Below are 54,342 nucleotides of genomic sequence, written 5' to 3'. Positions count from 1 at the left end.
TTCGTCTGCGTGGGCGGTGAACAGGTCGCCGGCCTTGCGCAGCACCCCGGCGCGGACGAAGTGGGGCAGCCGGGCCCACTCGGTCTGCGCGGCCCGGGCGGCCTCGGCGGCCGGACCGACGTCCGCGGCGCCCGCCAGGTCGACGGTGCCCAGCGGGTCGCCGGTGGCGGGCTCGGTGACGGTGCAGCGGGGGCCCGACAAGGTGCGGGACTGCCAGTTCTTGGGGTCGAGCAGCGGCATGAAGGCTCTCCGATCGTGACCCGCGGGACTCGCGGCTCTCACAGGGGGAGGGGAAGTCCCGTGTAGTTGGCCGCCAGTTCGGCGGCGGCGTGGCGGGATGCGGTGATCCGGCGCAGCCGGGCGAGCTGCATCCGATGGTCGAACGCATCTCCATCTGGTTGAGCGTGCAACATCCTAGTCATGTCGTCGGAAAAGCGGGTCGCCTGCCACACACGTCGCAGACAGAGATCCGAGTACCCGTCCAGCAGCCTCGTGGACCCGGTGGCGCGCAGTTCGGCGAAGGCGCCCGCGAGCAGCCGTACGTCCGAGACGGCGAGGTTGAGCCCCTTGGCACCGGTCGGCGGGACGATGTGGGCCGCGTCCCCGGCGAGCAGGAGCCGGCCGTGCCGCATCGGCTCGTGCACGAGGCCGCGCATCGGCGTCACCGACCGGCTGGTGATGGGGCCGCGGCGCAGCGTCCAGTCGGCGTCGACGGCGAAGCGGGCGGCGAGTTCGTCCCAGATCCGGTCGTCGGGCCACTCCCGCAGGGTGGCGCCGTTGGGGACCTGGAGGTAGAGCCGGGAGACGCGCGGCGACCGCATGCTGTGCAGGGCGAAGCCGCGTTCATGGCGTGCGTAGATCAACTCCTCGCAGGAGGGCGGCACTTCGGCGAGCACACCGAGCCAGGAGTACGGGTAGTCGTGGGTGTACGTCCGGCCCGCGGCGGCCGGGAAGGCCTCGCGGGCGACGCCGTGGGAGCCGTCGCAGCCGACGACCCAGTCGCAGGACAGGGTCTGTTCGCGCCCCTCGTGCAGGAACCGCACGACGGGCGACCCGCTCAGCGGCCTCTCCACGGCGAGCGCCGCCGCCTCGAACAACAGGGTTGGTCCGTCGGCGAGTTGGAGGGCGACGAGATCCTTCACGAGCTCCGTCTGGGCGTAGATCGTGACCGTGCGGCCGCCGGTGAGCACGGGGAAGTCGAGATGGTGGCGTTCGCGGTCGAAACGCAGCTCGATGCCGTGGTGCACCAGGCCCTCGGCGTCGAGCCGGTCGGCGGCTCCCGCCGCGCGCAGCGCGTCGACCGTTCCCTGCTCCAGCATCCCGGCCCGCTGGCGCCGTTCCACGTACTGTCTCGTCCTGCTCTCCAGGACCACGCAGTCGACGCCCGCGCGGTGCAGCAGACGGGCGAGCAGCAGCCCCGCGGGGCCGCCGCCGATGATGCCGACCGTCGCACGCATGGCACGCCTCCCCTGCGACCGTAGTTCAGCTGGAGTCGCGCTGCACCACGGTGGCTCCGAACGGTTCGTGCGCCTCGGGGGCGGCCGCGGGGCTGCGCACCGCCCGGTCGACCAGCGAGGCGAGGTCCCGGCCGGAGGGCAGCGCGATCCGCACGGTGCTGAGCCGGGGCCGCAGCAGCCGCCCGAGCATCACGTCGTCGGCGCCGATGACGGCGACGTCCTCGGGGACGCGCAGGCCCGCGTCCTGAAGGGCGCGCATCAGCAGCATGGCGTACTCGTCGTTGTAGGCGAAGACGGCGTCGAGACCGAGGGCGGGCCAGCGGGCGGCGAGGGCGGCCGCCGACGCCTCGGTGTAGGCCAGGGACAGCTCGGTGACGGTGGCGTCCGTGCCGTGCAGCGCCTCGCGGGAGCCGGCCAGGCGGGGCGCGGAGAACATCTCCATCCCGCGCTCGGCCGGGACGACCACCCCGATCCGGCGGCGGCCGCGGGCGTACAGGTGCGCGGCGGCGCTGCGGCCGACGTCGGCGTGGTCCAGCAGCAGCGCGCGGGCGCCCTCGACCGCCTCGGGACCGAGGGTCACCACGGCTCGGGCGCCGGACCTCTTCAGTACGGCGACCCCCTCCGGGCCGACGCCGGGGCTGGGCACCAGCACGGCGACGGGCCGCAGTTCGGCCCAGGCCCGGGCCGCGTCGTCACCGCGCAGACCGGTGGCGCCGTACTGGACGACGGTGTAGTCGAGGCGGCTCAGCGCCCCCTGGAAGTCGTGCACGAACTGGGAGTAGAGGGGGCCCGCCGGGACGGGCAGGGTGGGCATCAGGACCATGCGGCTGTGGCCTGCCCGCAGGGTACGGGCGGCCGCGTGCGGCACGTACCCGAGTTCCTTGGCGGCCTCGTGCACGCGGCGGCGGGTGGGCTCGCTGATGCGTACGGCGCTGGCGTTGTTCAGGACGTAGGAGACGGTCGCGCGCGAGACGCCGGCCAGGCGGGCCACGTCGGCGCTCGTGGGCACGGGGCGCGGCGCCGGCGACATCGTCGGCGCGGGCGTGTTCGGTATCTGCACCATGACGTACGGCATCTTGGCAGAAGCTGTGAACGGGGCTCCGGGCGGGGGACGCCGAAATCCGATGAGCCGTCAACGAACACGTTCGTGACGTACTTGTTCGCAACGAACATGTTCGGTACGGTGAAGACATGACAGCACGCCCCGACACCCCGCGCAGTCGCCGGGAACGCCCGGCCAAGCCCGCTCTGACCAGGGAGGGCATCGTGGCCGCCGCCTTCGCGGTACTGCGCGCCGAAGGCCTGCGGAAGCTGACCATGCGGCGCCTGGCCGAGGAGCTCGACACCGGCCCGGCCTCCCTGTACGTCTACGTCCGCAACACCGCGGAGCTGCACGCGGCAGTGCTCGACGAGCTGCTGGGCACGGCCCTGCCCGCCCCGGCCGAGGGGACCTGGCGGGAGCGGCTGGAAGGGGTGCTCACCTCGTACACCGCGATGCTCTTCGCCTACCCGGACCTGGCCCGCTCCGCGATCACCGCCCGGCCCAGCGGCCCGCACTACCTGAACCTGATCGAGACCCTGCTGGCCCTGCTCGACGAGGGCGGGGTGCCGCCCACGCAGGCCGCGTGGGGCGTCGACCTGCTGCTCCAGCACGCCACCGCGACGGCCGCCGAGCACACGGACGAGGCCTCACCCGAGGACTGGGACGCCCTGCTGCACGCGGTGCGCGAGGCGTCGGAGCGGACCCATCCGCACATCGCGGGCCTCGCCGGACCGCTGCTCTCGGGATCGCCCGAAGCCCGCCTCTCCTGGGGGCTCCAGGCGCTGATCAGCGGCATCGAGCGGACCGCCGTACCCCAATGACGACCCACAGCACGATCAGACGACCACAGGAGGACCCATGCACCATCCCGTAGCGATCATCGGCGCCGGACTCGGCGGCCTCACCCTCGCCCGTGTGCTGCACGTGCACGGCATCGAGGCGGCCGTCCTCGACCTGGACGCCTCGCCCGGCGCCCGCACCCAGGGCGGCATGCTCGACATCCATCTGGACTCCGGCCAGGAGGCACTGCGCGCCGCCGGACTGCACGAGGAGTTCCGGACGCTGGTCCTGCCCGGCGGCCAGGCCACCCGGGTCCTCGACAAGGACGCGGTGGTCCGCTTCGAGGGGGCCGACGACGGGACCGGCGAGCGCCCCGAGGTCGACCGGGGCGCCCTGCGCGACCTGCTGCTGAACGCGTTGCCCCAGGGAACGGTCCGCTGGGGGGCGAAGGTCACCGGCGCGCGTCCGCTGGGCGCCGGGCGGCACGAGGTGCGTCTCGAGGACGGCTCCGCCTTCACCACGGACCTGCTGGTCGGCGCCGACGGAGCCTGGTCACGCATCCGCCCGCTGCTCTCCGGGTCCCGGCCCGCGTACACGGGCGTGTCGTTCGTCGAGACGGACCTGCTGGACGCGGACGCCCGCCATCCGGTGAGCGCCGGCGTGGTCGGCGGCGGGTTCCTCCTCGCGCTCGGCGCCGGCAAGGGCTTCCTCGCGCACCGCGAACCCGACGGCAGCCTGCACGTCTACACCGCCCTGCGGGTCGCCGAGGACTGGGCGGACCGCGTCGACTTCGGCGACGACGAGGCGGCCAGGGGGCACGTCCTGGAGCACTTCGCGGACTGGGACAAGAGCCTGCGGGCGCTGGTCGCCGACGCCGACGGACCACTGGTGCCGCGCCTGATCCACGCCCTGCCGGTCGGCCACCGCTGGGACCGGGTCCCCGGTGTCACCCTGCTCGGCGACGCCGCCCATCTGATGTCGCCGTTCGCGGGCGAGGGCGCCAACCTCGCGATGCTGGACGGCGCCGAACTGGGCCTGGCCCTGGCCGCGCACCCGGGCGAGCGCGAGGCCGCGCTGGCCGCCTACGAGGAGAAGCTGTTCCCGCGCAGCGAGGCGGCCGCTGCCGCCTCCGCCCACAGCGGCGTGGCCCTGTTCGCCGAGGACGCCCCGCGTGCCGTCGTCGACCTCTTCACCGCGGGACCCTGACCGGCGTCGCGCTCGGCACCCGGCCGGTCACCCGGTCGACCAGTTCGCTCCAGCCCGCCTCCAGGCGCGCCGCCGGCATGCCGCACTGCCGGGTGAGGTGATGGACGAGGACCGGGCTGAGGTACCCCATCAGCGTGTGGGCCAGCAGTTCGGCGTCCGCGTCGGGCAGGGCCTGGCGCAGCAGCAGGACCAGGTGGCTGTGGTGGACACGGCGCGGCGGCACGGAGTACCGGCGGTCCGGACCGGGCTCGGCCGCCAGTTGAAGGTCCAGTTCGTCCACGGCCCGCCTGAGCATGGCGACACCGAAGGCCCGCAGCCGCTCCACGGGCTCCGCGCCCGGCCCCAGCGGCGGGGGACCGCTCAGGAACGCGGCCTGGAAGTTGCGCTCCGAGTGGTCCAGGAGCGCGGTCAGCAGCCCGGTGCGGTCGCCGAAGCGCCGGAACACCGTGCCCTTGCCCACGTTCGCCGCGCTCGCCACCGCCTCCATCGTGACTCCGGCCGCGCCGTGCTCGGCGATCAGCCGGGCGGCGGCGTCCAGCAGCCTGGCCCGGTTGCGGGCCGCGTCGGCGCGCAGGCACGGCTCGTCCCCGGCCGGCCCCAGGTGCAGCAGCTCGGGCTCGGTCAGGCTCTCCTCGGGCTCCGGACAGGGAGGCAGAACGGCGGACATGAACTCAGCGTAAAGCATCGGGAATGAAACTGGACCGCGGTCCGGTTAGGATGCTAGAACACTAAACGGACCTCGGTCCGGATTTGTAACGGCCATGTTTCAGTCTCTGGGAGTACCCATGTCTGTCCGCATCCTCGCGCTCGTCGGCAGCCTTCGCGCCGGTTCGACCAACCGCCAGCTCGCCGAGGCGGCCGTCAAGGTCGCTCCCGAGGGCGCCACCGTCGACCTCTTCGAGGGCCTGGCCGAGATCCCCTTCTACAACGAGGACCTCGACGTCGAGGGCAGCGTCCCGGCCGCCGCCGCCAAGCTGCGTGCGGCCGCCCAGGCCGCCGACGCCTTCCTGCTCTTCTCCCCCGAGTACAACGGCACCATCCCGGCCGTCCTGAAGAACGCCATCGACTGGCTGTCCCGTCCGTACGGCGCCGGCGCCTTCGGCGGCAAGCCCGTCGCCGTGGTCGGCACCGCGTTCGGCCAGTTCGGTGGCGTATGGGCGCAGGACGAGGCCCGCAAGGCCGTGGGCATCGCCGGCGGCAAGGTCATCGAGGACCTCAAGCTCTCCATCCCGGGCTCGCTGACCCGCTTCGCCGAGACCCACCCGGTGGACGACGCCGAGGTCGCCGCCCAGCTGACCGAGGTCGTGGCCCGTCTGCACGGCCACGCGGGCGAGGTCGCGGCCGCCTGACCGGCGGCACGGTGACATAGCAGGACGCGGGGCGCAGGGGTCCGGAACGCTTTCCGGGCCCCTTTCCTCGTGGGCGGCCCCGCTCCGGACGCCTCCGCTCCACGCACTCCCTGTCCGGTCAGTCCAGCTCGGCCAGCCGCACCACGGCCGGGGCCACGAAACGTTCGATCCAGCGGGCCGTCTCGCCCAGACGCGGCGCGAGGATCACCGTGTCGATGCCGAGCTCGGTGTAGCCGGTGAGGTCACGCAGCAGGCCGTCCAGATCACCCTCGTCGGCGGCGTCGCCGGAATAGGTGATCGTCTTCAGGACGGTGTCGTAGTCCCGCCGCTCCGCCTCGCAGTGCCCGCGCAGGACGTCCAGCTTGTGCCGGACCTCCTCGGGGGTCGAGGCGAAGAGGTTGCAGGCGTCCGCGTACCGGGCGACCAGCCGCAGCGTCTTGCGCTCGCCTCCGCCGCCGATCAGGATCTCCGGACGCGGGGAGCTGACCGGGGCGGGCACGCACAGGGTCTCGGCCAGCCGGTAGTGCTCGCCCTCGAACGGCCCGTTGTCGTCCGGGTCCCACATCCGCAGGCAGATGCGCAGTGTCTCCTCCAGCCGCTCGAACCGCTCCGCCGTCGGCGGGAACGCCACCCCGAGCCCCGCGTGCTCACGGTCGTACCAGGCCGCCCCGATACCCAGCGAGGCCCGTCCGCCGGACAGCACGTCGAGCGTGGTGGCGATCTTGGCCAGCAGTCCGGGATGCCGGTAGGTCACACCGGTGACCAGGGTGCCGAGTCTGACCGTGGAGGTGTGGGCCGCGAGGAACGCCAGCGTCGAGTAGGCCTCCAGCATGGGCGCCTCGGCGCCGCCGTTGAACTCCATCTGGAAGTAGTGGTCCATCACCGACAGCCGGCTCACCCCGGCCGCCTCCGCGGCGGCACCGGCCGCGGCCAGCTCGGCGCCCAGCGCGGACGCGCCCCCCGCCTCGCCGAACCGATTGATGTGCACGCCCACACGCATGTCCGTCTCCGATCGTCCGGTCCCGCGGTCTTCTCGCCGTTTCGCCGGCCCCGGTGACGCTAGACCCTGGAGCGCTCTCGAAGTCAAGGGAGACCGGCCGGGCCGGCCCGCGCGTCTTCGTCCGGTCATCCGATCGGCGAATCTCGTTCAAGCCGAAGACCGCCTCCCGTCGCGTCTGATAGGGCTGGGCGGATGCAGACCCTCTATCGACGACTGCTCGGCCTGATGCCCCGTATCGGCGTCCGGGTGACCGACCTCGGACCGGGGACGGCGGTGGTCTCGCGGCGCGGCGGCGCGTACCGGGTGACCGGCGCGGACAAGGACACCTGGGTGCTGCGGCGGACCCGGGACGAGGCCCGTTCCGAGGTCGCCGAGGGCCGCGCCGTGCGGCTGGGCGACACCGGCGCGTTGCTCCTGATGGAGAACCCGGGCGGCCAGGACGAGCGCAGACTCCAACTGGCGGCCGCCGAGTACCTCTGCACCCAGCACGTGGCCGCGATGCTGGAGCTCTACGGCGTGAACTGCGTCTTCGACGTCGGCGCCAACAACGGCCAGTACGCCAGCCGGCTGCGCAGACTCGGCTACACCGGCCGGATCGTGTCCTTCGAGCCCACCTCGGAGACGTTCGCCCGGCTCGAGAAGGCCGCGGCGGACGACCCGGACTGGCAGGTGTACCGGTGCGGACTGGGCCGCGAGGAGACGACGGCCGAGATCCACGTCGGCTGGAAGACGATGAACTCCCTGCTGCCGGCCAGTGACTACGGCAAGGGCCGCTACAGCAGGTTCGCGAAGGCCGACACCGAGGAGATCCGGGTCCGCCGGCTGGACGAGGTCATGGCCGAGGCGCTGGACGGCCTCGCCGATCCGCGCCCCTACCTGAAGATGGACACCCAGGGCTACGACCTCGAGGTGTTCGCCGGGGCCGGGGAGCGGATCCCGGAGTTCGTGGGGATGCAGTCCGAGGTCGCGGTGCTGAAGCTGTACGAGGGCAGTCCCGGCATGGGCGAGGCCGTCGCGGTGTACGAGGCCGCCGGGTTCGGCATCACCGGCATGTACCCCGTGACGCGCGAGGCGACCACGGGGCGGGTGATCGAGTTCGACTGCGTGATGATGCGCGCGGACGCCGCGCCCACACCGTAGAGCCGTCCCGTGCCGTCCCCTCCTCCCGCTCCTGTCGCTCCTGTCGCTCCTGTCGCTCCCGAGGCCCGTCAGCGCGAAGGCGTCGGCGGTGAAGACGATGTACGGGTCCTCGGTCAGCCCGTTGACGGCGGGGATCGAGCCGAGCGCGAACAGCACGTCGCTGGAGCCGATCGCGGGCATCAGCAGGTCATGACCTGCTCGAGCTGCGGCGCGGGGCAGGGCCGTCACCCGCCGAACGGCGGCGCACGCCCCAGGGCCGGCTGCGGCTGCACCTCGCGCTCACGATGCGGCGGCTGGCACGGCCGTGATGCTCCGGCGTGGCGGCGCTCCTCGCGCAGGGGGCGTTCAACCGATCGGTTGAACGGGGATTCCACCGCACGCGCGTCGTCCGCTCCGTCCGGACGACGCGGGCGGGCCGCCGGGCGCAGCAGAATCGACCTCGACCGCGGCGCCCGGTCCCCACCCCCTCAGCGTTCGAAAGAGGTCTCCCCACCATGCCCAGCTTCCCCAGCAGAAGGCGCCTGCTCACCACCGGGGCCGGTGCCGCCCTCGGCCTCGGCGCGCTCGGCGCCGCCTCCACCCCGGCATCCGCGTCCCCGGCGCCGGCCGCTCCCGCGCGGGCCTCCGGCGCCGAGGAGAGAAGGTCCCTCGACGAGCTGTACCGGGCCGCGCTCGCGGAGGGCGGCAGGCTCGTCGTCTACGCGGGCGGCGACACCCCGACCCAGCAGGACGGCACCAAGGCCGCGTTCCTGCAGCGCTTCCCGGACATCGATCTGAAGCTGATCGTCGACTACAGCAAGTACCACGACGTACGCGTGGACAACCAGCTCGCCACCGGCACCCTCGTGCCCGACGTCGTCCAGCTCCAGACCCTCCAGGACTTCGACCGCTGGAAAGCACAGGGCCTCCTGTTGCCGTACCGGCCGGCCGGGTTCTCGAAGGTGCACGACAGGTTCAAGGACCCGCAGGGCGCCTGGGTGGCGATCGCGGCGATCGGCTTCGGCTTCATGTACGCGACGGACGCGGTGGGCACGGACGCGCCGCGCACCCCGCTGGACCTGCTCGACCCGAAGTGGAAGGGAAGGATCGCCTCGTCGTTCCCGCACGACGACGACGCCGTGCTCTACCTGTACTCGCTCTACGTCGAGCACTACGGCTGGGACTGGGCGGCCCGGCTGGCCGCGCAGGACGTCCGGTTCGCGCGCGGCAGCAACTCCCCCGGTGACGCGGTACGCGCCGGGCAGTACGCGATCGGTGTCGGCGGGTCCGGCGCACCGCTCGGCACCGGCCCGGTGAAGTGGGTCCTCCCGGACAGCGCCCCGTTCATGGCGTGGGGGCAGCGGGCGGCGATCCTCAAGCGGGCCGCCCACAGCACGGCCGCCAAGCTCTACCTCAACTGGCAGCTGTCCACGGCCACCCAGCAGGCGTCCTTCAACGGCTGGTCGGTACGCACCGACATCGCTCCCCCGGCCGGCCTGAAGCCGGTCTGGGAGTACCGCAACGCCAACCTCGACGGCTTCCCCAGGTTCATGTCCGACCGGGCCGGGGTGGAGCGGCTGAAGCAGACGTTCGCGCTGTACTTCGGCGAGGTCGAGGGCGACCCGACGCCGGGCTTCCTCGGGCTGCGTCCGGGCGCCTGACGCGCCCCGGCCGCCCTCACACGGCCCCTACAGCTGCCGGATAGACTCGGGCCCCCTGTTCGAACGGATCATCGTCCAAGGGGATCTGCCGTGTCCGACCGCGCTCCCGTCCACACCCCCGCGAGGGCGGCCCGCGGAAGCCGGCCGACCGCCGACCTCCTCGCCCATCTCACCTTCTTCGTCGTCGTGGGCGCCGCCCTGGTCCGGCTGGTGCAGCTGAGGATCGGGCTGTGCTGGGACATCGTGGGCGTCAGCGGGCTGCTGGCGCTGGTGTACGCGGGCGGACTCGCGGCCGGTGAGCGGCTGGGCCGGATCGGCCGGCACCTGTGGGTCGTGGCGCTGCTGGCGCTGTGGACCACGCTGGTCCTCCTCGCGCCCGCGTCGCTCACCGCCGCCTACGTGTGGTGCGCGCTGCCGCTGGCCTGCGCGGCCCTGCGGGTGCTCGGCCGGCGGGCGGCCGGCGCGGCGGTCGGCGCCCTCTCGGTCGTCCTCGCCGGTCAACTCGTGCGCAGCGCCGGGCAGTTCGATCCCGAGCTGGTGCTGATCCCGGTGGCGGCCGTGTGGGGCACCGTCGCCCTCTACCGCGCCCAGCAGCGTGATGCGGCCGAACGGCTGCGGCTGGTCGAGGAGTTGCGGGGCACCCGGGACGTACTGGCCCGGCAGCAGCGGCAGGCCGGGGTGCTGGCCGAGCGGGCCCGGATCGCCCGGGACCTGCACGACACGCTGGCCCAGGAGCTCTCCGGCGGGGTGATGCTGCTCCAGGCCGCCGACCGCGACTGGGACGCGAGGCCGGAGGTGGCCCGGACCCGGATGCGGGCGGTCGCCGACGGACTGCACGCCAACCTCGCCGAGACCCGCAGGATCATCCGCGATCTGACGCCGTCCGCCGTGGACGAGGCCGGTCTGGAGGGCGCGCTGCGGCTGCTGTGCGCGCGGGCGGAGGCGGAGGGCGCGGCGGCCCGGGTGCGGTTCCTCTCGGCGGGCGAGCGCCGGCCGGTCCTGGACGGGCCCACGGCGGCGGCCCTGTTCCGGGTGGCGCAGAGCACGCTGGCCAATGTCCGCGAACACGCGCGGGCGGTGAACGTCCTGGTCACGCTGCACGGGTACGCGGACCGGACGGAGCTCGAAGTGCGTGACGACGGCGCGGGGTTCGAGACCGGCCGGGTCGGCGGCCCCGCAAGGGCCGCCCGGGGGCTCGGCATCCCGGCCGCGCGGGCGCGGCTGCGCGAGTGCGGCGGGGATCTCGTCGTGGGCAGCGTGCCGGGGCGCGGCACGTGTGTCCGGGCGACGGTGCCTGCGCCCGCGAAGAGCCGCCCGGTTGCCCCGGTGGCCGCCCGGTGAGCGGTGCGCCGTTGCGTCTGCTGGTGGCGGACGACCACGCCGTCGTCCGGGCGGGGCTGCGCGCGCTCCTGGAGGGCGAACCCGATCTCGAGGTGGCCGCCGAGGCGGGATCCGGGGAGGACGCCGTACGGCTGGCGGCGCGACTGCTGCCGGACCTGGTGCTGATGGACCTGCGGTTCGGGAGCGGCGCCGGCATCGACGGGATCGAGGCGGTGCGCAGGCTCGCGGCCGAGGCGCCGGGAATCCCGGTGGTGATGCTGACGAGCTACTCGGGCCGGGCCGATGTGGTGCGCGCGCTGGAGGCGGGTGCCCGGGGTTATGTGCTGAAGGCGGGGCCGCCGCAGGAGCTGTTCCGGGCGGTACGGGGCGCCGCGGCCGGTGCGCTCGGGCTGGCGTCGGAGGTGGTGGGCGAGTTGGTCGCCCAGAACCCGGCTCCGGCAAAGGAGTTGAGCGGTCGGGAGGTGGAGGTGGTGCGGCTGCTCGCGGAGGGGCTGAGCAACCGGGCGATCGCCGAGGCACTGTTCCTGAGCGAGGCGACCGTCAAGACGCACCTGGTGCGGGTCTACCGCAAGCTGGGTGCGGACAACCGGGCGGCGGCGGTGTCGGAGGCGGTGCGCAGGGGGCTGCTGGACCTGGCGTAGCTCGGGGGCGGCACGGAGCGAAGGCCGCACGGAGCAAAGGCGCACGAAGCGGAGACGGCACGGCCTGGAGCACGGCCCGGAGCGAAGGCCGCACGGAGCGAAGGCCGCACGGAGCGAAGGCCGCACGGAGCAGACCCGCACGGGGGGAGGCAGCACGGAGGGGGCGACCTGTCGTGGTCGCCCCCCTCAGGTGTCTCAGACCTTGGCCTGTTCGGGCGCGGCGGTCTGGTCGGTCGCGTCCTCGTCGGCCGCGGCGGCGCGGGCGGCGGGGATGACGGCGGCGATGGCCGCGGAGATCAGGGCGAGGGCGCCGCCGACCAGGAGCGCGGTGCGGAAGCCGTCCTCGGAGGCGAAGGTGTGGCCGCCCATGGTCGTGGTCATCTGGGAGAGGATCACACCGATGACGGCGGAGCCGATCGAGGTGCCGAGCGACCGCATGAGGGTGTTGAAGCCGTTGGCGGCGGCGGTCTCCGTGAGCGGGACCGAGCTCATGATCAGGGCGGGCATGGCGCCGTAGGCGAGGCCCACACCACCGCTGGTGATGAGCGTGACCACCATGACGCCCCAGGCGGACCCCGTCAGCGCCAGCGAGACGAAGTAGCCGGCGGCCAGCACCAGGGCACCGCAGACCAGCGTGAACTTCGGGCCGCGGGCGTTGGTGAGCTTTCCGCCGAGCGGGGAGATCAGCATCATCATCAGGCCGCCGGGCGCCATCCACAGACCGGCCGCGAGCATCGACTGGCCGAGGCCGTAGCCGGTGGCCTCCGGGAACTGGAGCAGCTGCGGCATCACCAGCATGCTCGCGTACATGCCGAAGCCGATGAAGACCGAGGCGAGGTTGGTGAGGAGCACCCGGGGACGGGCCGTGGTGCGCAGGTCGATCAGCGGGTCGGTGGTGCGCACCTCCCAGACGCCCCAGCCGACGAGGGCCACGACGGCGGCGGCGACCAGAGCGAGCGTGGTGCCCGAGGCCCAGCCCCAGTCGGCGCCCTTGGAGACCGCGAGCAGCAGCGAGACCAGGCCGACGCCGAGGCCGATCGCGCCGGGCAGGTCGAACCGCTGACCCTTGGCGCCGGCCGGGACGTCCGGGACGAGCGTGAAGATCAGGACGGCGACGACGGCGGCCAGGGCGGCGGAGCCCCAGAACAGCACGCGCCAGTTCGCGTACTGGGCGACCGCGGCGGCCAGCGGCAGGCCGATGGCGCCGCCGATGCCCATGGAGGCACTGACCAGCGCGATGGAGCCGCTGAGCTTCTCGGCCGGTACGACGTCCCGCAGCAGCGCGATGCCGAGGGGCACCATGCCCATGCCCATGCCCTGGAGGCCGCGCCCGACGATCATCGTCACGACGTCGGAGGCGAACGCGCACACCACCGAGCCCACGATCAGCGGCACGGAACAGGCGAGCAGCATCCGGCGCTTGCCCAGCAGATCGCCGAGGCGGCCGACGACGGGCACGCACACGGCGGCCACCAGCAGGGTGACCGTGATCACCCAGGCCGCGTTCGAGGACGAGGTGTCCAGGATCTGCGGCAGCTCGGCGATGAGGGGGGTGACCAGCGTCTGCATGATCGCCGCGGTGGTGCCGGCGAAGGCCAGCGTGGCGATCACGGCGCCTGGGCGGGCCGTGGGCTGGAGAGCGGGGGCGCCCATGGGGACTCCTCGACTTGGGATGTGCGGTGAAGGTCCGCGGGAAGGGTCTGCGCGCAGCACGCGAAGGATGTGCATCGTACATGTCGTGTGTATCGAGCACATGCTGTGGCCCGTGCACAGCGGTGTGCCAGGATGGTGCGGGCGCACGGAAGCAGGAGGTCGGGCACATGGACACGCCGACACACGAGGTCGAGTACGAGCAGATGCTGCTCAGCCGCCACACGTTCCTGAACCAGCGGGGCGGTCGCCGCAAGAACAGCCTCATGGAGCGCAGCGCCTACATCCTGCTCAGCCGGATCCGGGTCCAGGGGCCCATGTCGATCGGGGAACTCAGCGAGGCCTTCGGACTTGACGCCTCCACCCTGAACCGGCAGACGGCGGCGGCGATGCGGGCGGGACTCATCGAGCGGATCCCCGACCCGGAGGGCGGGATGGCCCGCAAGTTCCGGCTCACCGACGAGGGCACGCGCCTGCTGGACTCGGAGCGCGAGGGGATCGTGGACATCCTGGACCAGGTGATGACCGACTGGCCGGACGAGGACATCGCCGCCTTCGCGGGCTATCTACGGCGCTTCAACTACGGTATCGAGGCGATCGGCGGCCGCCCCTGGCCGCGCCCGTGACGGCGTGGCCGCGCCCGGCCGGATGACCTCGTCGCCGTCGCCGGGCCGGCCATGGCCGCGGGCGGCGGTGTCACGACGCGCCGGGCGCCACGCTCGGGGCCCGTGGAGCCCAGCTGCCGGATGGTCCCGCCGAGCACGGGCCGCAACCGCGTCAGCATCTTCGGCTGCGCGCTGACGACCCAGCGGGAACCCACGAGGTACTGGCCTCCGTAGATGCTCGACGCCCGTTCAGCCGCCGTCGCCCGTGCGCGGAACCGGTCCGGCGCCGAGCGGGAAGGAGGAGCGGGGGCCGAGAGCCGCCTCGCGTCCGGGACCGGCGTGGCCCGCGGCCGGCGTCACCACCCGCCGGGGCCGAAGACCTGTCTAAAGTACAGAGAGATCACCACCTGCGCGGGAGTTCCCATGACCGGTCCACGTCGGACGCGCCCCGCCGACGCCCTCGGAGCCATCGAGCCCCCGGGCAACGCCGAGACGGTCGTCGGTGTGCTGTCGGTGACGGTCCTGGTGGAGGTGCTCGGCGTCCTGTCCGAATCCGAGGTGTGGCTCCTCGGACTGCTGGTCTTCCTGCCGGGTACGGCGTCGGCGCTGTGCACCGTCCAGCAGACGAAGTTCGTCGCCGCCTGGACCACCCTGTTCGTGACCCTCACGCTGGTCGTACGTGCCGACGACAACGGCCGGTGGCTCGACCGGGCGCTGCTGGTGCTGCTCACCCTCGCCCTGGGAGCCGCTTCCGTCTACGCCTGCCACCGGCGCATCGCGCGCGAGCACGAGATGCTGCGGCTGCGCTCCACCGCCGCCGCCATGCAGCGGCACATCCTGCATCCCCTGCCCCTGCTCACCGACGACGTGCTGGTCAACGGCGTCTACGAACCCGTGCAGGAGGACCGGCTCGTCGGCGGCGACATCTACGACGTCGTGGCTTCGCCCTTCGGCACCCGCGTGCTGATCGGCGACGTGCAGGGCAAGGGGCTGGCGGCGGTGGGAGCCGCGTTCGCCGTCATCGGCGCCTTCCGTGAGGCGGCCCACCGGGAGCCCACGCTCACCGCGCTCGTCGACGCCCTGGACGCCGCGGTCGTCCGGCACAACTCCTACGCCGAACAGACCGGCGACGACGAGCGGTTCGTCACCGCCCTGATCATCGGCGTCGACGCGGGCACGGAGGCGCAGTTCGTCAACTGCGGGCACATTCCGCCCCGGTTGGTGCACGACGGCGCCGTCACCACACCGGCGGTGGACACCGGCGTCCCGCTCGGGCTCGCGGACCTGGCCGCCGAACCCACCACGGTCGGGTGGTTCGCGTTCCCGGCCGGTTCCACGCTGGTGCTGACCACCGACGGCCTCACCGAGACCCGCGCCCCCGACGGCGCCTTCTACCCGGTCGACGAGCGTCTGATGAAGCACCTCGACCTCTCCCCCACCGAGCTGCCCCTGGCCCTGCACGAGGACGCCCGCGCGTACGCCGGGTACGACCGCCGGCACGACGACGTCGCCGTGCTGACCGTCCGCCGGTCACCGCGGCACTGAACACGGCCGCCGGCCGGCCCGTCCCATGGCACGTCCGTCCCCGATCGTCCGTCCCATGGCGCGCGCTCAGCTCGCGCACACGCTCCTCATGGTGAACGAGGAGAGGGCCGAGCCATGTCCGGCGTCCCCGGTACCCGTGCAGGCACGGTTCGCGTGCTGAGAGTCGACGACGAGCCCGAGCTCACCGAGCTGCCGGCCGGGGCCCCCGTCGGCCCGGCCCGGTACACCGCGCGCCACGAGGCGGGCGTGCTCAGGCCCAGGCGGTCGTCGCCACGAAGGAGCTGTCCTGGCGGAACAGGTCCGTGCCGTCGGGCTGTTCCACCCGGAGCTGGTAGTTGTAGTGGCGCAGGTAGTAGCCGGGGTAGTTGTACGACTCGAAGCGGACCGAACCGCTCACCGAGCCCGTCCGGGCGATGAAGGTGGCGTCCTTGGCGAAGGACGCCGTGCCGTCGTTGGCGTCGAAGCGGCCTCGGAAGGAGTAGTGGCGCAGGTAGTTTCCGGCGGCGTCGCGGAAGGAGTACGCGTTCGCGTCGGCGAGGCCCGCCACCACGGTGAAGGTGGACGCCTGCTTCTCGGCGGTGGTGCTGGAGCTGGTCACCACGGGCAGGTTGAGCAGGGCGGACTGCTCCTGCCAGTAGCGGGTGGTGTAGTTGCCGGACCGGAAGGAGCGGGTGGCGTTCTTCGTGAGCGTGGGGCCACCGGTCACCGTCTCCTTGATGACCGTGAAGTGGCGTGCCGTGCCGGAGATGCCGGGCAGCGCCTTGGGCGCGCTCCAGGTGGCGAAGGAGTCGTAGCTGTCGCTGTAGTAGTAGTTGCCGTCGCCGTAGCCGTCGAAGAAGATCCGCCAGGCGCCGTTGTCGAGCTGGATGACGGACGGGCCCTCGCGGTAGCTGCCCCAGCCCGCCCAGTCGCCGGTCCTGGTGATCGTGTAGGGGCCGGCCAGGCTCGACGCCGTGCCGTACTCGATGTACTTCGCCGTCTCGTTCTTCGTGAACGCGTGGTAGGTCGAGCCGACCTTCACGATGTAGGTGTCGATGTGGTTCGCCCCGATGCCGGACAGGGCGACCGGTGAACTCCACGCGGTGAGCGCGGAGTTGGTGGCCTTCAGCAGATACGGGGTGAAGATCCACTCGTCGCTGGTCACGGAACAGGACACGATGACGTTGACGCTGCCGTCACTGTCGACGAACCACTCCGGCGCCCAGGCGCGGGAGAGGTTGGCGATCGGGACCGTGTAGTCGTACAGGAACGTCCAGTTGACCCGGTCGGAGCTGCGGGCGAAGCCGATGGTGGTGCTGGCGTCCTGCCAGGTGTGGGTCGTGTAGGTGACGTAGTAGTAGCCGTTGGTGTGCTTGAAGACGCTCGCGTCGCGGATGCGGTTGCTCGGCGGGGTGTAGGCGGAGGACTGCAGCAGCCGGAAGTCGGTGGCGTCGTCGGACTGGTAGACGTTCACCGTCCCGTCGTTGCTGTTGAGGAACGGCACGATCGTGTAGCGGGTGGCCGAACCGGCGGCCGGTGCGGCGGCCAGGGCCGTGCCGAGCAGGCCGGGCGCCTCGCCGAGCACGAGCGCCGCGGCGGGCAGGACGGCCATCGCGCGCAGCAGGGCACGGCGGGACGGGGCGGGGGGACGGGTCGTCATGGCGGCTCTCCTACGGCTCAAGGTTCGAAATTCCGAACGAAGTTCGGAAAGTCGATCAGAAGGTAGGGGCGGGGCAGGAACACGTCAATCCTTTGCGCAGGAACGGACGATGCCTTTGGGACGTCTGTGACGGGTCCGGCCGCCGCCCTCCTGGCGGACGGGCAAACCCCTTCCGCCCGCGCGCCGTTCCACCGCCGGGCCGCCAGACGTTACCGTGCGGTAGACATCGTCGTCCCGGAGGTGCCCGCATGACGCCCGACCGTGCCGCAGGCCTGACGGCCACCGCCCGCGCGCTGGCCGAGGGCGAGGTGTCCTCCCGCACGCTCGTCGAGCACACCCTCGCCCGGATCGAGGCGAGCCAGGGCACCCTCAACGCCTTCCGGATCGTCCGGGCCGAGGCCGCGCTCGCCGAAGCCGACGCCGCCGACCGGGAGTTGGCGGCCGGGGGCCGGCGGCCGCTGCTCGGCGTCCCCGTCGCCGTCAAGGACGACATGGACGTGGCGGGCGAGCCGACCGCCTTCGGCTGTCAGGGCGTGCACCCCCCGGTCACCGAGGACGGCGAGGCGGTCCGCCGGCTGCGCGCGGCCGGGGCCGTGATCGTCGGCAAGACCAACACCTGCGAGCTGGGCCAGTGGCCGTTCACCGAGGGCCCGGCCTTCGGCGCGACCCGTAACCCGTGGAGCACCGAGCACACCCCGGGCGGCTCCTCCGGCGGTTCGGCGGCCGCGGTGGCGGCGGGTCTGGTGCCGGCCGCGCTCGGCTCGGACGGGGCCGGCTCGGTCCGCATCCCCGCCTCCTGGACCCATCTGGTCGGCATCAAGCCGCAGCGCGGCCGGGTCTCGACCTGGCCGCGCGGCGAGTCCTTCCACGGCATCACGGTCAACGGCACGCTGGCCCGTACGGTCGCGGACGCGGCGCTGCTGCTCGACGCGGCGAGCGGCAACCACGCGCACGACCCGCACCGGCCGCCCGCCGTCGACGCCTCGGCGGCGGTGGGGCGCGACCCCGGCCGGCTGCGGATCGCGCTGTCGCTGAAGCCCCCGTTCACCGCCGTACCCGCCCGGCTGCGACCCGAGGTGCGCGCCCGCGTCCTCGATGTCGCCGAGCGCCTGGCGGGCCTCGGGCACACCGTCGAGGAGGCCGACCCGCCGTACGGGCAGATCGGACTCACCTTCGTGCCCAGGGCGACCGCGGGCATCGCCGAGCGGGTCGCCGAGGCCCCGTTCCCCGCGCTGCTCGACCGGCGCACCCAGGGCGCCGCCCGGCTGGGCCGGCTGCTGGGCGGGGTCCCGCTGCGGGCGGCCCGGCGCGCGGAGGCCGTCCTGCACCGCCGTATCGGCGGCTTCTTCGAGAGGTACGACGTGGTCCTCGCGCCGACGACGGCCGCTCCCCCGCCCCGCATCGGGGCCATGCTGCACCTGAGCGGCTTCGCCACCGACCGCGCGATGATCGCCGCCTGCCCCTACGCATGGCCGTGGAACGTGCTGGGCTGGCCCGGCGTCAACGTCCCCGCGGGATTCACGCCCGGGGGGCTGCCGGTCGGCGCCCAGTTGCTCGGCCCGGCGAACAGCGAGCCGCTGCTGATCTCGCTCGCCGCCCGGCTGGAGGCGGAGCTGCGCTGGCACGAGAGCTGGCCGCGGGAAGCGGTCGCGGACTCGCCGGCCGGATGAGCGGGTTCCGCCCGTACCCTGTGACCATGGACGATGCGTCGATGGTCGGGCTCATGGGGCGGGTCACCGGGACGATCGGTCCCGGACTCGTCGGCGAGGTGATCGTCCGGGTGCGCGGCGGGGCCGAACACTTCCTCGCGCACCCGGCGGACGGCACCGCCCGCATCGAGTCCGGCACGGTGGTGATGGTGGTGGAACACCTGCCCCCCAGGACGGTCTACGTCACCCGGGCATACGACAGTTGAGCCCGTCCCGGCGCAGGTTGAAGCCGTTCTGTACGTCTTCGGGAACGTAAGCGTCAAGATTGCAACAAGGATTCGCCGACGTCTTCAACCCTGACCCGGGCAGGCGCAGACTCCCTTCGTTCGGTGCCGAAAGGGCACCATCCAAAGGGGGCGTATGCCGATGGTTGTCGGCGTCGTTGCGGGGGTGGCGGTTGTCGCCGTCCTCGGTCTGATCGGTCTGTTCAAGATGATGTGGCGCGTCGCGGAACCCAACGAGGCGCTCGTCATCTCCGGCTCCAACCACCGCACGGAGGGCCTCGAGGCGGGCATGGGTTTCCGCATCGTCACGGGGCGCGGGACGATGGTGATGCCCGGGGTGCAGGTGGTGCGCAAGCTGTCGCTCGACCTGAACGAGACCGAACTGCACGTGGACTGCGTGACGCACCAGGGCATCCCGCTCAAGGTGCGGGGCGTGGTCATCTTCAAGGTCGGCGACGACTTCGTGTCGATCGCCAACGCGGCCCGGCGTTTCCTCGACCAGCAGAAGCTGATGTCGGAGCGGGTGCACAACGTCTTCGCCGGTCATCTGCGGTCCATCGTGGGCGGGTTGACGGTCGAGGACATGATCCGCGACCGGGAGAAGCTCACCGGGCAGACGCGTGCCGCCTGCGGTACGGAGATGGAGAAGCTGGGGCTGATCGTGGACTCGCTGCAGATCCACGAGATCGAGGACCCGACCGGCTACATCAAGAACATGGCGATGCCGCACGCGGCGGCCGTGCAGCGGGACGCGCGGATCGCGCAGGCGGAGGCGAACCGTCTCGCCACGGAGGCGGAGCAGGCGTCGTTCGCCCGGATGGCGGAGGCCACCCGGGACAGCGAGATCCTCCAGGCCGGTTATCAGGCCGAGCGCGACAAGGCGGGCGCGCGGGCCCGTCAGGCGGGACCCCTCGCGGACGCCGCCTCCCGGCAGGAGGTCGTCGTCCAGGAGACGCGGGTCGCCGAACTCGAGGCGCAGCGGCGCGAACAGCAGCTCCAGGCTGATGTCCGCAAGCCCGCGGACGCGCAGGCCTACGAGAAGCGCACGCTGGCCGAGGCGGAGCGCGACGCGCGGATCTCGGCGGCGCAGGCCAAGGCGAAGGAGACGGAACTCGCGGCCGCCGCCGAGGCGACCCGGGTCAAGGCCGCCGCCGGCGCCGAGGCCGAGGCGACCAGGACCCGGGGCGAGGCCAGTGCGGCCGCCACCCGGGCCACCGGTGAGGCCGAGGCGGCCTCCGCGCAGGCCAGGGGTCTGGCGGCGGCCGAGGCGGCGAAGGCGCAGGGCCTCGCGGAGGCGGAGGCCATCAAGGCACGGGCCGCCGCGCTGGCCGAGAACCAGGAGGCGGTCGTCGCCCAGCAACTCGCCGAGAACTGGCCGGAGATCGTGAAGGCGGGCGCGTCCGCGTTCGGCAGCGTCGACAACATGGTGGTGCTCAACGGCGCCGACGGCGTGGCCGACATGTTGGCCAAGGCGCTCACCATGGGCGGGACGGGACTCGGTCTGGCCCGTCAGCTGCTCTCCTCCATGAACCAGAACGGACAGGCGGCGAACGGGACTTCGCCGCTCAACGGTGTGGCGAACCCGCCTGCGCAGCGGGTGCCGGTCGAGGAGAAGTGACCCGCTGACGACACGCTCACGGGGGCACCGCTTAAGGTGCCCCCGTGACCGCGTTTACCGATGCAGACGTCCCGGGCCGCTCCGGCCCCTCCGCCACCACCGAGGCCGACCCCCGCGAGGTCGGCCGGGTGCGTACCGAGTACTCCCCCGCGCACGACGGAGACCCGGACCCCGGCGAGATCGTGTGGACCTGGGTGCCCTTCGAGGAGAACGACGGCCGGGGCAAGGACCGCCCGGTGCTCGTCGTCGCGCGGGAGGCCCGCGGGACCTTCCTCGCCGTACAGCTGTCGAGCAAGGGGCACGACGGCGACCGGGAGTGGGTGCCGATCGGCAGCGGGCCCTGGGACCGGTCCGGGCGGGACTCCTGGGTGGCCGTGGACCGCGTCCTGCGGCTGCACGAGGGCGGCATGCGCCGTGAGGCCTGCGCGCTGGACCGGATGCGGTTCAGCCTGGTCCGGCACCGCCTGCACGAGCGCTACGGCTGGACCTGAGGGATCCCCTGGCCGAACACCCGCTCGAAAGCGGCCGGCACCACGCTTCCCGGCGTCCGGTCCAGTACCCCGAACACCACATGCTCGAACGTCCGCTCGAACCGCCCTCCGGGGCCGAGCAGCGCCCGGAACGCCCCCGCCACCTGCGCGGGGTCGTTGCGGAACACCCCGCAGCCCCAGGCGCCCAGCACCAGCCGCCGGTAGCCGTGCGCGGCGGCCGTCTCCAGGACCCGCTCGGCGCGGACGGCCAGTGCGGCCGGCAACCCGGACGCGCGCTCCGGGACCGTCCGCAGCACCACGCCCGCGTTCGGGGCGGCGGCCGTCAGAAAACCGGCGCCGTAGGGCTCGTCGAGCAGCCGGCCCCGGTCGTCACGGAAGACGGGCACGGCCGGTGAGTGGATGACGCGGTCCGTGTAGAACGGGTCGCGGTGGGCGCGGTGGTGGTCGTAGAACTCCCGGGCCTCCAGCAGGCAGGTGTACAGCGCGGAGGCCCGGCACAGGGCTTCCTCCTGCGCCTGGGCGCCGTTGAGGTAGCCGCCGCCCGGATTGCGGGCGGAGGCGAAGTTCAGCACGGCGACCGGACCGGCGCCGGCCAGCCGGCGGGCGGCCTCCAGGCTGCTCTCGCCGGTGACCTCGACCGACGTGTCGCCGAAGGCCCGCGCCGGCGAGTCCACGGCCTGCCCCTCCGGTACGTCGACCGGCCCCGGTCCCGCCATCCGCGTCCCGGCCCGGGCCGTCTCGATCGCCGCGGAGAGGGACACCTCGCGCCCGTCGGACGCGCGGTAGCACCCCGCCGCGACGATCTCCTCCGTCTCGCGCGCGATGCCGCGCAGCCGCGCGCTCATGGCGCCACCCCCGTGGACCCCATGGCCGTGCGCCGCGCGGTCTCGCGCACCCCGCCCGCCTCCCCCGTCGTGCTCATACACGCATCGTGAGCGATCCTGGACATCGCGTGCAACAGGGTTTTCCGGGCCGGGAAACGCTCCGCGGACCGGTCGGGAACGCCTGGGAAACAGCTCGAACTCAGTCCCGAATGTACGGTTGTGTACCCTTGTGCGGATCCGTTCGAGGGTTTTGGGTGGGACGAGCGATGCCTGTCCGGCCGCACCGAGGCCGGACCGGTGGCATGGTGGAATCTCAGGAGGATCCCGACATGTCCGACTCAGTCAGCGACTGTACCGACGAGACCCCGACCCGCAGCGCCCTCACCGAAGCCGAGGTGGAGGCCCTGGTCAGGGGCATCTGTTTCAAGACCGGACCACCCCGCACCGTCGGGGTCGAGGTGGAATGGCTCGTTCACGAGCCGCGCGAGCCGCGGCTCCCCGTCACACCCGAACGACTCGAAGCGGCCTACGCCGCACTGCGCACCCTGCCGTTGAGCTCACCGCTCACCGTCGAACCCGGCGGCCAGCTGGAACTGAGCTCGCCGCCCGCCGCCTCCCTGATGGAGTGCGTGGGCATCGTCTCCGCCGATCTGACCGCCGTCCGCGCGGTCCTGGCCGAGCAGGGCCTCGCCCTCTCAGGCCACGGCACGGACCCCTGGCGCACACCCCGCCGGTTCCTCCACGAGCCCCGTTACGACGCCATGGAGGCATGCCTCGACCGCACGGGCCCGGCCGGCCGCGCCATGATGTGCACCTCGGCCTCCGTGCAGGTCTGCCTGGACGCCGGGTACGAGGAGCCCGGCCCCCTGGGGCACGGGCGGCGCTGGTTGCTGTCGCACACCCTGGGCGCCGTACTGGTGGCGGCCTTCGCCAACTCCCCGCTGCTCGGCGGCGCCCCCACCGGCTGGCGTTCCACCCGGCAGCTGCTGTGGACGGAGATCGGCGCCGGCCGCGCGGGCGGCCCCCCGCTGGACGGCGATCCGCGCGCGGCCTGGGCCCGGCACGTGCTGGACGCGCCGGTGATGTGCGTCCGGCGCGACAGCGGGCCGTGGGAGGTGCCCGACCGGCTCACCTTCCGGCAGTGGACCCGGACGGGAGCACCGACCCGGGAGGACCTCGACTACCACCTCACCACGCTGTTCCCGCCGGTCAGACCACGCGGCCACCTGGAACTGCGCATGATCGACGCGCAGCCCGGCGACGACGGCTGGATCGTGCCGCTCGCCGTGACGACGGCGCTCTTCGACGACCCGGAGGCCGCCGAGAACGTCTATCGCGCGGTGAAGCCGCTGGCCGAGCGGGCCCGGCCGCTGCCGGCGCCGCACAATCCGCTGTGGATCGACGCGGCCCGGTACGGACTGACCGACCCGGAGCTGCACGAGGTCGCCGTCACCTGCTTCACCACGGCTGTGCGGGCGCTGCCCCGCCTCGGCGCCACCGAGGCGGTGACGGACGCCGTGTCGGGCTACCTCGAGCGGTACGTCCTCCAGGGCCGCACCCCGGCCGACGACCTGCTCGACCGCCTGCGCGGCACGGACACCCGCGCGTACGGGAAGGACCTCCGCACATGACCGACCCCGCCCTGGACACCGGGCAGGCGCTGGACGCCGTTCCCGGACCGGACGACGGCCCCGGCCTGGACGCGGAGACCCTCCGCACCCGGGTGCTGGCCTCCCTCACCACGGCCCGGGAGCGCACCACGCTCCTGACGAGCTGCGTCGAGGAGCCCGACCTCACCGCCCAGCACTCCCCCCTGATGTCCCCCCTGGTGTGGGACCTCGCGCACATCGGGAACCAGGAGGAGCTGTGGCTGCTGCGCACGGTGGCCGGCCGTGAGGCGATGCGCCCCGAGATCGACGGCCTGTACGACGCCTTCGAGCACTCGCGTGCCGAACGGCCCTCCCTGCCGCTGCTGCCGCCGGGCGAGGCCCGCCGGTACGCCGCGGAGGTGCGCGGCCGGGTGATGGACGTGCTGGAGTCCGCCGACTTCGGCGGCACCCGGCTGACGGAGGCCGGTTTCGCCTTCGGGATGATCGCGCAGCACGAACAGCAGCACGACGAGACCATGCTGATCACCCATCAGCTCCGGGCCGGCCCGCAGGCCCTCACCGCGCCCGACCCGGATCCGGTGCCGCTGTTCACCGGCCCGGCCGAGGTCCTCGTGCCCGGCGGCCCGTTCACGATGGGCACCTCCGGTGAGCCCTGGGCGCTGGACAACGAACGGCCCGCGCACCGGCGCGAGGTGGCCCCCTTCCACATCGACACCACCCCGGTGACGAACGGCGCCTACCAGGCGTTCATCGAGGACGGCGGCTACGACGACGAGCGCTGGTGGACGAAGGAGGGCTGGGCGCACGTGCTCCGCAGCGGCATCCGCGCCCCGCTGTTCTGGCACCGGGACGGCGGGCAGTGGCTGCGCCGCCGCTTCGGGGTCACCGAGGTCGTACCGCACGACGAGCCGGTACTGCACGTGTGCTGGTACGAGGCCGACGCCTACGCCCGCTGGGCCGGACGCCGGCTGCCCACCGAGGCGGAGTGGGAGAAGGCGGCCCGCTTCGACCCGGCGACCGGCGGCTCGATGCGCTACCCGTGGGGCGACGCCGAACCCGCCCCCGAACACGCCAACCTGGGCCAGCGCCACCTGCGGCCGGCCCCGGCCGGCAGCTACCCGGCCGGTGCGTCCCCGCTCGGGGTGCGGCAGTTGATCGGCGACGTCTGGGAGTGGACGTCCAGCGACTTCCTTCCCTACCCCGGATTCCGCATGTTCCCGTACAAGGAGTACTCGGAGGTGTTCTTCGGCCCCGAGTACAAGGTGCTGCGCGGCGGTTCGTTCGCGGTGGACCCGGTGGCCTGCCGGGGCACGTTCCGCAACTGGGACTACCCGATCCGGCGGCAGATCTTCTCCGGGTTCCGCACGGCCCGCTCGGGGGCCGTCTGATGTGCCGTCACCTCGCCTACCTGGGGCACGGGGAGCCGCTCGGACGGCTCCTCGTGGAACCCGGGCACAGCCTGTACCGGCAGTCGTGGGCTCCCCGGCGGCAGCGGTACGGGACCGTCAACGCCGACGGTTTCGGGGTGGGTTGGTACGCCGAAGGGGATCCGGTGCCGGCCCGCTACCGCCGGGCCGGACCCATCTGGGCGGACCTGTCCTTCGCCGACCTGGCCCGGGTCGTCCGCAGCCGGGCGCTGCTGGCCGCCGTACGGGACGCGACGCTGGCCGGTGCCGACGCGGAGGCCGCCGCGGCGCCGTACGCGGCCGGGACCTGGCTGTTCAGCCACAACGGGGCGGTCGCGGGCTGGCCGGGCTCACTGGAGTCGCTGACCGGTTCGCTGCCCGCCGCGGACCTGCTGTCGATGGAGGCGCGCAACGACTCCGCGTTCGTCTGGGCGCTGGTCCTGGCCCGGCTGCGGGCCGGCGACACGGGGAGCCAGGCGCTGGCGGACACGGTGCTCGAGGTCGCCGCGTCGGCTCCCGGCTCGCGTCTCAACCTGCTCCTCACCGACGGGGAGTCCATCACCGCCACCGCCTGGGGCGACACCCTCTGGTATCTGGCGGAGCCCGGCCGCGGCACGGTCGTGGCCTCCGAACCGTACGACGACGATCCGCGCTGGCAGGAGGTCCCCGACCGCACCCTGCTCGCGGCGAGCCGCGCCGACGTCCTGCTCACCCCGCTCAAGGAACCGAGCACCGACACGGCATCCGCACCGACCGAGGAGACCGGCACGTGAGCCCGTTCCGCACCACCCGCACCCTCCCCGAGGACGCCACGGACGCCGCGCTGCGCGCCGACGTCCGGCGCGGCCTCACCGACACCCCGAAGACGCTGCCGCCGAAGTGGTTCTACGACGCGCACGGCAGCGAGCTGTTCGAGCAGATCACCGAACTGCCCGAGTACTACCCGACGCGCGCCGAGCGCGAGATCCTCGTGGACCGGGCCGGCGAGATCGCAGCGGCGGCCGGTGCCCGCACGCTCGTCGAACTCGGCTCGGGCTCCTCGGAGAAGACCCGCTACCTGATCGACGCGCTGGCCGGCCTGGACACGTATGTACCCGTCGACGTCAGCGAGAGCGCCCTCACCCAGGCCGGGCAGGCCCTGATCGCCGAGCGGCCGGGACTGAACGTGCACGCCCTGATCGCCGACTTCACGGCGGCACTGGCACTGCCCGACACCCCGGGGCCGCGCCTGGTGGCGTTCCTCGGCGGCACGATCGGCAACCTGCTGCCGGCCGAGCGCGCACTGTTCCTCGCCTCGGTGCGCGCGCTGCTCGCGCCGGGCGACGCGCTGCTGCTGGGCACCGACCTCGTCAAGGACGAGCGGGTGCTGGTGCGGGCGTACGACGACGCGGCCGGCGTGACGGCCGCGTTCAACAAGAACGTGCTGGCCGTGGTCAACCGTGAGCTGGGTGCCGACTTCGACCCCGCGGCCTTCGACCACGTCGCCCTCTGGGACGCGGACAACGAGTGGATCGAGATGCGGCTGCGCTCCCGTACGGCGCAGACCGTGAAGGTTCCCGCGCTCGACCTCGCCGTCGACTTCGCGGCCGGCGAGGAACTGCGCACCGAGGTGTCGGCGAAGTTCCGGGAGGAGGGAGTGCGCGCGGAACTCTCCGCTGCCGGACTGGAGTTGAGTCACTGGTGGACGGACGGCGCGGGCCGCTTCGCGCTGTCACTGAGTACCGCCCGCTGACCACCGCCCACCGAGCACCGAGCACCGAGCACCCGCCGGACCCTGCCCGGTGAGCACCGGGCAGGGCGACCGAGGCCGTCAGAAGGTCACCGTCAGCGCCTGCGTGATCCGGCGGGCGGCGCGGCGGGCCTCGGTCGCCGGTTCGGCGCCGGTGAGCACCTTCGTCATGTAGTCCTTGATCGGGTTGTCCGCCTCGACGGCGGCCCACTCGGGTGTGCTGGGGGTCGCGCGGCCCTGCGCGGCCCCCGCCGCCATGGCCGCGACCCCCTCCTCGCCGGCCACGGACTTCGCCAGCTTCGCCTTGTTCGGCACGTAGTTCATGGTGCGGGCCAGTTCGGTGTCCCACTTGGCGCCGGTGAGCGCGGCGACCACCTCGATGGCGCCCTGTCTGACGTCGGTGTTGCGCGGGACGACGAGGTCGGAGCCGCCGGTGAAGACCGCGCCGGGCCTGCCCGCGCTCTTGCCGGGCACCGGGAAGAAGCCCAACTCGCCGTCCAGGGAGGGATTCTGCTGTACCACCGCGCGGGCCAGTCCGGGCACGGCCACGATCTGCGCCACCTTGCCCGCGGCGAACACCCCTGCCTGGGGCGGGTGTTCCTCGTCCGCCGCCACCGGGCCGCCGCCGAGGGACTGGAGCCGCCGGTAGAAGTCCATGCCGCGCAGGGCGGCCCGGGTGTCGAGGGCGCCCTCCCAGCGGCCGCCGTCCTCGGTGGCGAGGTCGCCGCCCTCGTCCCAGATGAACCCGGCGAGCGTGTACCAGTCCTGCCCGGCCAGGTAGATGCCCTGGTTCCCGTCCGCGTTCAGCTTCTCGGTGGCGGCCAGCCACTCGGCGCGGGTGCGGGGCGCGGCGGTGATGCCGGCCTGCTCGAAGAGGTCCTTGCGGTAGATCACGACCCGGTTCGCGGCGTACCAGGGGATGCCGTACTGGTGGAATCGCTGCTGCCCCGGTTCGGCGAGGCCGGGCAGCCAGTCGTCCCGGCCCCACTTCGCGGCGGACTCCAGGGTCAGGTCGAGCAGTCCGCGGCCGTCGACGTACCGCGGGACCTGGGTGTTGCCGACCTCGATGACGTCCGGCCCGTTCCCGTCGTCGGCCTCCAGCGCGGCCTGTACCTTGCCGCCGATCCCGGTCCACTCCTGGATACGGATGTCGAGGTCGAGATCCGGGTGGTCGTGTTCGAAGTCCTCGGTGAACCGGTCCAGGAACTCCTGCGACGCGCTGTCCTTCATCAGCCACACCGTGACCGTGCGGCGGTCGGGTCCCCCCGTCCCCGGCAGCACACCACAGGCGGTCAGGAAGCAGGCGGACACGCAGAGGAGGGCGAGGAGGCGACGTCTCACGGGGGTCCTGTTCTGCCCGGTGGACAGGGCGAGAGGCCCGACGTGGGGGACGAGCGCGGCGCTCGTACGGGTGCCCCGGATTTTGGTATGGACCAATACAGGGGGTCAAGAGGGACCGGGCGGAAGGGCCCCGTCCGGTCCGACGCCTCGCGCTCCGCCGCAGCTTGGGGCACGGTGGAGTGACGCGTGACACACGTGACGAGGCCGTCACGGTCGAGAGGAGCACCCTGATGTCGAAGCACACCTACCGGGTCACGGAGATCGTCGGCACCTCACCGGACGGCGTCGACGACGCCATCCGCAACGGCATCACCCGCGCCTCGCAGACCCTGCGCAACCTGGACTGGTTCGAGGTGACGCAGGTGCGCGGCCAGATCGAGAACGGCGACATCGCGCACTGGCAGGTGGGCCTGAAGGTCGGCTTCCGCCTGGACGAGTCGGCCTGACGGCGCCCGGCACCCTCCCGAAGGGCCGCGACTTCCCGCACGGCCGAGACTTCCCGAACGGCCTAGACTTCCCGGACGGCCGCGACTTCCCGCACGGCCGAGACTTCCCCCACGGCCGCCCCTCAGGTACGCCCCTCGCCCTCCTGCGCCTGCTTCAGCGCGCCCGAAGGAGCCGTCCAGCGTGCCAGGACGACGGTGAAACCGGCCCGTCGGGCGTCGGCGCACACCAGCTCGTCGTCGTCCACCAGGACCCGCACCTCCCGGTCGCGGGCCAGCCGGCGCAGCACCTCCAGCTTGGTGCGCCTGGCGGGCCTGCGGTCGTCGTTGCGACGCATGTGGACGCGGCCCTCCGGCAGCCCCTGCGCGGCGAGCCACGCCAGTGTGTCGCGCCGGCACCGCTCGGGCCGGCCGGTGAGGTAGACGACCTCGCACTCCTCGGCGCGGGCCAGCACCATCTCGACGCCCTCCGGGATCGGCGGGTCCTGCGGCGCGGCCGCGAAGAACGCGTCCCAGTCGCGCGGGCTGCGCTCCAGGAACCGCTGCCGGTGGGCCGTGTCGGCGAGGGTGTTGTCCAGGTCGAAGACGGCGACGGGTCGCCTGCTGCTGTCGGTCACGCCGTCCACCCTAGACAGCCGGCCCCGGCCGGTCGGGGCGGGCCGGCCACCCGGTCGAACCGCCCCGGCCGGCCCGCGGTTGCTCACTCGTACCGGTCACCGTCGACGGCGTCCGCCGTCTCGTGCACCGGCACCTGGTGACGGCGTACCGGCGCGGCCTGCTGCTCCCCGAGGGCCGACCGGCGTCGGCGCCCGGGCGTTCCCCGCGCGGGGCGTCGCGCCGTGCGGGGAATCCAGCGGGCCCCGCGGTGTTGAACCCCGTATGAGCTCCGTGATCGCCTCGGCCCGCTTCTCCGTCCTCGACCGCTCGCGCACGCGCGAGGGCCACACCGGCGCCGAGGCGCTCCGGGACACCGTGCGGCTGGCTCGGGAGGCGGAGGCGCTGGGCTACCACCGGTTCTGGGTATCGGAGCACCACGGCGTGCCCGGGGTCGCCGGATCGGCGCCCACGGTGCTGGCCGCGGCCGTGGCCGGCGCCACGGACCGGATCCGGGTCGGCACCGGCGGGGTGATGCTGCCCAACCACCGGCCCCTGGTCGTGGCCGAGCAGTTCGGTGTCCTGGAGTCGCTGTTCCCGGGCCGCGTCGACATGGGCCTGGGGCGCTCGGTGGGCTTCACCGACGGGGTGCGCAGGGCGCTGGGACGGGACAAGGACGACGCGGACGACTTCGCGGGACAGCTGCGGGAACTGCTCGGCTGGTTCCTCGGCGGCTCGCCCACGGGCGTGCACGCCCGGCCCTCGGAAGGGCTGACCGTGCCGCCGTTCGTGCTGGCCATGGGCGAGGGCGCGGAGATCGCCGCCCGCGCGGGGCTGCCGATGGTCATCGGCGACCTGCGCGGCCGCGAGAAGATGCGGCGCGGCATCGACCGCTACCGGGCCCTCTTCCGGCCCTCCCCCTGGGCGTCGGAGCCGTATGTGGTCATCTCCGGCACGATCGCGGTGGCCCGCACGCCCGAGGAGGCGCGACGGCTCCTCGTCCCGGAGGCCTGGTCGATGGCGTACTCCCGCACCCACGGCACCTTCCCGCCCCTGCCACCGGCCGAGGAGGCCGGGCTGCGCGCGATGACCGCGAAGGAGCGCGGCTTCTACGAGTCCGGGCTCACCGGCCATCTCGCGGGCACCGAGGAGCAGGTCGCGGCCGAGCTGGAGACGGTGCTGAAGGAGACGGGGGCGCAGGAGGTCCTGGTCACCACCAGCACCTACGACCGGGCCGCGCTGCTGGACTCCTACCGGCGGCTCGCCGGGATCGTGCACGCGGAGCGCGGCGGCGGCTGACGGCCGGCCCCGAGCCGGTCACCGGGCGCCATACACCCCGCGCGCATAGGATTGCGGGGTTTGTCCCGCCCCGCGCCGGCCGCGCAGCCGAAGACCCGTACGGAGTTCCCCCATGCCGAGCCCACCCGAGCCGCACGGCGGCGAGCCGTCCACGAAGGACGGGTACATCCGGGTCCGGGGAGCCCGCGAGCACAACCTGCGGGGCGTGGACGTCGACGTCCCGCGCGACGTGGTGGCCGTGTTCACGGGGGTGTCCGGCTCCGGGAAGTCGTCGCTGGCGTTCGGGACGATCTACGCGGAGGCCCAGCGCCGCTACTTCGAGTCGGTCGCGCCGTACGCGCGGCGGCTGATCCACCAGGTCGGCGCGCCGAAGGTCGGTGAGATCACCGGGCTGCCCCCGGCGGTCTCGCTCCAGCAGCGCCGCTCGACGCCCACCTCGCGCTCGTCGGTGGGCACGGTCACGAACCTGTCGAACTCGCTGCGGATGCTCTTCTCCCGGGCGGGCGACTACCCGCCGGGCGCGGAGCGCCTCGACTCGGACGCCTTCTCCCCCAACACGGCGGCCGGGGCCTGCCCCGAGTGCCACGGCCTCGGCGAAGTGCACCGCACCACCGAGGAGTCGCTGGTACCGGACCCGTCGCTGTCCGTCCGCGAGGGCGCGATCGCCGCCTGGCCGGGTGCCTGGCAGGGCAAGAACCTGCGGGACATCCTGGACACACTCGGCCACGACGTCGACATCCCGTGGCGCGAACTGCCCGCCGAGCAGCGGGAGTGGATCCTGTTCACGGACGAGCAGCCGGTGGTGACGGTCCACCCGGTGCGGGACGCGGACCGTATCCAACGTCCCTACCAGGGCACCTATATGAGCGCCCACCGCTATGTGATGAAGACCTTCGCGGACTCCAGGAGCCAGACCCTGCGGGCCAGGGCGGAACGCTTCCTGACGGCCGCCCCCTGTCCGGCGTGCGCCGGCGGCCGGCTGCGGCCGGAGTCGCTCGCCGTGACCTTCGCGGGCCGCACGATCGCGGAACTGGCCGCGCTGCCGCTGGCGGAACTGGCCAGGCTGCTCGAGGGGACGACCGAGACGGCCCGTGTCCTCACCGACGACCTCCGCACCCGGATCGCGCCCGTCCTCGAACTCGGACTCGGTTATCTCGGTCTGGACCGCGCCACCCCCACCCTGTCGGCGGGCGAACTCCAGCGGCTGCGGATCGCGACCCAGCTGCGCTCCGGGCTGTTCGGCGTGGTGTACGTGCTCGACGAGCCGTCGGCGGGACTGCACCCGGCGGACACGGAGGCCCTGCTCACGGTGCTGGAGCGGCTGAAGGCGGCGGGCAACTCGGTGTTCGTGGTGGAACACCGGCTGGACGTGATGCGCGCCGCCGACTGGCTGGTGGACGTGGGCCCGCGGGCGGGCGAGCACGGCGGGCGGGTGCTGCACAGCGGCCCGGTGGCCGGCCTGGCGTCGGTCGCGGAGTCGGCGACGGCACGCTTCCTGTTCGGCCGCTCTTTGGCACCCGTACGGGAAGTCCGCTCCGCCCGGGGCCGGTTGACGGTCGGTCCGGTGACCCGGCACAACCTGCGCGGGGTGACCGCGGAGTTCGGGCTGGGCGTGTTCACGGCGGTGACCGGCGTCTCGGGCTCGGGAAAGTCGACGCTCGTCGGGGAGATCACGCAGGACCTGCCCGGCGTGGGCCGGCTCGTCGCGGTCGACCAGAGGCCGATCGGCCGCACCCCGCGCTCGAACCTGGCCACGTACACGGGCCTGTTCGACGTGGTCCGCAGGGTCTTCGCGGCGACGGACGCGGCCCGGACCAGGAAGTACGGCGTCGGCCGGTTCTCCTTCAACGTGGCGGGAGGACGGTGCGAGACCTGTCAGGGCGAGGGTTTCGTGAGCGTCGAACTCCTCTTCCTGCCCAGCACGTACGCGCCCTGTCCGGACTGCGGCGGGGCCCGCTACAACGCCGGGACACTCGAAGTGACCTACCGGGACCGGAACATCGCGCAGGTGCTGGACCTGACGGTGGAGTCGGCGGCGGACTTCTTCGCCGACGTCCCGGCCGTCTCGCGCGCTCTGGCGACCCTCCTCGACGTGGGCCTCGGCTATCTGCGCCTCGGCCAGCCGGCGACGGAACTCTCCGGCGGCGAGGCCCAACGCATCAAGCTGGCCGCCGAGTTGCAGCGCGGCCGCCGCGGCCACACGCTCTACCTCCTCGACGAACCCACGGCCGGTCTCCACCCGGCCGACGTCGAGGTCCTCATGCGGCAGCTGCACGGCCTGGTCGACGCCGGGCACACCGTGATCGTCGTCGAGCACGACATGTCCGTGGTGGCGGGCGCCGACCGGGTGATCGACCTCGGGCCCGGCGGCGGCGACGCGGGCGGGCGGATCGTGGCGACGGGGACGCCGCAGGAGGTGGCGGCGGCCGAGGAGAGCACGACGGCGCCGTATCTGCGCCGGGTGCTGGGCACGCTCCGCTAGCCTCGCTGCTCCCGCCGGGCCCGGTGGTGGTCCACCAGGGTCTCCTCGATCGGCCGGCAGGTGAGGCCCGGTTCCTCGGTGCTTCTGCGGTTGTCGACACGGAAGCGGATGCCGAGGTGATTGCGGAGGTACTCCCGGGAGAGGCCGAAGGCGGGGCCGAGGATCCGCACCGGCCAGTGCCGGCGCTCGGGCGGGCCGTCCAGGACCTGGGCGCCGGCGGCCGCGGCCAGCGCCCTGCGGTCGGGGTGGCTGCCCGGCGCGAGCGCGGGCAGGACCTCGACCTCCGCCACCAGGCCCCGTGCCGACACCACCCGCCACAGCGAGGCGAGCAGCGGGTCGTCGCCGACGAACGCGGCCACGGTGCTGGCCGCTCCCGCGCGGTCCCGGTAGCGGATGCGTACGGGCTGCACCGGCACCCGGGCGTCCAGGGCGGCCTGGAACACCGCCCGCCGGAAGTGCCCCTGGGCCCGGCCGCACCAGGTGCTCCCCTCCGGGAACACCGCCACCGCCCGCCCGGCGCGCAGGGCCTCGGCGATCGTGGCGACCGTGGCGGGCAGGGCCCGCAGCCGGTCGCGGTCGATGAACAGGACACCGCCGCGCGCCACCAGCGTGCCCGCCACCGGCCACCTGCGGATCTCGTCCTTGGCGAGCATCCCGGCCGGGCGGACGGCGGCCAGCAGCGGGATGTCCAGCCAGGAGATGTGGTTCGCGACCAGCAGCAGCCCGGTGCCGGTGGGCGCGGTCGCGCCGGTCACCCGGACCCGCACCCCCGCCGCCCTGACGACGGTCAGGCTCCAGTACCGCACGACGCGGGACGGGAACCGACCGCCGACCGGCGCCAGCACCACCCCGACCAGGACCAGCACGACCACCGCCGTGAGCCGCAGCACGGCCCGGGGCACGGTCGTGAGGCTCGCCGTCGTCTCCACGCACGCCCGCGGGGTGCAGGGCGCGCTGGGCAGCCAGCCGCTCATCAGGCCGGGACGAGCGAGAGGAAGTGCCGCAGGTAGCGAGGGTTGACCCGGCTCATCGGCAGCAGCACATACAGGTCGGCGACGCCGAAGTCGGGGTCGTGGGCGGGCTCCCCGCACACCCAGGCGCCGAGGCGCAGGTAGCCGCGCAGCAGCGCCGGGAGTTCGGTGCGGGCGGCCGGGCCGGTGCCGTTCGTGGTCCAGGGCCGCAGCGGCCGTACCCGGTACTCCGGCGGGGCGAGGTGCCTGTCGCGCACCCGGTCCCAGGTCGCCGTCGCCAGCGTGCCGCCGTCGGCCAGCGGGACGGAGCAGCAGCCGGCCAGCCACTCGTGGCCGCGGTCCACCATGTAGCGGGCTATGCCGGCCCAGATGAGCCCGATGACGGCGCCGTCCCGGTGGTCGGGGTGCACGCACGAGCGGCCGACCTCGACCAGGCCGGGCCGGATCGCGTCGAGCGGTCCGAGGTCGAACTCGCCCTCCGAGTAGAGCCGTCCGGCGATCGCGGCCCGCTCGGGCGGCAGCAGCCGGTAGGTGCCGACCACCTCGCCGGTGGCGTTGTCGCGGATGAGCAGGTGATCGCAGTACGCGTCGAAGGCGTCCGTGTCCAGGCCCGGTTCCGGGCCGTCGAGCCGGGCGCCCAGCTCCCCGGCGAACACCTGGTGGCGCAGCCGTTGCGCGGCCCGGACGTCGTCCTGGTCGCGGGCGAGCGAGACGCGATAGCCGGAACCGACGGGCGGCGCGGCGAGAGCGGGGGGTGCGACGGGCATGGCGGTCATGGAGGTCTCCTGCGCCGAGCGGAAGAAGCATGGGGACGGTGCACGGGGAATCCGCACCTGCTTTCTTCCGCGCCCGGCTGGCCTCGGCGTGACCGGCGCGGGGCCCGTGGATGTGCGGCTGCTGAATCCCGGGAGTCACCGCCCGCCCCGCGCCGCGGATGCCTGGCGGGGCCGGGGATGAGCACCACTCCCGGCCCCGCCCGTCCGCACCTTGTCGGCGAACGTCTCTTCGCGCAGCGGGCGTCGGAGCGGCCCGAGGAGTGCGGGGAGCCGCGCGACCGGCCCGTGCGGACCGGCAGCCCCGAGAACCACGCTCCGCCTGCGGCACTACCGCTTCGTGACCTTCCGGGTGGCCCGCAGCCACTCCTTGTTCATGCCGGTGATGGACACCAGCGGGATGCCCTTCGGGCAGGCGGTCGCGCACTCGCCCGCCAGCGTGCAGCCGCCGAACCCCTCCTCGTCCATCTGCGCCACCATGTCCAGCACCCGGGTCTCCCGCTCGGGCGCGCCCTGGGGCAGCACGTTGAGGTGGTTGACCTTGGCGGAGGTGAACAGCATCGCCGCGCCGTTCGGGCAGGCGGCGACGCACGCCCCGCAGCCGATGCACTCGGCGTGCTCGAAGGCGAAGTCGGCGTCGGGCTTGGGCACGGGCGTCGCGTGGGCCTCGGGGGCGGCTCCGGTCGGGGCGGTGACGTACCCGCCGGCCTGGATGATCCGGTCGAAGGCGCTGCGGTCGACCACCAGGTCCTTGACGACCGGGAAGGCGGCGGCCCGCCACGGCTCGACGTCGATCGTGTCGCCGTCCCGGAAGGACCGCATGTGCAGCTGACAGGTGGTGGTCCGTTCCGGGCCGTGCGCGTCGCCGTTGATGACGAGCGAGCACGCGCCGCAGATGCCCTCGCGGCAGTCGTGGTCGAAGGCGACCGGGTCGTCGCCGCGCAGGATGAGCTCCTCGTTGAGGGTGTCGAGCATCTCCAGGAAGGACATGTCGGGTGAGATGCCGTCCACCTCGTACGTGGACATGGCGCCGTCGGCGTCCGCGTTCTTCTGCCGCCAGACGCGCAGGTTGAGCCTCATGCGTAGCTCCGCTGGGTGGGGTGGACGTACTCGAAGACCAGGTCTTCCCGGTGCAGGGCCGGGGCCTCGCCGGTCCCGGTGAACTCCCAGGCGGCCGCGTACCCGAACTCCTCGTCCCGCCGGGCCGCCTCACCGTCCGGGGTCTGCGACTCCTCGCGGAAGTGGCCGCCGCAGGACTCGGCGCGGTGCAGCGCGTCGAGGCACATCAGCTCGGCGAGTTCCAGGTAGTCGACGACGCGGTTGGCCTTCTCCAGGGACTGGTTGAACTCCTCGCCGGTGCCGGGCACCTTGACGCGCCGCCAGAACTCCTCGCGGATCTGCGGGATGCGGCTCAGGGCCTTGCGCAGACCGGCGTCGGTGCGGGCCATGCCGCAGAACTCCCACATGAGTTCGCCGACCTCGCGGTGGAAGGAGTCCGGGGTGCGGTCGCCGTCGACCGAGAGCAGCAGGTTCAGGCGGTCCTGGGTCTGCGCCAGCACCTCCTGGACGACGGGGTGTTCGAGGGTCACCTCGTCCTGGTGCGGGTTGCGGGCGAGGTAGTCGTTGATGGTGGCCGGCAGCACGAAGTAGCCGTCGGCCAGCCCCTGCATCAGCGCGGAGGCGCCGAGGCGGTTGGCCCCGTGGTCGGAGAAGTTGGCCTCGCCGATCGCGAACAGGCCGGGGACGGTGGTCTGGAGGTCGTAGTCGACCCACAGCCCGCCCATCGTGTAGTGCACCGCCGGGTAGATCCGCATCGGGACCTCGTACGGATCCTCGTCGGTGATCCGCTGGTACATGTCGAAGAGGTTGCCGTACCTGGCCTCGACGGCCTCGCGGCCCATGCGCGCGATGGCGTCGGCGAAGTCGAGGTACACGCCCTGTCCGCCGGGGCCGACGCCCTTGCCCTCGTCGCAGACGTTCTTGGCGGCGCGGGAGGCGATGTCCCGTGGGACCAGGTTGCCGAAGGCCGGGTAGATGCGCTCCAGGTAGTAGTCGCGCTCCTCCTCGGGGATGCGGTTCGGCGGACGGTCGTCGCCCTTGGCCTTCGGCACCCAGATCCGGCCGTCGTTGCGCAGCGACTCGCTCATCAGCGTCAGCTTCGACTGGTGGTCGCCGGTGCGCGGGATGCAGGTCGGGTGGATCTGCGTGAAGCAGGGGTTGGCGAAGTAGGCGCCTCGCCGGTGCGCCCGCCAGATCGCGGTGGCGTTGGAGTTCATGGCGTTGGTCGACAGGTAGAAGACGTTTCCGTAGCCGCCGCTCGCCAGGACGACGGCGTCCGCGAAGTAGGTGCCGATCCTCCCGGTGATCAGGTCCCGGGCCACGATCCCGCGCGCCCGCCCGTCCACGACGATCAGGTCGAGCATCTCGGTGCGCGGGTGCATCTCGATGTTGCCGGCGGCGATCTGCCTGCTGAGGGCCTGGTAGGCGCCCAGCAGGAGCTGCTGGCCCGTCTGGCCGCGGGCGTAGAAGGTCCGCGAGACCTGTACGCCGCCGAACGAACGTGTGTCGAGCAGCCCGCCGTACTCGCGCGCGAAGGGCACGCCCTGCGCCACGCACTGGTCGATGATCTCGACCGAGATCTGCGCGAGCCGGTGCACGTTGGACTCCCGGGCCCGGAAGTCGCCGCCCTTGACGGTGTCGTAGAACAGGCGGTGGACGGAGTCGCCGTCGTTGCGGTAGTTCTTCGCCGCGTTGATGCCGCCCTGCGCGGCGATGGAGTGGGCGCGGCGCGGGGAGTCCTGGTAGCAGAACTGGACCACGTGGTAGCCCTGTTCGGCGAGGGTGGCGCCGGCCGAGCCGCCCGCGAGGCCGGTGCCCACGACGATGACCGTGTGCTTGCGCCGGTTGGCCGGGTTGACCAGCCTGGCCTCGAAGCGGCGCTTGTCCCAGCGCTCGGCGACGGGGCCGGAAGGGGCCTTGGTGTCGACGACCGGCTCACCGGTCCGGTAGTCCGCGTAGGCGGAGAAGTCGGTCATGTTCAGCTCACCACTCCGGTCATGACGCCCACGGGTACGGCGAGGAAGCCGGCCGTGAGCAGCAGCGCGAGGACGTCGGCGACGGTCCTGAGGGCGCGGTCGCGGGTGCGGCTGCCGACGCCGAGGGTCTGGGCGGCGCTCCAGAAACCGTGCCGGACGTGCAGCCCGACGGCGAGCATCGCCACGATGTAGATGACGTTGCCGTACCAGGTGGAGAAGGTGTCCACGACGTTCTGGTACGGGTGGCCCTCCTGGAAGCCGCCGCTGTGCACGGTGCCGGTGGTCAGGTCGAGGATGTGCCACACGATGAACAGGGCCAGGATGATGCCGCCCCAGCGCATGGTGCGGGTGGCGTAGCTCGCCCGTGCCTTCTTGTGCACGTACTTGCCGGGCCGCGCCCTGATGTCGCGGCGGCTGAGCTGGTACGCGGAGACGGCGTGCGCGACCACCGCGACGACCAGCACGACGCGCACGAGCCAGAGCGCCCACTCGTAGTGCATGAACGGTTCGCCCATGGTGCGCAGCCAGTGGGCGTAGTGGTTGAACTCCTCCGCGCCGAAGAAGATCTTCAGATTGCCGATGACGTGGACGACCAGGTACAGCAGCATGATCATGCCGCTGACCGCCATCACCGTCTTCTTGCCGACGGAGGAGTCCCACACGGTGCGCGCCATGGACGGCCGTCGGTCCGTCCGCGTTGCCAGAGCCATGGGTCAAGACGCTAGGGCCGGACCACCCCATCGGTCCAAGACATGGTCCGCCTCGATTCCATAGTCCGCGGCTATCGCCGACGTAGGCTGGGGGCATGCAGTTCCAGCAGCTCCAGTACTTCGTGGCGGTCGCCGAGACCCGGCACTTCACCCGGGCCGCCGAGCTCGTGCATGTCGCGCAGCCCTCACTGTCGCAGCAGATCAAGGCGCTGGAAAGGGAGTTGGGGGCGGATCTGTTCCTGCGGGCGCGCGGCAACATCACGCTCACCGACGCGGGCGAGGCGCTGCTGCCGCTGGCGCGGCGGATCCTCGCGGACACGGAGACCGCCCGGTACGAGGTGCAGGAGCTGGTGCAGCTGCGCAGCGGGCGGGTGCGGCTCGGGGCGACGCCGAGCCTGTGCACGGGTCTGCTGCCGGACGTGCTGCGCGCCTTCCACGACCGCTATCCGGGGATCCGGCTGCTGATCGAGGAGGGCGGCTCGCACGACCTCGTCCGGGAGCTGGCCCGCGGCGCCCTCGACCTCGCCCTGGTCGTCCTGCCCCTGCCGACGCCGTCCCCGGCCCTGACGACCGTGGAACTGCTGCGCGAGGACCTGGTGGTGGTGTCCTCCCCGGAGGCCTCCCGGCCGGGGAACGGGCGGCGGACCGTACGGATCGCCGACCTGGAGGGCGAGCGTCTGGTGATGTTCCGGCACGGCTACGACCTGCGGGAACTGACCGTGGCCGCATGCCGGGCCGAGGGGTTCGAGCCGGACTTCGCGGTGGAGGGCGGGGAGATGGACGCGGTGCTCGGGTTCGTCCGGGCCGGGCTGGGGGTGGCCGTCGTCCCCCGGATGGTGGCCGCCCGCTCGGGCCGGGGACTGCGGGTCACCCCGCTCGCCCGTCCCGGCCTGCACCGCGCGATCGCCCTCGCACACCGCAGCGATGTGGCTCCGCCGAGGGCGGCCCGGGAACTCCAGCGGATGCTGCTGGAACGCTGAGCAGCGCCCACGCCCGGCCCCTCACCCGCGAGGCTGCGCCGGCGAGGCGGCGACTGCCCGGCGGTGTCAGCCGTGAGCGGCCGGCTTCAGTACCTCCTCGCACCACTGGCGGAAGCTCGTGGGTGCGGTGTCGGGGGTGCTGGGCCGGGTGGCGCCGTAGAAGCCCTGGGTGTTCTGGGCGTGCATCATGTCGGCCACGCCCTGCGCCCAGGCCTCGGTGGCGCCGAAGCCCGTCAGCCTCGTCTTCAGCTCGGCGACGGTGATCCGCCGGACCCGTACGGGCCGGTCCAGCACCTCGGAGACGACCCGGGCCATGCCCTCGGGGGTGAGGGCGTCGGGGCCCACCAGCGGAACGTCCTCGTATGCGGTCCAGGAGTCGTCCAGGACCAGCCGGGCCGCCTCGGCGGCGACGTCCCGGACGGCGCAGGTGCGCACCACGCGATCCGGCGCGAGCGCCTCCGACCACACACCCTCGGCGCGGATCGAGGCCGTCTGGCGGAGCAGGTTCTCCATCAGCGACGGTGGACACAGCGCCCGGTAGTGCACGCCCGTGGCGGCGATCGCCTCGTCCATGGCCAGCGACGCCGAGATCTGCCCGGCGTTCTCGGCGACGCCCCGGCCCAGGGTCGAGACGGCCACGACCCGCTCGACGCCCTGCCCCTCGATCACCTCGCACAGCGGCTCGGTGAAGGCACGGAAGTGGCCCTCGACGCTGTCCGCCCCGGGCGTCGGGGGCACCAGCCAGAAGATCCGGTCGGCGCCCTCGCACGCCTCCTTCAGGACTGCGGGGTCGGCGTGGGACCCCTGGACGACCTCGACGCGTTCGCGGGTCCGCGGGGAGAGCCTGGCGGGGTCGCGGACGATCACCCGGACCGGTGGCGCGCCGTTGCCGGCGTCGAGCACACGGGCCAGGACCTCGCGGCCGATCTGGCCGGTGGGAGTGGTGATGACGATCATGAACTGCTCCGGAGATCGCGGTGGTCGGTACGCGTCGAGCCTGCTGCCCCGCGCGTCGGAACTGAAGGACCGATCGGATCGCGGTTGTTACCCTCAGGGCAATACCGATCGGAGGGCCGCCCATGGAGTCCCGCCCGCTGCGCTACTTCGTCGCCGTCGCCGAGGAGCTCAACTTCGCCCGCGCCGCCGACCGGCTGGGCATCTCGCCGCCGCCGCTGTCCCGGGCGATCCGCCAGTTGGAGACGGAGCTGGGGGCGGTCCTGTTCGAGCGGACCACGCACAGCGTGTCACTGACCCCGGCGGGCGAAGTCCTGCTGGTGGAGGCCCGGTTCGCGCTGACCGCGCTGGAGGCCGCGGGGCGACGGGCCCGGCGGGCCGCCGCCCCCGAGCCGAAGCTGGCACTGGCGGTGAAGGCCGACGGGGACGCCGGACTGCTGGAGGGGATCCTCGCCCGGTACGCGTCCGACCCCGCGGCGGTGCCGGTCGCCGTCCGGCTGTGCGCCTGGCACGAGCAGTCCCGGCTGCTGTGCCGGGGCGAGGCCGATGTGGCCCTGGTCTACGAGCCGTACGACCGCACCGGCCTGGACACGGAGGACCTGGCCGCCGAGCCGCGCGTCGCCGCCCTCGCCGTGAGTCATCCGCTCGCCGCCCGGGTCGCGTTGTGCCTCGCCGACCTGGGGCTGCGCCCGGACGAGGCGCACCGCTACATCGACGAGGTCCGCGGCCGGGGCCAGGACCTCGCCCAGCTCCTCACGCTGGTGGGCCTCGGCGAGGTCGTCGCCCTGCTGCCCGCGTCCGTCGCCGACCGCTATCCCCGGCCGGGCGTCGTCTACCGCCCGGTCCTGGACGCGCCTCCTGCCGTCCTGGCCGTCGCGTGGCCGCAGCAGTCCCGCTCACCGGCCACGGCGGCGCTGGTGCGGGCCGCCGTCTCCGTGGCCGAGGAGGCCCGCGAACGCGAGCGCGAGGCGGGCTGACGCTACGCGGCCTCGGGCGGCACCGGGGTCCCCTGGTGGTAGTACATCCGCCAGCCCGTCTCCTCGCTGCGCTTGCGCCACAGCGAACTGCGCCGGGCGTGCAGGCCGTCGAAGTCCGTCTCGTAGGTGAGGTGGATCAGGCCGGGCGCCAGGAGGACGCCCTCGATGGCCGACGGCCGGTAGCGGGGGCCGCCCCGCGAACCGCCCGAGTGCTCGGGCAGCCAGGCCGGCATGTCCTCGTACGTGTAGCGGCGGCCCGAGGAGCCGACCTCGACGAACTCGGGGTCGAGCAGCCGCTCGAAGAGGGCCCGGGAGGCACGCACGGCGGGGTCCATCAGGGCCAGCTCACCGGCGATCACCTCGTCCAAGCCGCCCTCCACGCCCCCGTCCGAGCCGCCCTCCGAGCCGCCGTCCACGCCGTCCTCCGCGCCCTCGTTCACGTCGTCGCTCGCGTCACGGTACGCGTCGTCGTCCCCGTCCCGTGCGTGGGTCACCTGTCCGTCTTCGTGGGTGACCCACGCGCTCCCGCGCCCGGGTTGTGGACCCGGTTGTCGACCCGGTTGTCCGCTCACCCCGTCGCGTCCACCAGGGCCAGCTGGTGGAGCCGGTCCGGCGGGCCCGGGCGGGCGTAGTACCAGCCCTGGGCCGTGTCGCAGCCCAGTATCCGCAGCTGCTCGGCCTGCGCGCCGGTCTCCACGCCCTCCACCGTGACCGCGAGGTTCAGGCTGTGGGCGAGCGAGACGATCCCCTCGACGATCTTGAGGTCGACGGGGTCCGCCGGGAACTGCTGCATGCCCTGGGTGAAGGAGCGGTCCAGCTTGAGCACGCTCACCGGGAGCCGCCGCAGGTTGGCCAGGTTGGAGTAGCCGGTGCCGAAGTCGTCCAGCGCGATGTCGACGCCCATCTCGGCGAGCCGGCGCAGCGGCTTGAGCAGGTCGTCGTCGGCGCCGATCAACGCCGACTCCGTCACCTCCAGGCACAGGGCCTGCGGTGCGACACCCGCGCGCTCCAGGATGTCGACGGTGTCCTGCACCAGACCGGGATGGGTGAGCTGGCACGGGGAGAGGTTGACGTTGATCCGGAGGGGATCCGTGTCGCCGCCCCGCTCCCGCCACTCGCCTACCTGGCGGACCGACTCCTCCAGGACCCAGCGGCCCAGCGGCACGATCAGCCCGGTGTGCTCGGCGAGCGGGATGAACCGGTCGGGACCGAGCACCCCGTGCTGCGGATGCAGCCAGCGCACCAGGGCCTCCGCGCCGCGCACACTGCCGTCGCCGAGGTGGACGAGCGGCTGGTACTCGATGAAGAACTCGCCGCGGTCGAGGGCCGCCGGCAGCGCGGTGGTCAGGCCGTGGCGGGTGATCGCGCGGGCGTCGGCCTCCGGGTCGGCGAGCTCGAAGCGGTTGCCGCCCGCCGACTTGGCCCGGTACATGGTGATGTCGGCGCTGCGCAGCACCTCCGCCGCGCTGCGCTCCCCCGCCGGCCCCTCGACGATGCCGATGCTGCCGCGCACGGTCAGCTCCCGGCCGTCGATGCGCACCGGCGCGATCAGGGCGTTCATGATGCGCGCGGCCAGGTCGTCGACCTCGCGGCGGGTGTCGGGGCCGGTGGTCAGCGCCACGAACTCGTCGCCACCGAGGCGCGCGACCATCTCGCCGGGCGCGGTGGCGCAGGACTGGAGCCGGTCGGCGACCTCGACCAGCAGCCGGTCGCCGGCCGCGTGCCCGAGACTGTCGTTGATGGTCTTGAAGCCGTCCAGGTCGAGGTAGCACAGACCGAAGCGCTGCCCCGGGCCGGCGCCGAGCGCCTTCTCCAGGCGTTCGAAGAACAGGGTGCGGTTGGGCAGGCCGGTGAGCGCGTCGTGGGTGGCCTCGTAGCGCAGCCGCAGGTTGAGCAGCCGGCGCTCGGTGGTGTCCTCCATCAGGGCCAGCGAGTACTGCGGTTCGCCGTCCGCGTCCCGTAGCAGGGAGACCGTCAGGTTGGTCCACAGGGCCGTTCCGTCGGGGCGGCTGAACGCCTTCTCGGTGTGGTAGTGCTCCCGTTCGCCGCGGACCAGCTCGTCGTACAGCTTCCAGGTCTGGGGCGCGTCCTCGGGATGGGTCAGGTCCTGGACCTTACGGCGGCGCAGGGTCTGCTCCGAGCCGCCGAACATGCGCAGCATCGCCCCGTTGACCTGGAGGACGTTGCCTTCCAGGTCGGCGATGCCGATTCCTATCGCGGCCCCCTCGAAGACCGCGCGGAAGCGGGCCTCGCTCGCGTGCAGCGCCTGCGCGACCACGCCCTGGGCCCGCAGCGCGGCCTGGGCGATGGCCTCCTGTTCGGCGAGCGTGCGCTCGCGCAGCGCCTGCGCGTAGCCGGCCGCCATGGCGTGCTGGAGCCTGGCGGCGCGGGCCCGCAGATCCTCCCGGGGGCCGTCCTCGCCGCAGTAGAGCACCAGATAGGCGTCGACGCAGTCGAGGGAGCGGCTGAGCGCCTCGGGGTCGGTGCAGTGCGCGTCGACGAGGGCGGCGCCGACCGCCTTGCCCGTGTCGGCGTCGAGGGCGCGCTCCAGCAGTGCGCCACGCAACCGGCGCGCCAGCGGCAGGAGTTGCTCCTCCAGTTCGGACCGGGTCAGCGAGGTCGAGGTCACCGGGAACACCGACCGGCTCCAGATCGTCGCGAACCGCCGCAGTCTGTCCTCCGGCCCGTCCGGCTCGGCGGTCACGCCGTACGCCCCACGCCGGCGAAACCGGAGAAGGCCCATGGGTCCTCGTCCTCCGGCGCCGTGTCCGGCCGCCAGTGCGGCATCGGCACCAGTCCGGGTTCCACCATGTCGTACCCCTCGAAGAACCGCGCGATCTCGTCGCGCGAGCGCATGATCAGCGGGTTGCGGATGCCCTTGTACACGTCCACCGCGCCCCCGGCCCGCTCGGGTGGCAGTGGGATTCCCTCGTACGAGGCATGGGTGAGCAGGAGCAGACTGCCGGGCGCGAGCGCCGCGGTGAGCTCGGCCACCGCCGCGAACGGGTCGTCCGCGTCCTCCACGAAATGCAGTACCGCGACGAGCAGCAGCGCCACCGGCCGCTCCAGGTCGATCAGTCGCGCCACCTGCGGACTGCTCAGGATCTCCTGCGGCTTGCGCAGATCGGCGGCCACGACATCGGCGTCGGCGTTGCCGGCCAGCACCGCCTCGCTGTGCGCGACGGCCACCGGATCGTGGTCGACGTAGACCACGCGGGCGCCAGGGCTCACCGTCTGGGCGACCTCGTGCACATTGCCGAAGGTGGGGATGCCTGAGCCGATGTCGAGGAACTGGGTGACGCCCTCGTCTGCCGCGTACCGCACGGCGCGGCGCATGAACGCCCGGTTCGCCTGGCTGATCTTCGGAAGTCCCGGCAGGAACTCCATGGCCTTGCGGGCCGCTTCCCGGTCGACCTCGAAGTTGTGCGAGCCGCCCAGGTAGTGGTCGTAGATCCGCGAGACGCTGGGCACCGAGATGTCGATGCTCCGAGGGGCCCAGGCGGGTCGCTCCATCTATCTCTCCAAGGCGTAGGCGATCCGGTGTTCGAGCTGAGGCTACTGATCGCCCGCCAAAGGGGCGAGTGGAAACGGAAATTGACCGTCCGTTCCCGGTCACTGCCTGCGGCACGTGCCGATTCGACGCGCCCCGAAGGGCTACTTGAGGTGCCCGGCTCGTTCCGGAGAGTTCCGAAGCGGTCCGCCGGGCGGCGAAAGTCTACGCACAGGAAGCGGCGGCCGGACAAGCACGAGGAGCCGGCGCGACGGAACGCACAACGGTCCGCCCCCTCCGTGCGGCGCGGAGGGGGCGGACCAACGGTCGTGCGCGATGGGGCAGCTGCGGGATCAGCCCTGGGGAGGCGATCTCTACTGCGCCGGCGCTCCGACCAGCTTTCCGTTCGGCGCGACGGCGTACCACGTACCGCCCACGCCCTGGCCGTTGATGTCGCCGGGCGACTTGTCACCGGAGAAGGTGTAGATCGGCGAGCAGTTGATCGTCTGCTGCTTGGTGCCGTCGGACCGGGTGAAGTTCATGTAGCCCTTCTCCTGGATGCCCTCGGTCTCGTTGAAGGCGACCGGAGCGACCGCCGGCCACTTCTCGAGGCAGGCTCCGTTGCAGTTCGAGACCGGCTCGGGCCAGGCCTTGTCCTTGAGGAAGCGGTAGACCGTCATGCCGTTCTTGTCGACGACGATCTCACCGAGGTTGGCGTCCTTGCGGACGGACAGCCCGGCCAGCTCGGTGCCGGACTCGGCGGACGAGCCGGACTTGGCCTTCTTGCCCTCGGGGGTGAGCGCGAACCACTTGTTGCCCACGCCCTGACCGGTGGTGTCACCGGCCTTGGCGTCCTTGGCGTAGTAGTAGGCGGGCCAGCCGGCCACGGTCAGCTGCTTGGTGCCGTCGGTGCGGGTGACCTCGCCCAGCAGCGACTTGTCGATGCCGTCGCCCGCGGCGATGTCATCGGCGGAGACCGGCGGCCAGGCGGTCGCGCAGTCGCCGTCACAGTTCGACTTCGGGGGTTCCGCGGTGTCCGCGTCGAAGCGGTAGAGAGTCTTGCCGGTGCCGTCGGTGAGGATCTTGCCGAGTTCGCCGTTCGCGGATACGGCCAGCTCGCCCGCGGTGCCCTGCGCGGCGGCCCCCGCGGTCGCACCGGCGCTCGCACCGGAGCCGACCCCCGTACCGACGCCGCTGCCCACGCCGACGCCCGCGATGCCACCGGCCGGAGCCGTGGCCCCGACGTTCTGGCTCGACGACGTGCCGCTCTCAGAACCGCACGCCGTCGTCAGCGCCAGCACGGCCACAGCACTCGCCGCAAGTGAGGCGCTCCGCCAGGTGGTCTTCATCGTCAACAACTCCCCGATCGTCACAAGGTGTTGCAGCGCCCTGCTGCGCCGCCGCACGGCACTGAGTACGCATGGTGACGGTCGTTGTGTTCAAACACGGCACAAAAAACTTTCCGGGACCTGTGACACCGGACCCGGCTGACCTCCTGATCGCACAGGCACCCGGCGCTCCGGACGCGCGAACGTACCGCCCGGCAAACCTGTGGACGTGAACTTCCCCCGTTCGGGGCAATCCCCACCCGGCGTGGGCGTGGGCAGGTACGAGACGCCGCATGATCTCCGTCGTGCATGGACCCGAACCGACCCGCTCCGCCCTCGTCGCCAAGGCCCTGGCCCTGGTGACCGCGGCCTGGATCCTCGCCTCGGCCCCGGCCGGGGTGGCCGCGGCCGACGCGTGCGCGTACGCCTCGACCGGCCCGGACGGGATCGAGGCGGTGGCGGTCGCGGGGAGTCACTCGTGGCCGACTCCCCCGGTGTGCCCGAAGCCGACGCCGACGCCCGCTCCGCCCAAGCCGGAGCCCCCGCCCCCGCCCGAGCCGACGCCGAGCCCCACGCCGACCCCGACCCCGAAGCCGACGCCCCCGCCGCCAGCGCCTCCCGAGCCCGGGCCGCCGGCGCCGAGGCCGCGGCCGAAACCGCCGGCGCCCGTGCCGCCCCGCCCCGCGGCACCGCTTCCGCGGCCGGCACCCACGCCCCCGCCACCGGCTCCGGCCTCCGAGCCGGCACCGACCGCCGAGCCGAAGCCCACGCCTCGCCCCTCCGCGACCCCGGTGAGCTACCCGGCGTACCACGCCTCGCCGCGGCAGCGGCCCGTCCGCCGCGGCCGGTCGCCGGTCACCTACGTCCTGCTCATCACCGTGCCCGCGGTGATCGCCGTCGCCGCGCTGCGACCGCGTTAGCGCCGATCCTGGAGGCATCTCTTGCCGGAATGGCTTGTTCTCACCCTCGCGATGCTCGCCGCCTGCGCGGTGGTGGTCGTCGTCACCCTCCTCCGGCACCGCAGGGCGCCCGAGGACGAGGACCCCTCCGAGACCCCGGACGTCATCGAGTACATGACGATGTGGATCGGCGTGGTGTACGCCATCGTCCTGGGCCTGGCCATCGCCGGCGTCTGGGAGGCGCGCAGCGTGGCCCAGGACCACGTCCAGGCGGAGGCGCAGGCGCTCCACGAGATCTCGGAGCGGGTACGCGTCTACCCGGCCGACGCCCGTGACCGTATTCGGGAGGATGTCAACGCCTATGTCGGACACGTCGTCACCACCGAGTGGAAGTCGATGGCCGACGACGGCGAGGTGACGAAGCGCGGCGACGAACTCCTCCGGCGGATCCGGGTGGACGTCACCGACTACGAGCCGAAGTCCGACTTCCAGGCGCAGGCCTACCAGCCGCTGATCGACCAGATGGCCGCCGCCGACCAGGCACGCAACGCCCGGGCCGAGTCGACCGGGGCGACCATGCCGGGCGTGGTGTGGTTCGGGCTGCTGGCCGGGGCCGCCATCACCATCGGCATGGTGTTCGCGCTGCAGATCCGGCGTACCGCCCGCGAACTGGTGCTGGCCGGGCTGTTCTCCGCGCTGATCGCCTTTCTGCTCTTCCTCATCTGGGACTTCGACGCGCCCTACAGCCGGGGCATCACCGCGTCGGCGGAACCGTTCCTCCATCTGTTCCCCGGCGTCGCGGGCTGACGTCCGCTCACCTCACGTTCCCGCGACCGGGGGACGGCGGCGCAAGACGGCCGCCACGCCGTGACCGTCCCCCGGTTGCCGCAGCGGTGTCCCCTGGGCGGCCCACACGCTTGCCCCATTCGCGCGACTGCGATCGCGGGAGCGCACACATGTTCCTAGCGTTTCGGTCATCGAGGTGCATTTTTGACGCAAGCGGAAAAAGGTCCGCAGCTGCTCCTCGGGGACCGGAGGATCCACCATGCACGCGATACGCGTCGCTTCGGCCGCACTGCTGGGCGTCACCGCCCTGACCTTCTCCGCACCGGCCGCCGTCGCGAGCGACGACGACAACCACTACGTCATGTCCAACGGCTACAGCGTGCTGCCCTCGACGATCGCGGCGGGCGGGCAGGTCACCGTCCAGGTGGACCGCAACGCCAGTGGCTGCCGGAACTCCGTGACGGTCTCCTCGGGCGTGTTCGACGCGGTCGTCATCCCCCGGGGGTCGTCGTCCGCGGTGGTCACGGTCGACCGGGACGCCAGGGCGGGCGCCTCGTACCGGGTGACGTTCGCCTGCGGCGGCATCAGCGCCGTCAAGGAGTTGACGATCGCCGGCGGCCGTCCGCTCGATCCCACCGTGCCCTATCCGCTCCCGCGGGGCGTGCAGGCCGGTGAGGGCGGCACCCTCGCCGGGTTCGACCTCGAGGAGATCGCCCTGGGCGCCGCGCTCATCGTGGGCTCGGTCGGCGCCGCGTACTACTTCTCCCGGCGCCGCACCGCCGGGGACGGCGACTGACGGCTCACCGCCGACGGCTCCCGCCGTGAAACAGGCCTTCGCCCCGGATCCCAAGCGGGACCGGGGCGAAGGCCTGCCTCACGTGCGACGTGCGATCCCCTTCGGGGCGGGCCTCAGACGCGGCGCTCGGCGCGGCGGCGCATCCAGAACAGACCACCCCCGACCAGGGCCGCCGCGACGAGACCGCCGCCGATGGCCATGTCGGTCGGGGTGGCGCCGGTGGTGGTGCTGCCGCCGAGACCGCCGCGGACACCGCCGATGACGGTGAAGGCGGCCGGGCGGGTCAGGCTCCGTCCCGAGCAGTTGACGGTGATGTCGTAGGTGCCGGGCCGGGCGTTGTCGTTGATGGTCGCCGTCCCCTTGGCGGTCTGGTTGGCGCCGTTGATCGGCGTCAGGTTGGCCTGCGGGAACGCCGCCGAGGTCATGGTGCCGCCGCCGGGGCAGCCGTCGACGGTGACCGTCATCTGGCCCCCGCGGGCGATGACGGCGGGCAGGGCCACGATGTTGCTCGGATTGGCGCCCATGCCGTCGCGTGCGACGGCGGCCGGGGCGCTGACGCCGAGCGAGGCGACCGCGGCGGCCGAGACCACCGAGGCCGCCAGAATACGAGTGATGCGCATGTGATCCTCCGCGGAAGGCGCCCCGGGGCCCGTCCCCGGCATGTCGGCGAGAAAGCACCTCCCGGAACGACCCTCAGATGCCGTGCACGCGCCCGCATTTCGGGAATGGTCCGTCCTGGTGAGAGGACACGCCGAGCGAAATGCACACAATCGGATATTGCCGCAGGTCACGGACCGTCAGAAAATTCCTTGCGCCGGCAACTCGGATGGCTCACCGAAAGGCGTCGGGCCACCCGTTCGCCGCTGCCCCGTCGCCGGTTCCCGCCCGGGGACTTAGCGTTCTCGTATGCGCGAAGGGACGCGGTGACGGCCGCGTCGAAAGGGGATGGCGAATGTCTGCGTACGAGCTGTCCGAGGTGGCGGAAGAGGAGGAGCGGCGGCGAAAGCGCGCCCCATGGGGCGTGATAGCGCTTGTTCTGCTGACCGGTCTCGCGCTCATCCGGAACGGGTCGGGAGAGTTCGACATCGGCCCGCCGCAGCCCGCCTCGGCGGCGGCCGCGGACGGCCGCACCGCCGGTGCCTTCGGCCGGATCCCGGCAGCGCTGCCGTACGCCGTGCCGGACCGGGTGCGGATCCCCGCCATCCGGGTGGACGCGCCGGTCACGTCGGTCGGCCTGGACGCGGACGGCTGGGTCGGCGCGCCGCCGCCGGAGGACCCGAATCTGGCCGGCTGGTTCACCGGTGGCGTCTCGCCCGGCGAAAAGGGGACCGCGGTCGTCGTCGGCCATGTCGACAACAAACTGGGCCCCGCCGTGTTCTACGGTCTCGGGGCCCTGAAGAAGGGAAATCGCGTCGAGGTGTCGCGAGGGGACGGAAAGACGGCGGTCTTCGAGATCTACGGCATCGAGGTCTTCGAGAAGAACAACTTCCCCGGCGACCGCGTGTACGCCTCCAAGGGCTCCCCCGAACTGCGGGTCATCACCTGCGGCGGCGGTTTCTCCAAGGCGAACGGATACGACGGGAACGTGGTCGCCTTCGCCCGCCTGGCCGAGGTCCGCTGAGCGGACACCGGCCGGGCGGGCGGGGGGCTCGCGTCAGGTGTACCGCCGGTGCGGGACGGTGATGTGGTACCCGGAGTCCAGCAGCTGCGGCAGATAGCCGCGCAGGGCCCGCACGCTCTGCGAGCGGTCGCCCCCGGCGTCGTGCGAGAGCACCACGACGCCGGGGGCGGCTCCCTTCTCGACCCGCTGGACGATGGTGCCGGCGGCGGGGGCGGTCCAGTCGAGGGTGTCGACCGTCCAGGCGAGCGGCTCCATGCCCAGTTCGGCGCCGAGCTGGAAGGCGGCACGGTTCCAGGCGCCGTAGGGGGCGCGGAACCAGCGGGGCGGCTCCCCGTAGCCCTCCTCGATGACGTCGCTGGTGCGGGACATCTCGGAGCGGATCTGACGGCGGGTGAGGCTGGTCAGCAGGGGGTGCGACCAGGTGTGGTTGCCGACGACATGGCCCTCGTCGGCCATCCGTCCGAGCAGATCCTGGTTGTCGGCGGCCATCTCCCCGCACACGAAGAACATCGCGCGCACGTCGTAGTGGGCCAGGGTGTCGAGGATGCCGGGGGTGTAGCGGGGGTCGGGTCCGTCGTCGAAGGTCAGCACCATGGTGCGGCCGCGGCCGGTCATCCTCAGCAGCGGTTCGTGGCGCACGGGGGTGCGGCCGGGGGCGGTGCGCGGGGGGCCGTAGCCGGTCAGCGGCTGGAGGCGGTAGGCGGAGGGCTTCAGCGGCAGGCTCTGCGCCGGGGCTCCCGCGGCGGGGGCGGCGGCCCGGACCGGCTTGCCGTCCTCACCCCACAGGAACACTCCGGCCGTGCCGGCCGCTCCGACGGCGGCGGCGCCGGCGAGCAACGCCCGGCGGCGCGTGAACAACTGATCCTTCTTCATGCAGTCATCAGTCGCCCGGCAGGCCCCCGACCCACCACAGCGACACCGGACCGGCGGCACGATTCCACCCGCCCGGCGCAGTCACGGTCGGTCCGAACAGTCGAAGGGGGCCGGTCAGCGGTGTCGTACCAGGGGGAACGGCAGGGTCTCGCGGATCGTGAGGCCGGTGAGGAACATGACCAGGCGGTCGACGCCGATGCCGAGGCCGCCGGTCGGGTGCATCGTGTACTCGAGGGCGTCGAGGAAGTCCTCGTCGAGTTCCATCGCCTGGGGGTCTTTGCCGGCGGCGGGCAGGGACTGCTCGGTGAGACGGCGGCGTTTGCTCAACCGGTTCGGTCAACTCGGAGTAGACGGTGCCGAGTTCGGTGCCGAGGGCGACGAGGTCCCAGCGTTCGGCGAGCCGCGGGTCGGTACGGTGCTGCCGTCCTTGCGGGCGACCGGCGAGCCGAAGGCGGCCGTGGCCGCGGCCCGCCCTTGGCGTCGCGGTTGCCCCGGAGTTTGCGCCGGAGGGTGGCGGCGGGGTTCAGGAGGGCGGCGGCGCCGAAGAGGCCGAGGAGGAAGCGAAGCCTTCGGGCACCCGGCCGAGGACCCGCCCGGCGGACCGCCGTGCCGGGCCCGGGGTGTCCGCGGCCGTGGCGGTCCGCACGGTGGCACTCATGTGCCGACTCCAGGAACACCCGGCCCCTGCCGCCCGTCGGGCAGCCCGCGCACCGGCCGGACCTGCGGCTTCCGATAGCCTCTGGCCGTGACGGAACAGCACTCGCAGCAGCCCGCGCACCAGTTCGAGCGGGGCACGGACGGACCCAAGGTCATCCTCGTCGGGGTGGACGGCTCCGACTCCTCCCTACGGGCCGCGGCCTACGCCGGCGGCCTGGCCCGTCGCCAGCACGCGCTGCTCGCCGTGGTGTACGTGCAGCCGGTGCTGGTGGCGGGCGCGGCGCTCGGGGTGCCGGTCGCGGAGACGACCGACGAGATCGCCGAGGACCTCGTCGCGCAGATCCGGGAGGCCACCGAGCGCACCCGGGGGATATTCGACGTGCGCTGGGAGTTCCACACCTTCCGCGGCGACCCCTACGGCGGCCTGGTGAAGGCGGCGGACCAGCTCAAGGCGGACGCGGTGGTGGTGGGCGCCTCCGAGCAGGCCGGCCACCGGATCGTGGGGTCCGTCGCGGTGCGGCTGGTGAAGGCGGGGCGGTGGCCGGTGACGGTGGTGCCGTAGCCCCCGGCCACCCCGGCCTACGGCCGGCTCACTTCCCCATCACCAGCCCGTCCTTCGCCGCGCCCCGGCCGAGGACGACCGCGCCGATCCGGTCGCGTACCCCTTCGACGCCCGCGCCCTGGGCGAGGGCCTTGTTCAGGTCGACCACCCGGCCGGCGTCGATGTCGAACAGCAGCGGTACGAACGCGGCCTTGCGCACCTCCCAGCGGCCGCCGGGCCGGGCGGGCGGGGCGAAGGTGAAGCGGGCGACGGTGGACTGGTTTCCGCGCGCGTCCCGGACGCCCTGGTGGTTGAACATCTCGCCCGCGATCTGGTCGCCCAGCCCGAAGACGACCCAGGTGCCGTTGACCTTCTCGTAGGCCTGCGGGACGTGGGCGTGCGTCCCGAGGATCAGGTCGATGTCGGGGCGGCCGCCCGTGCGGGAGGCCGTGAGGGTGCGGGCGAGCGTGAGCTGGCGGTCGTCGGGCGCGTCCTGCCATTCGGTGCCCCAGTGCACGGAGACGACGACCACGTCGGCGCCCGCCTTCCGGGCGGCCTTGGCGTCGGCGAGGATCCGGTTCTCGTCGAGCAGGTTGACGGTCCAGGGCTGCCCCGGCGGGACGGGGTGAGCGTTGGTGTCGTAGGTGTAGGCGAGGTGGGCGACCTTCGCCGGGCCCGCGCGCAGCAGCGTGACCGAGTTGCCCTCGGCCTCGGTGCGGGCGGTGCCCGCGTGCCGTACACCGGCGGCGTCGAGCGCGTCGAGGGTGCGCTGTACGCCCGCGGCGCCGTCGTCGAGGCTGTGGTTGGAGGCGGTCGAGCAGCCGTCGTAGCCGGTGGCGGCCAGGGCCCCGGCGATCTCCGGCGGGGACTTGAAGTCCGGGTAGCCGGTGTAGACGCCGTTCGCGCCGTACACGGTCTCCATGTGACACAGCGCCAGATCGGCGCCGGAGACGACGGGTTTGACGCCCGCGAGCATGGGGCGGAAGTCGTAGCCGGTGCCCCCGGCGTCGAAGCGGGCGCGGTCGATGACGGTGGTGTGCGGGAGGATGTCGCCGGAGGCTACGAGCGTGAAGCCGCGGGCGGCGGCCGGGGCCGGGCGGCCGGGCCGCTCGGCCGGCCCGTGGTCCCGGGCCTGGCAGGCGGCGGCCGCGGCGAGGAGGGCCGTCAGGGCCAGGGCCACCTGGTGTCTGCGGGCGATCACCGGGTCACCCCACTTCCCATGAATTGTCATATTTACCCATGTATCAGTACTAAGCCATGAGGGACGGCCGTCCGCCCCGGCACTCCCTTCGTCCAGGGCCGATGCCCGCGATCGGCGTAGCCCGGACCGTTCGTCGAACCGTTCGTCGACGCGATCGACCGTCCGCCGCAGATCCGTGTGCGTGCACTGTCCCGAACCGGCGCACTGCGGTGCCATACGCCCATGACCGCCGGAACCACCCTCACCGCCCGGACGACGACCGCCGAGCACGAGCTCGCCGCACTCCAGCGCGAGCACGGCCGGCCGCTCTTCGCGCTGCTGCTGAGGCTGTGCGACGGCGACCGCCAGCGCGCCGAGGACCTCGTCCAGGAGACCCTGGTACGCGCCTGGCAGAATCCCGGGGCCCTGCGCGCCGACACCTTCGACTCCGTACGGCCCTGGCTGCTCACCGTCGGCCGGCGGCTCGCGATCGACGCGCGGCGGGCCCGGCAGGCGCGGCCCGCGGAGGTCGGGGACGCGGTGCTGGAGAACGCGTCACCCGTCTGCGCCGACCACGCCGAGCGGGCGGCCGCCACCCTCGACGTGCGCGAGGCTGTGAAGACACTCACTCCGGAGCACCGTGAAGTCCTGGTGCTGGTGTATTTCCAGGGGGCCAGTGTGGCGGAGGCCGCCGAAGCCCTCGGAATTCCGCCCGGTACCGTGAAGTCCCGCGCGTACTACGCGCTGCGCGCCCTGCGTCGGGTGCTTCCGGGATACGCGGCCGACCTGCGCTGAAACCCACGACTGGGTCAAGCCTCCGTAAAGCGCCTTGCCGAGGACCCCCTTGGGGTAATCGGGTGTCCTTATCCGTGTTCCGGATGGAGCCCGGTGACCGGGTCCCCAGCGCCCCGGCAACGGGCGAGCGCAAGCACCGGAGGAAGGCAGGAAGGGATGCTGCACAGAGGT

The 54,342-nt window shown here is 72.9% G+C and carries 52 protein-coding genes and 3 pseudogenes (2 of these 55 cut by a window edge); 30 read left to right on the top strand and 25 right to left on the bottom strand.

The window, feature by feature from the left end; all coding sequences use genetic code 11:
• The 3 genes in view from QQM72_RS07185 to QQM72_RS07175 are tightly spaced (at most 38 nt apart) and all read right to left on the bottom strand, a layout consistent with a single transcriptional unit that may run on beyond the window.
• Positions 1–240, bottom strand: partial view of an aldehyde dehydrogenase family protein gene (locus tag QQM72_RS07185; protein ID WP_314219932.1) — the 5' end (the start) only. It extends 1,197 nt beyond the left edge of the window; the window shows 240 of its 1,437 coding nt (coding positions 1–240); the start codon lies at positions 238–240; its stop codon lies beyond the left edge, outside the window.
• A 38-nt stretch (positions 241–278) separates the two neighbouring features.
• Positions 279–1,457 carry a 4-hydroxybenzoate 3-monooxygenase gene (locus tag QQM72_RS07180; protein ID WP_314219931.1) on the bottom strand — a complete coding sequence of 393 codons (1,179 nt, stop codon included), beginning with the start codon at positions 1,455–1,457 and terminating at the stop codon, positions 279–281.
• 25 nt (positions 1,458–1,482) lie between these two features.
• Positions 1,483–2,520, bottom strand: a complete 1,038-nt coding sequence (locus tag QQM72_RS07175) for a LacI family DNA-binding transcriptional regulator (protein WP_314219930.1) — start codon at positions 2,518–2,520, stop codon at positions 1,483–1,485.
• 128 nt (positions 2,521–2,648) lie between these two features.
• Here QQM72_RS07175 and QQM72_RS07170 point away from each other — a divergent pair, with 128 nt between their 5' ends.
• Positions 2,649–3,320 (top strand): TetR/AcrR family transcriptional regulator, encoded by a 672-nt coding sequence (locus QQM72_RS07170; protein WP_314219929.1) that lies wholly within the window; start codon positions 2,649–2,651, stop codon positions 3,318–3,320.
• A 37-nt stretch (positions 3,321–3,357) separates the two neighbouring features.
• Complete coding sequence (locus tag QQM72_RS07165; RefSeq protein ID WP_314219928.1) at positions 3,358–4,485, top strand: FAD-dependent oxidoreductase; 1,128 nt, start codon at positions 3,358–3,360, stop codon at positions 4,483–4,485.
• On the opposite strand, the gene QQM72_RS07160 is transcribed toward QQM72_RS07165, so the two are convergent.
• Positions 4,469–5,170 carry a TetR/AcrR family transcriptional regulator gene (locus QQM72_RS07160; RefSeq protein WP_314219927.1) on the bottom strand — a complete coding sequence of 234 codons (702 nt, stop codon included), beginning with the start codon at positions 5,168–5,170 and terminating at the stop codon, positions 4,469–4,471. The two genes, QQM72_RS07165 and QQM72_RS07160, sit on opposite strands and share 17 nt — an antisense overlap.
• A 100-nt stretch (positions 5,171–5,270) precedes the next feature.
• Between QQM72_RS07160 and QQM72_RS07155 the strand changes: the two genes are divergently transcribed.
• Entirely contained in the window at positions 5,271–5,834 is a 564-nt protein-coding gene (locus tag QQM72_RS07155) for an NAD(P)H-dependent oxidoreductase (RefSeq protein ID WP_057604119.1), read from the top strand.
• A 118-nt stretch (positions 5,835–5,952) separates the two neighbouring features.
• Here QQM72_RS07155 and QQM72_RS07150 read toward each other — a convergent pair whose 3' ends face one another.
• Positions 5,953–6,834, bottom strand: coding sequence for an LLM class F420-dependent oxidoreductase (locus QQM72_RS07150; protein WP_314219926.1), 882 nt, complete (start codon positions 6,832–6,834; stop codon positions 5,953–5,955).
• A gap of 192 nt (positions 6,835–7,026) precedes the next feature.
• On the opposite strand from QQM72_RS07150, the gene QQM72_RS07145 reads away from it, so the two are divergent.
• Entirely contained in the window at positions 7,027–7,974 is a 948-nt protein-coding gene (locus tag QQM72_RS07145; protein WP_314219925.1) for an FkbM family methyltransferase, read from the top strand.
• Positions 7,975–8,034: 60 nt separating this feature from the next.
• On the opposite strand, the pseudogene QQM72_RS07140 reads toward QQM72_RS07145, so the two are convergent.
• Positions 8,035–8,160 (bottom strand): annotated as a pseudogene (locus QQM72_RS07140) (TerC family protein); the annotation flags it as partial.
• Positions 8,161–8,468: 308 nt separating this feature from the next.
• On the opposite strand from QQM72_RS07140, the gene QQM72_RS07135 reads away from it, so the two are divergent.
• The 3 genes from QQM72_RS07135 (at position 8,469) to QQM72_RS07125 (ending at position 11,596) form a co-directional block, all read left to right on the top strand.
• The gene (locus tag QQM72_RS07135; protein WP_314219924.1) at positions 8,469–9,614 is read left to right on the top strand and encodes an ABC transporter substrate-binding protein; all 1,146 of its coding nucleotides are present in this window, start codon (positions 8,469–8,471) and stop codon (positions 9,612–9,614) included.
• A gap of 90 nt (positions 9,615–9,704) precedes the next feature.
• Entirely contained in the window at positions 9,705–10,955 is a 1,251-nt protein-coding gene (locus QQM72_RS07130; protein WP_314219923.1) for a sensor histidine kinase, read from the top strand.
• Positions 10,952–11,596, top strand: a complete 645-nt coding sequence (locus QQM72_RS07125; protein ID WP_314219922.1) for a response regulator transcription factor — start codon at positions 10,952–10,954, stop codon at positions 11,594–11,596. The genes QQM72_RS07130 and QQM72_RS07125 overlap by 4 nt, the downstream gene beginning before the upstream one ends.
• Before the next feature lie 195 nt (positions 11,597–11,791).
• Here QQM72_RS07125 and QQM72_RS07120 read toward each other — a convergent pair whose 3' ends face one another.
• The gene (locus QQM72_RS07120; RefSeq protein WP_314219921.1) at positions 11,792–13,249 is read right to left on the bottom strand and encodes an MFS transporter; all 1,458 of its coding nucleotides are present in this window, start codon (positions 13,247–13,249) and stop codon (positions 11,792–11,794) included.
• A 167-nt stretch (positions 13,250–13,416) separates the two neighbouring features.
• Between QQM72_RS07120 and QQM72_RS07115 the strand changes: the two genes are divergently transcribed.
• Positions 13,417–13,872, top strand: coding sequence for a MarR family winged helix-turn-helix transcriptional regulator (locus QQM72_RS07115; RefSeq protein WP_020127572.1), 456 nt, complete (start codon positions 13,417–13,419; stop codon positions 13,870–13,872).
• A gap of 402 nt (positions 13,873–14,274) precedes the next feature.
• Complete coding sequence (locus tag QQM72_RS07110; RefSeq protein WP_314219920.1) at positions 14,275–15,396, top strand: PP2C family protein-serine/threonine phosphatase; 1,122 nt, start codon at positions 14,275–14,277, stop codon at positions 15,394–15,396.
• A gap of 250 nt (positions 15,397–15,646) precedes the next feature.
• Here QQM72_RS07110 and QQM72_RS07105 read toward each other — a convergent pair whose 3' ends face one another.
• Entirely contained in the window at positions 15,647–17,035 is a 1,389-nt protein-coding gene (locus tag QQM72_RS07105; protein ID WP_314219919.1) for a glycoside hydrolase family 43 protein, read from the bottom strand.
• Positions 17,036–17,283: 248 nt separating this feature from the next.
• Here QQM72_RS07105 and QQM72_RS07100 point away from each other — a divergent pair, with 248 nt between their 5' ends.
• The 4 genes from QQM72_RS07100 to QQM72_RS07085 all read left to right on the top strand — a co-directional run bounded on the left by QQM72_RS07100 (position 17,284) and on the right by QQM72_RS07085 (position 21,077).
• Positions 17,284–18,705, top strand: coding sequence for an amidase (locus QQM72_RS07100; RefSeq protein WP_314219918.1), 1,422 nt, complete (start codon positions 17,284–17,286; stop codon positions 18,703–18,705).
• 26 nt (positions 18,706–18,731) lie between these two features.
• Positions 18,732–18,950, top strand: coding sequence for a hypothetical protein (locus QQM72_RS07095; RefSeq protein ID WP_314219917.1), 219 nt, complete (start codon positions 18,732–18,734; stop codon positions 18,948–18,950).
• Between the two features lie 154 nt (positions 18,951–19,104).
• Positions 19,105–20,586 (top strand): flotillin family protein, encoded by a 1,482-nt coding sequence (locus QQM72_RS07090; RefSeq protein WP_314219916.1) that lies wholly within the window; start codon positions 19,105–19,107, stop codon positions 20,584–20,586.
• A gap of 44 nt (positions 20,587–20,630) precedes the next feature.
• Positions 20,631–21,077 carry a type II toxin-antitoxin system PemK/MazF family toxin gene (locus tag QQM72_RS07085; protein WP_314219915.1) on the top strand — a complete coding sequence of 149 codons (447 nt, stop codon included), beginning with the start codon at positions 20,631–20,633 and terminating at the stop codon, positions 21,075–21,077.
• Here QQM72_RS07085 and QQM72_RS07080 read toward each other — a convergent pair.
• The gene (locus QQM72_RS07080) at positions 21,062–21,922 is read right to left on the bottom strand and encodes a TIGR02452 family protein (protein WP_314219914.1); all 861 of its coding nucleotides are present in this window, start codon (positions 21,920–21,922) and stop codon (positions 21,062–21,064) included. The genes QQM72_RS07085 and QQM72_RS07080 overlap by 16 nt on opposite strands.
• 308 nt (positions 21,923–22,230) lie before the next feature.
• On the opposite strand from QQM72_RS07080, the gene egtA reads away from it, so the two are divergent.
• Genes egtA through egtD form a run of 4 tightly spaced genes read left to right on the top strand, consistent with a single transcriptional unit; the run spans position 22,231 to position 26,649 of the window.
• Complete coding sequence (egtA, locus tag QQM72_RS07075; protein WP_314219913.1) at positions 22,231–23,532, top strand: ergothioneine biosynthesis glutamate--cysteine ligase EgtA; 1,302 nt, start codon at positions 22,231–22,233, stop codon at positions 23,530–23,532.
• Positions 23,529–24,899 (top strand): ergothioneine biosynthesis protein EgtB, encoded by a 1,371-nt coding sequence (egtB, locus tag QQM72_RS07070; protein WP_314219912.1) that lies wholly within the window; start codon positions 23,529–23,531, stop codon positions 24,897–24,899. Before egtA ends, egtB begins: the two co-directional genes overlap by 4 nt.
• Positions 24,899–25,690 (top strand): ergothioneine biosynthesis protein EgtC, encoded by a 792-nt coding sequence (gene egtC, locus QQM72_RS07065; protein ID WP_314219911.1) that lies wholly within the window; start codon positions 24,899–24,901, stop codon positions 25,688–25,690. The genes egtB and egtC overlap by 1 nt, the downstream gene beginning before the upstream one ends.
• On the top strand, positions 25,687–26,649 hold the full coding sequence (egtD, locus tag QQM72_RS07060) for an L-histidine N(alpha)-methyltransferase (protein WP_314219910.1): 963 nt from the start codon (positions 25,687–25,689) through the stop codon (positions 26,647–26,649). The genes egtC and egtD overlap by 4 nt, the downstream gene beginning before the upstream one ends.
• Positions 26,650–26,727: 78 nt before the next feature.
• On the opposite strand, the gene QQM72_RS07055 is transcribed toward egtD, so the two are convergent.
• A complete protein-coding gene (locus tag QQM72_RS07055) occupies positions 26,728–27,987 on the bottom strand; it encodes an extracellular solute-binding protein (protein WP_314219909.1) in 1,260 nt (419 codons plus the stop codon).
• A gap of 230 nt (positions 27,988–28,217) precedes the next feature.
• Between QQM72_RS07055 and QQM72_RS07050 the strand changes: the two genes are divergently transcribed.
• Positions 28,218–28,433 (top strand): dodecin, encoded by a 216-nt coding sequence (locus QQM72_RS07050; protein ID WP_020127554.1) that lies wholly within the window; start codon positions 28,218–28,220, stop codon positions 28,431–28,433.
• A gap of 122 nt (positions 28,434–28,555) precedes the next feature.
• Here QQM72_RS07050 and QQM72_RS07045 read toward each other — a convergent pair whose 3' ends face one another.
• Complete coding sequence (locus QQM72_RS07045) at positions 28,556–29,047, bottom strand: phosphatase domain-containing protein (RefSeq protein WP_314219908.1); 492 nt, start codon at positions 29,045–29,047, stop codon at positions 28,556–28,558.
• A gap of 83 nt (positions 29,048–29,130) precedes the next feature.
• Between QQM72_RS07045 and QQM72_RS07040 the strand changes: the two are divergent.
• The 3 genes and pseudogenes from QQM72_RS07040 to QQM72_RS07030 all read left to right on the top strand — a co-directional run.
• Positions 29,131–29,220 (top strand): annotated as a pseudogene (locus tag QQM72_RS07040) (50S ribosomal protein L32); the annotation flags it as partial.
• 89 nt (positions 29,221–29,309) lie between these two features.
• The gene (locus QQM72_RS07035; RefSeq protein WP_314219907.1) at positions 29,310–30,323 is read left to right on the top strand and encodes an LLM class flavin-dependent oxidoreductase; all 1,014 of its coding nucleotides are present in this window, start codon (positions 29,310–29,312) and stop codon (positions 30,321–30,323) included.
• Positions 30,324–30,435: 112 nt separating this feature from the next.
• On the top strand, positions 30,436–32,805 hold the full coding sequence (locus tag QQM72_RS07030; protein ID WP_314219906.1) for an excinuclease ABC subunit UvrA: 2,370 nt from the start codon (positions 30,436–30,438) through the stop codon (positions 32,803–32,805).
• Here QQM72_RS07030 and QQM72_RS07025 read toward each other — a convergent pair.
• The 5 genes from QQM72_RS07025 to QQM72_RS07005 all read right to left on the bottom strand — a co-directional run bounded on the left by QQM72_RS07025 (position 32,802) and on the right by QQM72_RS07005 (position 38,258).
• Complete coding sequence (locus tag QQM72_RS07025; RefSeq protein ID WP_314219905.1) at positions 32,802–33,779, bottom strand: lysophospholipid acyltransferase family protein; 978 nt, start codon at positions 33,777–33,779, stop codon at positions 32,802–32,804. The genes QQM72_RS07030 and QQM72_RS07025 overlap by 4 nt on opposite strands.
• Positions 33,779–34,543: a GNAT family N-acyltransferase gene (locus QQM72_RS07020; RefSeq protein WP_399076416.1), complete on the bottom strand. Its 765-nt coding sequence runs from the start codon at positions 34,541–34,543 to the stop codon at positions 33,779–33,781. The genes QQM72_RS07025 and QQM72_RS07020 overlap by 1 nt, the downstream gene beginning before the upstream one ends.
• 336 nt (positions 34,544–34,879) lie before the next feature.
• Positions 34,880–35,629: a succinate dehydrogenase/fumarate reductase iron-sulfur subunit gene (locus tag QQM72_RS07015; protein WP_314219903.1), complete on the bottom strand. Its 750-nt coding sequence runs from the start codon at positions 35,627–35,629 to the stop codon at positions 34,880–34,882.
• Positions 35,626–37,584 (bottom strand): fumarate reductase/succinate dehydrogenase flavoprotein subunit, encoded by a 1,959-nt coding sequence (locus QQM72_RS07010; RefSeq protein WP_314219902.1) that lies wholly within the window; start codon positions 37,582–37,584, stop codon positions 35,626–35,628. Before QQM72_RS07010 ends, QQM72_RS07015 begins: the two co-directional genes overlap by 4 nt.
• 2 nt (positions 37,585–37,586) lie before the next feature.
• Positions 37,587–38,258, bottom strand: a complete 672-nt coding sequence (locus QQM72_RS07005; protein ID WP_314220148.1) for a succinate dehydrogenase — start codon at positions 38,256–38,258, stop codon at positions 37,587–37,589.
• A gap of 131 nt (positions 38,259–38,389) precedes the next feature.
• Between QQM72_RS07005 and QQM72_RS07000 the strand changes: the two genes are divergently transcribed.
• Positions 38,390–39,274 carry a LysR family transcriptional regulator gene (locus tag QQM72_RS07000; protein WP_267023204.1) on the top strand — a complete coding sequence of 295 codons (885 nt, stop codon included), beginning with the start codon at positions 38,390–38,392 and terminating at the stop codon, positions 39,272–39,274.
• A 66-nt stretch (positions 39,275–39,340) separates the two neighbouring features.
• Here QQM72_RS07000 and QQM72_RS06995 read toward each other — a convergent pair whose 3' ends face one another.
• The gene (locus QQM72_RS06995) at positions 39,341–40,231 is read right to left on the bottom strand and encodes an NAD(P)H-binding protein (protein ID WP_314219901.1); all 891 of its coding nucleotides are present in this window, start codon (positions 40,229–40,231) and stop codon (positions 39,341–39,343) included.
• 122 nt (positions 40,232–40,353) lie between these two features.
• On the opposite strand from QQM72_RS06995, the gene QQM72_RS06990 reads away from it, so the two are divergent.
• Positions 40,354–41,205 (top strand): LysR family transcriptional regulator, encoded by an 852-nt coding sequence (locus tag QQM72_RS06990; RefSeq protein ID WP_314219900.1) that lies wholly within the window; start codon positions 40,354–40,356, stop codon positions 41,203–41,205.
• Between the two features lie 2 nt (positions 41,206–41,207).
• On the opposite strand, the gene QQM72_RS06985 is transcribed toward QQM72_RS06990, so the two are convergent.
• From QQM72_RS06985 to QQM72_RS06970, 4 genes are all read right to left on the bottom strand, one after another.
• The gene (locus QQM72_RS06985; protein WP_314220147.1) at positions 41,208–41,540 is read right to left on the bottom strand and encodes a nuclear transport factor 2 family protein; all 333 of its coding nucleotides are present in this window, start codon (positions 41,538–41,540) and stop codon (positions 41,208–41,210) included.
• 233 nt (positions 41,541–41,773) lie between these two features.
• The gene (locus tag QQM72_RS06980) at positions 41,774–43,909 is read right to left on the bottom strand and encodes a putative bifunctional diguanylate cyclase/phosphodiesterase (RefSeq protein WP_314219899.1); all 2,136 of its coding nucleotides are present in this window, start codon (positions 43,907–43,909) and stop codon (positions 41,774–41,776) included.
• The gene (locus QQM72_RS06975; protein WP_314219898.1) at positions 43,906–44,718 is read right to left on the bottom strand and encodes an SAM-dependent methyltransferase; all 813 of its coding nucleotides are present in this window, start codon (positions 44,716–44,718) and stop codon (positions 43,906–43,908) included. The genes QQM72_RS06980 and QQM72_RS06975 overlap by 4 nt, the downstream gene beginning before the upstream one ends.
• A 351-nt stretch (positions 44,719–45,069) precedes the next feature.
• Positions 45,070–46,044, bottom strand: a complete 975-nt coding sequence (locus QQM72_RS06970) for an SCO0930 family lipoprotein (RefSeq protein ID WP_314219897.1) — start codon at positions 46,042–46,044, stop codon at positions 45,070–45,072.
• Positions 46,045–46,328: 284 nt separating this feature from the next.
• Here QQM72_RS06970 and QQM72_RS06965 point away from each other — a divergent pair, with 284 nt between their 5' ends.
• From QQM72_RS06965 to QQM72_RS06955, 3 genes are all read left to right on the top strand, one after another.
• Positions 46,329–46,943: a hypothetical protein gene (locus QQM72_RS06965; RefSeq protein ID WP_314219896.1), complete on the top strand. Its 615-nt coding sequence runs from the start codon at positions 46,329–46,331 to the stop codon at positions 46,941–46,943.
• Between the two features lie 21 nt (positions 46,944–46,964).
• Positions 46,965–47,729, top strand: a complete 765-nt coding sequence (locus tag QQM72_RS06960) for a bestrophin-like domain (RefSeq protein WP_314219895.1) — start codon at positions 46,965–46,967, stop codon at positions 47,727–47,729.
• 238 nt (positions 47,730–47,967) lie between these two features.
• Positions 47,968–48,504 (top strand): hypothetical protein, encoded by a 537-nt coding sequence (locus QQM72_RS06955; protein WP_314219894.1) that lies wholly within the window; start codon positions 47,968–47,970, stop codon positions 48,502–48,504.
• A 113-nt stretch (positions 48,505–48,617) separates the two neighbouring features.
• Here the strand turns inward: QQM72_RS06955 and QQM72_RS06950 are convergent, their stop codons facing one another.
• Complete coding sequence (locus QQM72_RS06950; protein ID WP_314219893.1) at positions 48,618–49,124, bottom strand: hypothetical protein; 507 nt, start codon at positions 49,122–49,124, stop codon at positions 48,618–48,620.
• Positions 49,125–49,456: 332 nt separating this feature from the next.
• On the opposite strand from QQM72_RS06950, the gene QQM72_RS06945 reads away from it, so the two are divergent.
• Positions 49,457–50,125, top strand: a complete 669-nt coding sequence (locus tag QQM72_RS06945; RefSeq protein ID WP_314219892.1) for a class F sortase — start codon at positions 49,457–49,459, stop codon at positions 50,123–50,125.
• A gap of 33 nt (positions 50,126–50,158) precedes the next feature.
• Here the strand turns inward: QQM72_RS06945 and QQM72_RS06940 are convergent, their stop codons facing one another.
• Entirely contained in the window at positions 50,159–50,998 is an 840-nt protein-coding gene (locus QQM72_RS06940) for a polysaccharide deacetylase family protein (RefSeq protein ID WP_314219891.1), read from the bottom strand.
• Positions 50,999–51,112: 114 nt separating this feature from the next.
• Positions 51,113–51,431 (bottom strand): annotated as a pseudogene (locus QQM72_RS06935) (amino acid--tRNA ligase-related protein); the annotation flags it as partial.
• Positions 51,432–51,743: 312 nt separating this feature from the next.
• On the opposite strand from QQM72_RS06935, the gene QQM72_RS06930 reads away from it, so the two are divergent.
• Positions 51,744–52,217, top strand: a complete 474-nt coding sequence (locus QQM72_RS06930; protein ID WP_314219890.1) for a universal stress protein — start codon at positions 51,744–51,746, stop codon at positions 52,215–52,217.
• Positions 52,218–52,245: 28 nt separating this feature from the next.
• Here QQM72_RS06930 and QQM72_RS06925 read toward each other — a convergent pair whose 3' ends face one another.
• Positions 52,246–53,397 (bottom strand): CapA family protein, encoded by a 1,152-nt coding sequence (locus tag QQM72_RS06925; RefSeq protein ID WP_314220146.1) that lies wholly within the window; start codon positions 53,395–53,397, stop codon positions 52,246–52,248.
• Positions 53,398–53,619: 222 nt separating this feature from the next.
• Between QQM72_RS06925 and QQM72_RS06920 the strand changes: the two genes are divergently transcribed.
• Both QQM72_RS06920 and QQM72_RS06915 read left to right on the top strand, forming a co-directional pair.
• Positions 53,620–54,171 (top strand): sigma-70 family RNA polymerase sigma factor, encoded by a 552-nt coding sequence (locus QQM72_RS06920; protein ID WP_314219889.1) that lies wholly within the window; start codon positions 53,620–53,622, stop codon positions 54,169–54,171.
• Between the two features lie 156 nt (positions 54,172–54,327).
• A protein-coding gene (locus tag QQM72_RS06915; protein ID WP_314219888.1) for a hypothetical protein crosses the window boundary here: on the top strand, positions 54,328–54,342 show its 5' end (the start). Its footprint extends 501 nt past the window's final position; the window shows 15 of its 516 coding nt (coding positions 1–15); it begins with the start codon at positions 54,328–54,330; its stop codon lies off the right edge, out of view.

This window comes from Streptomyces zaehneri, from assembly GCF_032248645.1.
Lineage (GTDB): Bacteria > Actinomycetota > Actinomycetes > Streptomycetales > Streptomycetaceae > Streptomyces > Streptomyces coriariae.
The sequence above is the reverse complement of the archived record's forward strand: the minus strand, read 5'-3'. Positions and strand labels throughout refer to the sequence as shown.

What these genes read in the sequence shown, in the direction of transcription:
- QQM72_RS07145 (WP_314219925.1), top strand. Translation starts at nt 7,027, where the DNA reads ATGCAGACCCTCTATCGACGACTGCTCGGCCTGATGCCCCGTATCGGC.
- QQM72_RS07010 (WP_314219902.1), bottom strand. Translation starts at nt 37,584, where the DNA reads ATGACCGACTTCTCCGCCTACGCGGACTACCGGACCGGTGAGCCGGTC.
- QQM72_RS07030 (WP_314219906.1), top strand. Translation starts at nt 30,436, where the DNA reads ATGCCGAGCCCACCCGAGCCGCACGGCGGCGAGCCGTCCACGAAGGAC.
- QQM72_RS07110 (WP_314219920.1), top strand. Translation starts at nt 14,275, where the DNA reads ATGACCGGTCCACGTCGGACGCGCCCCGCCGACGCCCTCGGAGCCATC.
- QQM72_RS06955 (WP_314219894.1), top strand. Translation starts at nt 47,968, where the DNA reads ATGCACGCGATACGCGTCGCTTCGGCCGCACTGCTGGGCGTCACCGCC.
- QQM72_RS07050 (WP_020127554.1), top strand. Translation starts at nt 28,218, where the DNA reads ATGTCGAAGCACACCTACCGGGTCACGGAGATCGTCGGCACCTCACCG.
- QQM72_RS07105 (WP_314219919.1), bottom strand. Translation starts at nt 17,035, where the DNA reads ATGACGACCCGTCCCCCCGCCCCGTCCCGCCGTGCCCTGCTGCGCGCG.
- QQM72_RS07080 (WP_314219914.1), bottom strand. Translation starts at nt 21,922, where the DNA reads ATGAGCGCGCGGCTGCGCGGCATCGCGCGCGAGACGGAGGAGATCGTC.
- QQM72_RS07135 (WP_314219924.1), top strand. Translation starts at nt 8,469, where the DNA reads ATGCCCAGCTTCCCCAGCAGAAGGCGCCTGCTCACCACCGGGGCCGGT.
- QQM72_RS07005 (WP_314220148.1), bottom strand. Translation starts at nt 38,258, where the DNA reads ATGGCGCGCACCGTGTGGGACTCCTCCGTCGGCAAGAAGACGGTGATG.
- QQM72_RS07170 (WP_314219929.1), top strand. Translation starts at nt 2,649, where the DNA reads ATGACAGCACGCCCCGACACCCCGCGCAGTCGCCGGGAACGCCCGGCC.
- QQM72_RS07100 (WP_314219918.1), top strand. Translation starts at nt 17,284, where the DNA reads ATGACGCCCGACCGTGCCGCAGGCCTGACGGCCACCGCCCGCGCGCTG.
- QQM72_RS07150 (WP_314219926.1), bottom strand. Translation starts at nt 6,834, where the DNA reads ATGCGTGTGGGCGTGCACATCAATCGGTTCGGCGAGGCGGGGGGCGCG.
- QQM72_RS07155 (WP_057604119.1), top strand. Translation starts at nt 5,271, where the DNA reads ATGTCTGTCCGCATCCTCGCGCTCGTCGGCAGCCTTCGCGCCGGTTCG.
- QQM72_RS06950 (WP_314219893.1), bottom strand. Translation starts at nt 49,124, where the DNA reads ATGCGCATCACTCGTATTCTGGCGGCCTCGGTGGTCTCGGCCGCCGCG.
- QQM72_RS06940 (WP_314219891.1), bottom strand. Translation starts at nt 50,998, where the DNA reads ATGAAGAAGGATCAGTTGTTCACGCGCCGCCGGGCGTTGCTCGCCGGC.
- egtC (WP_314219911.1), top strand. Translation starts at nt 24,899, where the DNA reads ATGTGCCGTCACCTCGCCTACCTGGGGCACGGGGAGCCGCTCGGACGG.
- QQM72_RS06945 (WP_314219892.1), top strand. Translation starts at nt 49,457, where the DNA reads ATGTCTGCGTACGAGCTGTCCGAGGTGGCGGAAGAGGAGGAGCGGCGG.
- QQM72_RS07160 (WP_314219927.1), bottom strand. Translation starts at nt 5,170, where the DNA reads ATGCTTTACGCTGAGTTCATGTCCGCCGTTCTGCCTCCCTGTCCGGAG.
- QQM72_RS07020 (WP_399076416.1), bottom strand. Translation starts at nt 34,543, where the DNA reads ATGCCCGTCGCACCCCCCGCTCTCGCCGCGCCGCCCGTCGGTTCCGGC.
- QQM72_RS07015 (WP_314219903.1), bottom strand. Translation starts at nt 35,629, where the DNA reads ATGAGGCTCAACCTGCGCGTCTGGCGGCAGAAGAACGCGGACGCCGAC.
- QQM72_RS07035 (WP_314219907.1), top strand. Translation starts at nt 29,310, where the DNA reads ATGAGCTCCGTGATCGCCTCGGCCCGCTTCTCCGTCCTCGACCGCTCG.
- QQM72_RS06970 (WP_314219897.1), bottom strand. Translation starts at nt 46,044, where the DNA reads ATGAAGACCACCTGGCGGAGCGCCTCACTTGCGGCGAGTGCTGTGGCC.
- QQM72_RS07180 (WP_314219931.1), bottom strand. Translation starts at nt 1,457, where the DNA reads ATGCGTGCGACGGTCGGCATCATCGGCGGCGGCCCCGCGGGGCTGCTG.
- QQM72_RS07000 (WP_267023204.1), top strand. Translation starts at nt 38,390, where the DNA reads ATGCAGTTCCAGCAGCTCCAGTACTTCGTGGCGGTCGCCGAGACCCGG.
- QQM72_RS06975 (WP_314219898.1), bottom strand. Translation starts at nt 44,718, where the DNA reads ATGGAGCGACCCGCCTGGGCCCCTCGGAGCATCGACATCTCGGTGCCC.
- egtA (WP_314219913.1), top strand. Translation starts at nt 22,231, where the DNA reads ATGTCCGACTCAGTCAGCGACTGTACCGACGAGACCCCGACCCGCAGC.
- QQM72_RS06995 (WP_314219901.1), bottom strand. Translation starts at nt 40,231, where the DNA reads ATGATCGTCATCACCACTCCCACCGGCCAGATCGGCCGCGAGGTCCTG.
- QQM72_RS07175 (WP_314219930.1), bottom strand. Translation starts at nt 2,520, where the DNA reads ATGGTGCAGATACCGAACACGCCCGCGCCGACGATGTCGCCGGCGCCG.
- QQM72_RS07095 (WP_314219917.1), top strand. Translation starts at nt 18,732, where the DNA reads ATGGACGATGCGTCGATGGTCGGGCTCATGGGGCGGGTCACCGGGACG.
- QQM72_RS07115 (WP_020127572.1), top strand. Translation starts at nt 13,417, where the DNA reads ATGGACACGCCGACACACGAGGTCGAGTACGAGCAGATGCTGCTCAGC.
- QQM72_RS07025 (WP_314219905.1), bottom strand. Translation starts at nt 33,779, where the DNA reads ATGAGCGGCTGGCTGCCCAGCGCGCCCTGCACCCCGCGGGCGTGCGTG.
- QQM72_RS06990 (WP_314219900.1), top strand. Translation starts at nt 40,354, where the DNA reads ATGGAGTCCCGCCCGCTGCGCTACTTCGTCGCCGTCGCCGAGGAGCTC.
- QQM72_RS06985 (WP_314220147.1), bottom strand. Translation starts at nt 41,540, where the DNA reads ATGGACCCCGCCGTGCGTGCCTCCCGGGCCCTCTTCGAGCGGCTGCTC.
- egtB (WP_314219912.1), top strand. Translation starts at nt 23,529, where the DNA reads ATGACCGACCCCGCCCTGGACACCGGGCAGGCGCTGGACGCCGTTCCC.
- QQM72_RS06920 (WP_314219889.1), top strand. Translation starts at nt 53,620, where the DNA reads ATGACCGCCGGAACCACCCTCACCGCCCGGACGACGACCGCCGAGCAC.
- QQM72_RS07165 (WP_314219928.1), top strand. Translation starts at nt 3,358, where the DNA reads ATGCACCATCCCGTAGCGATCATCGGCGCCGGACTCGGCGGCCTCACC.
- QQM72_RS07090 (WP_314219916.1), top strand. Translation starts at nt 19,105, where the DNA reads ATGCCGATGGTTGTCGGCGTCGTTGCGGGGGTGGCGGTTGTCGCCGTC.
- QQM72_RS07120 (WP_314219921.1), bottom strand. Translation starts at nt 13,249, where the DNA reads ATGGGCGCCCCCGCTCTCCAGCCCACGGCCCGCCCAGGCGCCGTGATC.